The sequence below is a fragment of the Ensifer sp. GW821-FHT05G01 genome (assembly GCF_059419585.1).
In genome coordinates this window covers 278,648-336,318 of the sequence record NZ_JBWKSC010000005.1, presented here as the reverse complement: position 1 = coordinate 336,318, position 57,671 = coordinate 278,648, and the positions used below count along the sequence as shown (strand labels likewise).

The following is a 57,671-nucleotide window of genomic DNA, read 5'->3' as shown; positions in this document are numbered from 1 at the left end:
TGTCGTCGCTCTATGGTTCCGATGCCATGGGCGGTGTCATCAACATCATCACCCGCAAGGTCTCCGACACCTGGAACGGCTCGATCACCACGGATGCGACGATGCAGCAGCATTCGCGCTACGGCAATTCCGGCCAGCTGTCGTTCTATGCCAACGGCCCGATCCTGAAGGATACGCTCGGCATGCAGATCTGGGGGCGCGGGCTGAAGCGCGGCGAGGACACGTTCCTGTCCGGCATCACCGGCGCCCGCGAGCACGACCTGACGGCGCGGTTTGCTTATACGCCGAACGAGGACCACGACTTCTACCTCGAGGGCGGCACGGCAAGGCTTCGGCGCGAAGCCAATGTCGGCAGGACGATCGAGACAGGTCCAAGGGCCGTCAGCACCTACAACGACAATGATCGCGATCACTGGTCGTTTTCCCACACCGGGCGCTGGGGACCGACCACGTCCGATTTCTCGATCCTGCAGGAATGGGCAGAGCGGCGGAACTACAACTACAATGCGACGCAAGGCCGCTTCGACAAGCAACCGCGCGCGCCCGAGGTTCGCAACACCGTCATCGACGGCAAGTTCACGACGCCCTTCGACCTCGGCGGCAGCCACACGCTTGTCACCGGCGGGCAGTATTTCGAGGCGCGTCTGTCAGACCAGAACCCCGGACGGCGCACCGGTCTCACCGAAAAATTCTCGGCTACACAGTGGGCGCTGTTTGCCGAAGACGAATGGCGCATGCTCGACAATTTCGCGCTGACAGGCGGCTTGCGCCTCGACCACCACGAGGAATATGGCTACCACCTCAGCCCGCGGCTTTACGGTGTCTGGGACGCGACCGACAGCCTGACGGTCAAGGGCGGCATCTCGACCGGCTTCCGCGCGCCCGATATCCGCAGCATCGCGCCGGGCTATGCCTACACGACAGGCGGTGGGGGTTGCTCCTATGGGCCGGCCGGCACCTGCGGCGTCATCATCGCCGACCCGAACCTGAAGGCCGAGTCGAGCACGAGTTATGAAATCGGCGCGGTCTGGGATAATGGCGACGTCATTCTCGGCGGCACTTACTTCTACACCGACTTCAAGGACAAGATCTCCAACTCACTGGTGCTCGATGGCGCGGGCAATCCGGTGCGCTGGAGCGAGGATCCGAACTACCGGCTCTGGTACAACTACAATATCGACGATGCCGTCATTCAGGGAGTCGAACTGACGGCAACATGGAACGCGACGGCCGATCTGACGCTTCGCGGCAGCTACACCTACACGCAGTCCGAACAGATGACCGGAACCTATGCCGGCTTCCCGCTGGCCCGTACGCCGGAGCATATGGCCAATCTCAGGGCTGACTGGTTCACGCCGGTGGAGGGTTTGGAAGCGTGGGCTTCGGTCAATTACCATGGCGAGGAGATCGCCGCGGGCGCGCGCATCGGCACCAACGGCAAGCCAGTGACGATCAACGGCCAGCAGGGTCGGAAATACGACGCCTACACCACCGTCGATATCGGCACGAAATATGCGCTCGGCGAAGGTCTGACGCTGAATGCGGCTGTCTACAACCTTCTCGACAAGACGGTCGAGCAGACCGACTTCAACACGGTGATGGAGGGACGCCGTTTCTGGATGAGCCTGACGGCGACGTTCTGAGGCAATTCGCCGAGGTCCCTGCCCCGGTTATGGACGGCGCCCTCGCGGGCGCCGTTTTCGCTTTCAGCCGGCCTGCTCTACGCCAAGGGTCGCGAGAAAGTTCTGCATCCGCTTTACGGCAAGGTCCGGCCGGTCGAGCACATTGGCCCTGTCGGCCAGCCGGAAGATGTCGGCATAGTGCACAAGGCCACGGGCGGACTGCATGCCCGCCGGCATGGTGAAATGGCTCTGGTGGCCGTTCAGCCAGGCGAGGAAGACGACGCCGGCCTTGTAGTATTGCGTCGGAGCCTCGAAGATCTTGCGCGACAGTGGCACCGTCGGCTCGATCACGCCGCGGAAGGTGGCCACATCGCCCTTGGCCAGGGCCGCGAGCGCCTTGGAGGCCGAAGGTGCCACCGCATCGAAGATGCCGAGAAGCGCGTGGCTGTATTTTTCCCCGTCGCCCTCGATCAGTTCCGCATAGTTGAAATCGTCACCGGTGAAGCAAAGCACGCCTTCCGGCAGCCGGTTGCGGAGCACGACTTCCTTCGCGTTGTCGAGCAGCGAGATCTTGATGCCTTCGACCTTGTCTCGGTTGGCATCGATGATCGACAGCACGGCATCGAGCGCCGCATCGAAATCGTCGGCTCCCCAATACCCCCTAAGCTGCGGATCGAACATGTCGCCGAGCCAGTGCAGCACCACCTTGCCCTTCGTCTGGCGCAGGATGTGGCCATAAACGTGGCGATAGTCGTCGGGCGAGCGGGCGACGCGGGCAAGCGCGCGGCTTGCCATCATGATGGCGCGGCCGCCCTCACCCTCGACGAAGCCTATCTGGTCCTCATAGGCGGCAATCACATCGTCGAGCGAACGGGCGTCGGCCGGTGAAAGGTGATCGGTGCCGGCGCCGCAGGCAAGATCGGCCCCCGGCACGGTTCGGGCTTCTGCGAGCGAACGGCGGATCAATTGCTGCGCGCCCGGCCAGGCCAGGCCCATGCCGCGCTGGGCCGTGTCCATCGCTTCGGCGATCTTGAAGCCCAGGCCCCAGAGATGATGGCGGAAGGCCATCGTCTGCTCCCAGTCGATGGCGGCATTGCCCCAGGGATCGGCATCGCGGAGCGGATCGGAGACCACGTGGGCGGCGGCATAGGCGATGCGGTTGAAGGTCGGTGCCGACTTCGGCCGCTCGATCGGCGTTCCGGCAAGTCGGTATTGCTCGAGTGAACCATCTTGGCGTGGCAACGTCAGGCTTGTCATCGGCTTTCGTCTCCTCCTCGGACCGTTGCATTCGAATAATTTAGATCGTTCCAAATTTCAAGCAGCATTTCTCGCCATCGTCTCACGAAGCGTGGTCATCGATCAGTGAGAGTGGCGCTAACGTCACGATAAGTCGTTGTAAATAGGCAATGTTATCTTAAATAACAGCATTCGAAGATCACGGATAATGTCGCGGATGTCCCTGCTTTCTTGGTCAGTCTTGGCCGATAACATCGCGCCAAAAGCAAATTCCTCTTGACGAATTTGGAACGTTCCAATTATGAATGTGAAAAATAGAGCACGTTTGGGAGGATGCTGTGGTCAAGGAACGGGTAACGGTGGTCGATATTGCCCGCGCAGCCGGCGTGTCGAAGTCGACCGTGTCGCTCGTCCTGCAGGGCAGCTCGCTGGTCAATGAAGTCACGCGCGCCAAGGTCAATGCGACCATTCGTGAGCTTGGCTATGTCTACAATCGCAGCGCCGCCAATTTGCGCCAATCCAAGTCGAAGATCATCGGCATCGTCGTCAACGACCTGACCAACAGCTTCTTTGCCGAGCTGGCGGTGGGCGTCGATACCGTCGTGCAGTCGGCCGGTTTCGTCCAGTTTCTCGCCAATACCAGCGAAAAGATCGAGCGCCAGCGCGAGGTGGTGGCCTCGATGCGCGAGCATGGGGTTTCCGGGCTGATCATTTCGCCGGCGCGTGGCACCGAGGCGGCCGATCTGGCGCCGCTGGTCGAGAGCGGCATTCCCGTCGTGCTCGTCGTTCGCGATATCGCCGATGCCGGCGTTTCGTCACTCACGTCCGACAATCATGCCGGCGCCATGGCGGCCGTGCGCCACCTGATCGAGCGCGGTCATCGCCGCATCGCCTTCCTTGGAGGCTTTCCCGATACCGCAGTGTTCGAGGCGCGCATGCGCGGATACCGCGAAGCCTTGCTTGAGGCCGGGCTCGATGCGGCCGACGGACTGGTCATCGGTTCGGCGCCATCGCGCGCCGGCGGCGTGACGGCGATCGAACAGGCGATGATGCTTTCCGACAGGCCGACGGCCGCGCTTTGTTTCAACGACGCGGTCGCCTTCGGCGTCTGTGACGGACTGCGGGCGCGGCGGCTGGAGCCGGGCGCCGACTTTGCCGTGATCGGTTTCGACGACGTGATCGAGGCGAAGACCGCGGTGCCGGCGCTGACGACCGTGTCGGTCGATCCGCAGGGCATGGGGCAGCGGGCGGCGGAATTGCTGCTGAAGCAGATCAATGCGGGAAGGGCAGAGGCAGAATCGATCATCGGTTCGGTGCGTCTCGTCGTTCGCCAGAGTTGCGGTGCTGCGATCGAGCGCAAAACGAGGGAGGCATTGTCATGACAGGGTGGGGTCTGATCGGCGCAAGCACGATCGCGCGCGAATGGGTGATCGGCGCAATCCGCGCGACGGGTGGCGAGGTTATCTCCGTGATGAGCACCAGCGCCGAGCGCGGTGCTCTCTATGCCACGGAAAACAGCATCGGTAAGTCGGTGACGTCGGTCGAGGACCTGGTTGGTGATCCCGATGTGAAGGCCGTCTATGTCTCGACCACCAACGAGCTGCACCGCGAGCAGACGCTAGCGGCCATCCGCGCAGGCAAGCATGTGCTGTGCGAAAAGCCCCTGGCGATGACGCTTGAGGATGCGCGCGACATGGTGGTCGCTGCGCGCGAAGCCAGCGTGGTGCTGGCCACCAATCATCACCTGCGCAACGCCGCCGCCCACCGGGCGATGCGGGATGCTATCGCCGAAGGCCGGATTGGCCGGCCGATTGCCGCAAGGGTCTTTCATGCCGTCTATCTGCCGCCGCATCTGCAAGGCTGGCGGCTGGAGCGGCCCGAGGCCGGCGGCGGCGTCATCCTCGACATCACCGTGCACGATGCCGATACCCTGCGCTTCGTGCTCAACGACGATCCGGCCGAAGCCGTCGCCATCAGCCATTGTGCCGGCATGGGCAAGGCGGGGCTGGAAGACGGCGTCATGGGCGTCCTGCGCTTCCGTTCCGGCGTGATCGCCCAGTTCCACGACGCCTTCACCACCAAATTTGCCGAAACCGGGTTCGAGGTGCATGGCACGGAGGGCTCGCTGATCGGCCGCAATGTCATGACGCAGAAGCCGGTCGGCACCGTCACCTTGCGCAACGCCGAGGGCGAAAGCCTGCTGCCGCTCGATCCGGCCAATCTCTATGAGACGGCGCTCGCCGCCTTCCATGCCGCCATCGAAGGCAACGGCCAGCCGTCGGCAACCGGCGAGGACGGTGTCTGGTCGCTGGCAACCGGGCTTGCCGTCGTCAAGGCGGCGGCGACCGGCCACGCCGTGGCGATCGAAACGGGACTTTGAGTTGATGTCGATGAACAAGCATATTTCACCCGCTGAAGCCGCCGCTCTGATCCCCGATGGGGCGGTCGTTTCGGTCTCGTCCTCGAGCGGCCTTGGCTGCCCGGACCTGATGTTGAAGGCAATCGGCGAGCGGTTCGAGGCGACCGGCCATCCGCGCGACCTGACGACGCTGCACCCGATCGCCGCCGGCGACATGAGCGGCATCAAGGGTGTCGACTACATCGCCAGGAAGGGCCTCCTGAAGAAGATCATCGGCGGATCCTATCCGTCGGGTCCGTCGACCGCCGAGCCGCCCTTGATCTGGCAGATGATCGGCGCCGACGAGGTGGCCGCCTACAACGTCCCCTCCGGCATCCTGTTCGACATGCACCGCGAGGCGGCGGCCAAGCGCCCCGGCGTCATGACCAAGGTCGGGCTCGACACCTTCGTCGACCCGTCGCGTGAAGGCTGCGCCATGAATGCTTCCGCCGCAGCCGAACCGGTGGTCAAGAAGGTTTCCTTCGAAGGCGAGGACTGGCTCTACTTCAAGGCGATCGCGCCTCAGGTGGCGATCATCCGCGCGACCACGGCGGACGAGCGAGGCAACCTCACCTATGAACATGAGGGCGCTTATCTCGGCGGTCTCGACCAGGCGCTGGCCGCCCGCAACAATGGCGGTATCGTCATTGCCCAGGTCAAGCGCGTCACCAAGGAAGGCTCGCTCAAACCCCACGACGTGCGTGTGCCGGGCGTGCTCGTCGACTATGTCGTCGTCGACCCCGACCAGAAGCAGACGACGCAGACGCTTTATGATCCGGCGATCTCCGGCGAGATCTTCCGTCCGCTCGATAGCTTCCGGGTGCCGGAATTCAACATCCAGAAGGTGATTGCCCGCCGGGTGGCGCAGGAACTGCAGACGGGAAGCGCCGTCAATCTCGGCTTCGGCATTTCGGCCAACGTGCCGCGCATCCTGCTCGAGGAAGGCCTGCATGGGGCCGTCACCTGGGTGATCGAGCAGGGGGCTGTCGGTGGCGTGCCGCTGCTCGACTTCGCTTTCGGCTGCGCGTCGAATGCCGACGCCTTCATGCCGTCGCCCTATCAGTTCACCTACTTCCAGGGGGCGGGTTTCGATGCCTCGCTGCTGTCCTTCCTTGAGATCGATCGCAACGGTTCGGTCAATGTCTCGAAACTCTCCTTCCGTCCGCATGTGACAGCCGGTGCCGGCGGTTTCGTCGACATCACGGCGCGGGCGAAGAAGATCGTCTTTTCCGGGATGTTCAATGCCGGCGCGAAGCTTGCCGTCGAAGGTGGCAGACTGGTGATCGACAAGGAAGGCAAGCTGAAGAAGCTGGTCAACGAGGTCGAGCACGTCACCTTCTCCGGCCGTCGCGGTATCGAGCAGGGCCAGGACATCACCTATGTCACCGAGCGCTGCGTGATGAAGCTGACGCCTGAGGGGGTGATGCTGACCGAGATCGCGCCGGGCGTCGATCTGCAGACGCATATCCTCGACCAGTCCGAGTTTCCGCTTCTCGTGTCCGATCGGCTGAAGACCATGGATGCGGCGCTGTTCCACGAAGCGCCGATCGGCCTGACATTGCCGGCAAAGCCTGCCCGCACCCTTGTAGGAGGCGCCCGTGTCTGAGGATCGCATCCGGATTGCCATCGACGGCGCAATCGCCACGATGACCGTTGCCCGTCCCGAAAAGCTCAATGCCTTCGACATCGACATGCTGAAGGCTCTGGCTGGCGCCTGCGACACGGTCGAGGCGAACCGCGAGGTCCGCGTGCTGATCCTGACGGGCGAGGGCAAGGCATTTTCGGCCGGCGGCGACATCAAGGCCTGGGGAGGCATGGATGCGGTCGCCTTCGGCCATGACTGGGTGCGCTTCGGTCATCGCGTCTTCGAACGGCTGGCAACGCTCAGAATGCCCGTCATTGCGGCCCTCAACGGCCATGCGCTCGGCGGCGGGCTGGAATTGGCTGCCGCAGCCGACATTCGCATTGCCGAAAGCCAGATCAGGATCGGCCTGCCGGAAACGAGCCTCGGCATGGTTCCCGGCTGGTCGGGTACCCAGCGTCTCGTCACCCGCTTCGGCGCCCAGATCGTTCGCAGGATGGTGCTCGGCGGCGAGATGTTTACGGCCGAGATCGCGAAGGCCGAAGGCCTGGTCGATGCGGTCGTCGAGACCGACACGGTGATGCAGGCCGCGCGGGACTACGCCGCGCGCGTTGCCAAGCGCGGTCCGGCCGCACTCGAAATTTCAAAGCTGATGATCGCTTGCGCTGACGGCGAGGACAAAGGTGCTGCGGTCGAAGCGCTCGGCTCCATCCTCGTCGCCAAGACCGGCGATCTCAGGGAAGGCGTCGCCGCTTTTACCGAAAAGCGCGAAGCCCAGTTCAAGGGAGAATGGTAATGACGGTTCTGGTGAGGCCCAAGGCACTCAACGATCACAAGGTGCGCACGTTCCAGATGCTGATCGACGGCAAATGGGTCGACAGCGCTGACGGACGTACCATCGAGCGCGTCGCACCGGGCCACGGTGTCGTCGTCAGCCGATATCAGGCGGCCTCCGGCGTCGATGCCGAACGCGCGATCGCCGCCGCCCGCCGCGCCTTCGACGATGGTCCCTGGCCACGTATGACGGCGTCCGAGCGATCGCTTGTCCTGCTCAGGGCCGCAGATATGATCGCGGCACGCGCCGACGAGCTTGCCTTCCTCGATGCGATCGAATCCGGAAAGCCGATCAGCCAGGCAAAGGGTGAGCTTGGCGGCGCTGCCGATATCTGGCGCTATGCCGCAGCCCTTGCCCGCGATCTTCACGGCGAAAGCTACAATACGCTGGGAGACGGCACGCTCGGCGTCGTCCTGCGTGAAGCGATCGGCGTCATCTCGATCATCACACCGTGGAATTTCCCGTTCCTGATCGTCAGCCAGAAGCTGCCTTTTGCGCTCGCCGCCGGCTGCACGACGGTGGTCAAGCCTTCCGAAATGACCTCCGCCTCGACGCTGGTGCTCGGCGAGATTCTTCAAGCTGCCGGCGTGCCGGCCGGTGTCGTCAACATCGTCACCGGCACGGGTCCGGAGGTCGGCGCGCCGATGACGACGCATGGCGATGTCGACATGATCTCGTTTACCGGCTCGACCGGCGTCGGCCGTCTGACGATGGCCAATGCCGCCCAGACCTTGAAGAAGGTGTCGCTCGAACTCGGCGGCAAGAACCCGCAGATCGTCTTTCCCGATGCCAACCTCGACGAGTTCATCGACGCGGCGGTGTTCGGTGCCTATTTCAACGCCGGTGAATGCTGCAATGCCGGCTCGCGGCTGATCCTTCATCGCGATATCGCCGACGAGGTGACGGCGCGCATCGCGGCGCTCTCGGCCAAGGTGAAGGTCGGCGATCCGCTCGACCCGGAAACCCAGGTTGGGGCGATCATCACGCCGCAGCACCTGGAAAAGATTGCCGGCTATGTTTCTGCCGCATCGAAGGACGGTGCAGCGGTCGCTCATGGCGGCGAAACGCTCGATCTCGGCATGGGTCAGTTCATGGCGCCGACCATTCTTTCTCAGGTTCGGCCCGACATGGCCGTTGCCCGTGAAGAAGTTTTCGGGCCGGTGCTGTCGGTGCTGACCTTCGAGACCACCGACGAGGCCATCCGTATTGCCAATTCGATCGACTACGGTCTTTCGGCCGGCGTCTGGAGCCGCGACTTCGACACCTGCATGACCATCGGTCGTCGCGTGCGCGCGGGCACGGTCTGGATGAACACCTTCATGGACGGGGCATCCGAGCTGCCGTTCGGCGGCTATCGCCAGTCCGGCCTTGGCCGCGAACTCGGCCGCCATGCGGTCGAAGACTATACCGAGACCAAGACGCTCAACATGCATATCGGCGCGCGCACCGGTTGGTGGATGCCGCGCTAATCGCGGGATGTGAGGAGACGGATGATGAGGGCAGGGATCGCAACAACGAAACGGGACGAGGCGCCATCGCGCGCCGCGGGCCTGCCGTTGTCGTGCGCCTCGGCCCGGTATCTACCAGTTGGCGGGGATCTGCGGAGAAAGCAGCAGCTGCAGCTTGCTGACGTCGGTTTCGCCGCCGATACGCTGCAGCAGCACGCGGCCCATGTCTTCACCGGTGGCCGTCAGGTCCTCGTAGATCGTCTCCACCTGGGGCTGGATCGCGCCCAGCAAGTGCGACGTCTGCTTGGCGACGATGTCATACTCGTTGCCGAGCGTCAGGCCGCAATCGCTCATGCCGGTGATGGTGGCGAGCGCGCAGACCTCGCCGCCGCACATGAAGCTGTCGGGCGGATCGGGCTCGCTGTAGCGCTGGCGCACCCGGTCGCGAATGTCGCCGGCCGGGCTGTCGAGATCGATGCCGGAGAGGATTTCATAGGCGCAGCCCGCCTCGCGCACGGCGGTCATGAAGCCGTGCTGCAGATGGCCGGCGAAGGTGAAGCCGGCCGGGCCGCTGATCAGCGCCGGCTTGCGCCGTCCCTTGGCGATCAGCCGGCGCGTCGCCTGATAGGAGAAGGTGAAGTTGTCGTAGTCGACATAGGCGTGCGGGGTCGAAAGCTCGGTGCGACCGTGGGTGACGAATGGAAAGCCGATCTCGGAAAGCAGCATGACACGCGGATCGAGCGGCTCTGTGCGCGAGAAGATCACGCCGTCCGCCATGCTGTTGCGCGTGATGTAGTTCACCGCCTCGACATTGGTGGTGTTGAGGAAGTTCGGCATGACGATCACGTGGTAGGACGTGCCCTGCAGCGCCTTGGAGATACCGTTCATGATCGAGGTGCCGTAGCCGAGGATTTCCTCATGCGGGTCGAGCAGGACGGCAATGACGTTGGTCCGGCCCGTCTTCAGACGCTGGGCGGCGCGGTCGGGCGAGTAGCCGATTTCGATCGCCACCTCGCGCACCCGTCTGCGCGTCTCGGCGGAAATCTGCGGCGCTTCGGCAAGCGCGCGCGAAACGGTGGTGACCGCAAGGCCGGTGATATCGGCGATCGTGCGAAGGGTCGGCTTGCCGCGTCGGGCGGCCAGGCCATTGTCTTCGGAACGGGCGGGCTTGGAGGGATCGGCCAATGCTAGTCATCCTCAAGGCGGTCAAGAGCGGCTTTTGTAACGTGGCGCGAACGCTTAGGCAATCGAATCATGAAAACGTTTTAAATCTTGCGTCGCGGCAAGGATTGCTGCACTGCGAAACGTCTGAAGCTGTATATAAGTCAGTAAATTCAATTGCTTCTTGAGGTGGAGAAGCGCACGCGTGCGGAATGCTTGACTTGCTGAATTTATAACGTTTTAAATTGGCCAGCCGCCGCCTTAGGCGGTGCGATATCCGAGGCGGGAGGAGGTTCCGCTTCGATAACTTGCAAACGGGAGGATAACGATGCGCAAGTTGATGACGACGACGGCTGTTGTGGCGCTGATGATGGCGGCCACGGCCGCGCGCGCAGCAGAGAACGTGGAAGTGCTGCACTGGTGGACATCCGGTGGCGAAGCTGCCGCGCTCGACGTCCTGAAGAAGGACCTCGAAGGCAAGGGCATTTCCTGGACCGACATGCCGGTCGCCGGCGGCGGCGGTACGGAAGCGATGACCGTGCTTCGCGCTCGCGTCACCTCGGGCAACGCCCCGACCGCCGTGCAGATGCTCGGCTTCGACATTCTCGACTGGGCCAAGGAAGGCGCGCTCGGCAACCTGGACGAGACCGCATCCAAGGAAGGCTGGGACAAGGTCATCCCGACGGCCCTGCAGCAGTTCTCGAAGTATGACGGCCACTGGATCGCCGCTCCGGTCAACGTCCACTCGACCAACTGGGTGTGGATCAACAAGGCAGCTCTCGACAAGGCCGGCGGCAAGGAGCCGACCAACTGGGAAGAGCTCGTCGCGCTCCTCGACAACTTCAAGGCTCAGGGCATCACGCCGATCGCCCATGGCGGCCAACCGTGGCAGGACGCGACGATTTTCGACGCTGTCGTGCTCTCGCTCGGCACCGATTTCTACAAGCAGGCCTTCATCGACCTCGACCCGGCAGCACTCGGTGGCGACAAGATGAAGGAGGCGTTCGATCGCATGACGAAGCTGCGCTCCTATGTCGACGACAACTTCTCCGGTCGCGACTGGAACCTTGCTTCGGCAATGGTCATCGAGAACAAGGCCGGCATGCAGTTCATGGGCGACTGGGCCAAGGGTGAGTTCCTGAAGGCGAAGAAGGTGCCTGGCACCGATTTCGTCTGCATGCGCTACCCGGGCACGCAGGGCTCCGTCACCTTCAACTCCGACCAGTTCGCGATGTTCAAGGTTGCCGACGACAAGATCCCGGCTCAGCTGCAAATGGCATCGGCGATCGAAAGCCCGACCTTCCAGTCGGCGTTCAACGTCGTCAAGGGTTCGGTTCCGGCCCGCACCGACGTTCCGGACACGGACTTCGACGCTTGCGGCAAGAAGGGCATCAAGGATCTCGCCGAAGCCAACACCAACGGCACGCTGTTCGGTTCGATGGCCCATGGCCATGCCAATCCGGCTGCCGTCAAGAACGCGATCTACGACGTCGTGACGCGCGAGTTCAACGGTGAACTGACCTCCGACGAGGCAGTCAAGGAACTCGTCGCCGCCGTTGCGGCTGCGAAGTAACGGGCAAGACCCGGTCCGGGACGCGAAACAGGCGTCCCGGACACCCATTCTGACATGCAAGCGTCTTTCAAGCGCCGCGTTTCACCGCGGACGCGAGGAGGCGTTTTGATACCAAGAACCTGCGTGGATGCCGTACCGGGGAGGGTCCCTGATGGCTGAGCGCCAGAAGTGGTGAACGTTCATGGATAACCGCAGTCGCCTGCAGGACCTGATACCGAAACTGGTCCTTGCCCCGAGCTTCGTTATCGTCCTGATCTTTGTTTATGGCTTCATCGCCTATACCGGCTTCCTGTCGATGACGGACAGCAAGATGCTGCCGTCTTACAACTTCGTCGGTTTCAGCAATTATCAGAAGCTCTGGGCCCTGCCGCACTGGTGGCGGGCGGTGAGCAATCTGGCGATCTTCGCCTCGCTCTACATCGTCATCTGCTCGGTGCTGGGGCTTGGACTGGCAATCCTGCTCGACCAGAAGATCCGGGCGGAAGGCTTTTTGCGGCCGATCTATCTCTATCCGATGGCGCTGTCGTTCATTGTCACAGGTACGGCCTGGAAGTGGTTCCTCGATCCCGGCATCGGCCTTGAAAACACGATGCACCTCTGGGGCTGGGAGAGCTTTTCGTTCAACTGGATCAAGGACCGCAACTACGCCATCTACTGCGTGGTGATCGCGGCCGTCTGGCAATCGACCGGCTTCATCATGGCGATGTTCCTTGCCGGCCTTCGCGGCGTCGACAACGAGATCATCAAGGCGGCGCAGATCGATGGCGCACCGACGTCGACGATCTACCGGCGGATCATCATTCCGTTGATGCGGCCGGTCTTTCTTTCCGCCTTCGTCGTTCTCGCGCATCTGGCGATCAAGGCCTACGACCTGATCATCGCGCTGACGGGCGGCGGGCCGGGCCAGGCCACCGAACTGCCGGCGACCTTCATGTATTCCTACACCTTCACCCGCAACCAGATGGGCATCGGCGCTTCGTCGGCCATCATCATGCTGGTGATGATCTTCTCGATCATCGTTCCCTATCTCTACTCCGAAATCCGCGGAGGAAAACGCTCATGAGCGCCCCCAGCCCAGACAATGTCATCTCGCACAACCGCCTGATGCGGGCGCTGATCTACACGATCCTGATCGTCTTTGCGCTTTATTCGCTGCTGCCGCTCTACGTGATGCTGGCCAATTCGCTGAAGCCGCTCGACGAGATCCGCCAGGGCGGCATGCTCAACCTGCCGCAGACCCTGACCTTCGAGCCCTGGCTTCAGGCCTGGTCGAAGGCGCAGATCGGTGTGCAGCCGACGGGCCTGAAGCCGTTCTTCATCAACTCCATCCTGATGGTGGTGCCGGCGGTCGCGATCTCGACGATCATCGGCGCGCTCAATGGCTACGTGCTGACCAAATGGCGTTTCCCCGGCGCGAACATCTTCTTCGGCATGCTGCTTCTGTCGTGCTTCATCCCGTTCCAGATCGTGCTGATCCCGATGGCGCGCGTGCTGGGGATCATCGGCCTTGCCGGCTCGATCTGGGGCCTGATCTTCGTTCACGTGATCTACGGCCTCGGCTTCACCACGCTCTATTTCCGCAACTACTACGAAGCCTTCCCGACGGAGCTCGTGCGCGCCGCACAGATCGACGGCGCCAGCTTCTTCCAGATCTTCTGGCGGATCATGCTGCCGTCATCCGGCCCGATCATCGTCGTCTCGGTTATCTGGCAGTTCACCAATATCTGGAACGACTTCCTGTTCGGGGCGTCCTTCTCCGGCGCGTCCTCGACGCCGATGACGGTGGCGCTCAACAACCTGGTTTCGTCGTCGACCGGGGTCAAGGAATACAACGTTCACTTCGCGGGCGCGATCCTCGCCGCCCTGCCAACGCTCATCGTCTACATCGTGTCCGGCCGCTACTTCGTGCGCGGGCTGATGTCCGGCGCCGTGAAAGGATAAGCCCATGTCGTTCCTCAAAATCAGCAACCTGCGCAAATCCTACGGCTCGCTTGAGATCCTGAAGGACATCAATCTGGAGATCGACGAAGGTGGTTTCCTCGTGCTGGTCGGCCCGTCTGGCTGTGGCAAGTCCACGCTGCTCAACACCATTGCCGGCCTGGAGCCGATCACCTCGGGCGAGATCGCCATCAATGGACGGTCGGTTGCCGATCTGCATCCGTCGAAGCGCGACATCGCCATGGTGTTCCAGTCCTACGCGCTCTATCCGAACATGACGGTCGCCGGCAACATCGCCTTCGGCATGGAAATCCGCGGCGTGCCGAAGGACGAACGCGAGAAGGCAATCAAGCAGGTCGCCGACATGCTGCAGATCGGCCATCTGCTGGATCGAAAACCCAGCCAGCTGTCCGGCGGCCAGCGCCAGCGCGTCGCCATGGGCCGTGCGCTCGTTCGCAACCCGCAGGTCTTCCTGTTTGACGAGCCGCTGTCGAACCTCGACGCCAAGCTGCGTGTTGACATGCGCACGGAGATCAAGCGCCTGCACCACCGGATGAAGACGACGATCGTCTACGTCACCCATGACCAGATCGAGGCGATGACGCTCGCAACCAAGATCGCGGTGCTGAAGGACGGCGTGCTGCAACAGTTCGGAACGCCGGCAGAGATCTACAACAACCCGTCCAACATGTTCGTCGCCGACTTCATGGGCTCGCCGGCCATGAACCTTCTGACCGCGCGGATCGAAAAGAACGGCGCCGATGTCGCGGTCACGCTCGCGCGCCCGAATGCCGAGCCGATGAAGCTGACCGTGCCCCATGCCAGCGGCGCGCTCTCCGGCTATGCCGGCAAGGACGTCGTCTTCGGCATTCGCCCGGAAGCGCTCACCGACCCTGACGGCGCCGACCGCAATGCCAAGGCGATCGTCGAGGGCGAGTGCCTGATCGAGGTGGTCGAGCCTGCCGGTTCGGACACGTTTGCGGTCACGCGGCTGGGCGGCAAGGAAGTCGTCGCCCGCCTGCGTGCCGACGCCCGCATCGCGCCCGGCCAGACCTCGCAGCTCGCCTTCAACCTCGACAAGGCGGTGTTCTTCGATCCGCAGACGCAGCAGCGGATCGCGTAACCAACGATGCAGCAGCCGGATATCGTCATCATCGGGTCGGGCATTGGCGGTTCCACCGTGGCGGCGGGACTTGCCGGCTCCGGCGCGCGCATCGTCATCCTCGAGCGCGGCGAACGACTGCCCGACACGCCGGAAGCGCGCAGCTACAGCTCGATCTTCGTCAAGGGCCATTTCCGGCCGAAGGAGATGTGGCGCGAAGCTGATGGGACTGAGTTCAATCCGGGGAATTTCTATTTCGTCGGAGGCAACTCCAAGCTCTTCGGCGCGGTGCTGCTGCGCTACCGCGCCGAGGATTTCACCGAGATGCAGCATCTCGGCGGCATCTCGCCGGCCTGGCCCTTTGCCTATGACGAGCTGGAGCCTTGGTACGGCAAGGCCGAGCGATTGTTCGAAGTTCGCGGCGAATTGGGCGACGACCCGACGGAGCCGTTCCATGCCTCGCCCTATCCTCACGGCCCGGTGCCGGACGAGCCGGCCATTGCCCGCGCCCGCGCCGAGTTGAAGGCGCAGGGGCTCCATCCGGCGACGTTGCCGCTCGGGGTCGACATCGACACCTGGCTTGCCGGCGGGCGCACGCCCTGGGACGGGTTTCCCAACACCGGCAAGGGCAAGAAGGACGCCGAGACCGCGTCGCTGGCCGCCGCGCTGAACGACCCCAATATCGAGCTGATCACATCGGCGCATGTCGACACGCTGGAGGCAGGTCCGAGCGGCCGGATAGAGGCGATCCACTACACTGAGAGGGGCGAAAAGAAGCGTTTGTCGCCCAGACTGGTGATCCTGTCGGCGGGCGCGATCAACTCGGCCGCGCTCCTGCTGCGTTCCGGCGACGGCAAGGGGCTCGCCAATACCTCCGACCAGGTCGGCCGAAACTTCATGAACCACAATTGCAGCGCCATGCTGACGATCAATCCGTTCCGGCGCAACGACAGCATCTACCAGAAGACGCTAATGCTGAACGATTATTACTTGACCGGCGGCCGGGACGGCTTGCCGCTCGGCAATGTCCAGCTGCTCGGCAAGATCAACGGCGACATCCTGAAGGCCAATGCGCCGAAGTGGGCGCCGCGTTTCGCCTTGGACTTCATGGCCGGCCACGCGGTCGACTGGTACATGATGACGGAGGACCTGCCGAACCCGGAAAGCCGGATCATGGTCGACGGCCGCGGCATCATCATGCAGTGGCGGCGCTCGAACATGGAGGCGCTGTCCGGGCTCGAAGCCAAGATGCGCGCGCACTTCAAGGCTGCCGGCTATCCGATTGTGCTGTCCCAGGCCTTCGACAAGCGCACGCCGTCGCACCAGTGCGGCACGATCCGCATGGGCACCGATCCGGCAAAGGCGCCGCTCGACGTCTATTGCCGCGCCTTCGACCATCAAAACCTTTTCGTCGTCGACGCCGGCTTTCTGCCGACCTCGGCCGCCGTCAACCCGGCGCTGACGGTGGCGGCACAGGCGTTGCGCGTCGCCGACCATATCGTTGCCAAGGAGCTCACAGCATGACGACATCGGCGCGTCCCGTTGCGATCGTGACCGGCGGCCGGCGCGGCATCGGCCTCGGCGTTGCCCGCGCGCTGGCGCGCGACGGTTTCGATATCGCTCTGACCGGCCTTGGCGCCGCCGACCAGACGACGGAAGCGACACTTTCGGAACTGTCGGCTGGGGGAGGCCGCGCCATCTATCTCGAAGCCAATCTCGCCGATGTCGGCGCGCATGCCGGGACCGTCGAGCGTATCCGCAAGGACTTGGGCCCGATCCGCTGCCTCGTCAACAACGCCGGCATCGCCTCCGTCGTGCGCGGTGACTTCCTCGATCTGCAGCCGGAGAATTTCGACACGATCGTTGCCACCAATCTGCGCGGCACGGTGTTCTTCACGCAAGCGGTGCTGCGCTCGATGCTGGCCGACGAACCCGGCGCGGCGGCACGCTCGATCATCAATATCACCTCGGTTTCGGCGACCATGAGTTCGCCCGAACGGCTCGACTATTGCATGAGCAAGGCCGGTCTTGCCGCCTTCAGCCAGGGACTTGCCCTGCGACTGGCCGACACCGGCATCGCCGTCTTCGAGATCCGGCCGGGTATCATCCGGTCCGACATGACCGCCGGCGTTTCGGCGAAGTACGACGCCCTGATCGACGGTGGCCTGGTGCCGATGAAGCGCTGGGGCGAGCCCGAAGACATCGGCAATATCGCCGCCAGCCTTGCCGGCGGAAAATTCGGTTTTGCCACCGGCTCGGTCATCCAGGCGGATGGCGGCCTGTCGATCGGAAGACTCTAGGAAAAGTGCAGTCATTCATCAGCTCGCACGGGCGAGCAAAGTTCGGGTTTGTCACGTCGGAAATTTGGATCGTTCCAAATGGTCGGGCCGTGGAGGAAGACAGCAAATGACATACGACTATATCATCACCGGTGCCGGCCCCGCGGGCTGCGTTCTCGCCAATCGTCTTTCCGAGGACCCGTCCGTGCGCGTGCTGTTGCTGGAGGCGGGCGGCGGTGACTGGAACCCGCTGTTTCATATGCCGGCCGGTTTTGCCAAGATGACCAAGGGCGTTGCCAGCTGGGGCTGGGAGACCGTGCCGCAGAAGCACATGAAGGGCAGGGTGCTGCGCTATACCCAGGCCAAAGTCATCGGCGGCGGCTCGTCGATCAATGCCCAGCTCTACACCCGCGGCAATGCCACCGATTACGACCTCTGGGCATCGGAGGACGGGTGCACCGGCTGGGACTATCGCAGCGTTCTCCCCTATTTCAAGCGCGCCGAAGACAACCAGCGTTTTGCCGACGATTATCATTCCTATGGCGGGCCGCTCGGCGTCTCGATGCCCGTGGCGACACTGCCGATCTGCGATGCCTATATCCGCGCCGGCCAGGAGCTTGGCATTCCCTACAATCACGATTTTAACGGTCGCCAGCAGGCGGGCGTCGGCTTCTACCAGCTGACGCAGCGCAATCGCCGCCGGTCGAGCGCGTCGCTTGCCTATCTCTCGCCGATCAAGGATCGTCGCAATCTGACGGTGCGCACCGGCACGCGCGTCGCCCGGATCGTGCTGGAGGGCACCCGTGCCGTCGGCGTCGAGGTTGTAACGGCCAAGGGTAGCGAAACCATTCGGACGGAGCGCGAGGTCCTGGTCACCTCCGGCGCGATCGGCTCGCCGAAGCTGCTCTTGCAGTCGGGCATCGGGCCGGCGGATCACCTGAAGTCGGTGGGTGTCGGCGTCAAGCACGACCTGCCCGGCGTCGGCGGCAATCTGCAGGATCACCTCGATCTGTTCGTGATTTCCGAGTGCACCGGCGATCACACCTATGATGGCGTCGCGAAATTGCATCGTACGCTATGGGCCGGACTGCAATATGTGCTGTTCCGCTCGGGCCCGGTCGCGTCCTCTCTCTTTGAGACCGGCGGCTTCTGGTACGCCGATCCGGACGCCCGCTCACCGGATATCCAGTTCCACCTCGGCCTCGGCTCCGGCATCGAGGCCGGCGTCGAAAAGCTGAAGAACGCTGGCGTGACCTTGAACTCTGCCTATCTGCATCCGCGCTCGCGCGGCACCGTCAGGCTCTCCGCAGCCGACCCGGCCGCAGCACCGCTGATCGATCCCAACTACTGGGAGGATCCGCACGATCGCAAGATGTCGATCGAAGGGCTTAAGCTCGCCCGTGAGATCATGCAGCAGGCGGCACTCAAGCCGTTCGTGCTGGCCGAACGCTTGCCGGGCAATAGCGTCGTCTCCGATGAGCAGTTCTTCGATTACGGCTGCGCCAATGCCAAGACCGACCACCATCCCGTCGGCACCTGCAAGATGGGCACCGACGCCATGGCCGTCGTCGGGCTCGATCTGAAGGTGCGTGGGCTCGACGGTCTTCGCGTCTGCGACAGTTCGGTCATGCCGCGCGTTCCCTCTTGCAACACCAATGGGCCGACGATCATGATGGGCGAAAAGGGCGCCGACATCATTCGCGAGCGCCAGCCCCTGCCGCCGGCGATCTTCGCCCATGAACGAAACGATATCAGGCCGCGTGCCCGCGCCGAAATCCGCTGAGGAAAATCATGATCCGCCACTGTGTCTTCATTCGCTTCCGTCCGGAAATTTCGGCGGAGGAGAAAACGTCGATCTTCGCCGAGATCGCCGGGCTGAAAAGCCGGCTTCCCGGCCTTCTTGCGACCCATGAGGGTGCCAATGTCAGCCCGGAGATCGGTATGGACAAGGGCTATGCCGAAGGCTTCATCGTCGACTTCGCCGATGCCGGCGCGCGCGATGCCTATCTCGCCGATCCGGAGCACCAGAAGACCGGCGCGAAGATCGTTGCAGCCGCAGAGGGCGGCATCGACGGCATCTTCGTCTACGACCTCGAAATCCCGGATTGACGGCTATGGCAGATTTCGATGCGCGTTCCTTTCTCACCACTCTTTTCGAGGCGGCCGTGCGTGCTGCCGACCCTTATGAGGCGATCCGTGCGCATCTGCCGGAAAAACCGAAGGGGAGAACGGTCGTCGTCGGGGCTGGCAAGGCTGCAAGCAAGATGGCGGCGGCCTTCGAGAAACTGTGGGATCACCCGCTGACAGGCACTGTCGTTGCCCGCCACGGGCCGATCGAGCCCTGCGAGCGCATTCGCGTGCTGCAGTCGGCCCATCCGGTGCCGGATGAGGCGGGCCTGCGGGCGTCTGAAGAACTGCTGAAGCTGGTGGAAGGCTTGACCGCAGACGATCTGGTCGTTGCGCTGATCTCAGGCGGTGGGTCGTCGCTGCTCCCGGCGCCGCCGGAGGGCCTGACGCTTGCCGAAGAGATCGCCGTCAACCGGGCGCTGCTTGCCTCCGGCGCGCCGATCTCTGCGATGAACGTCGTGCGCAAGCATGTGTCGCGCATCAAGGGTGGGCGTCTGGCTGCAGCCGCCGGTCCGGCCCGTCTCGTCACCCTCGTCGTCTCCGACGTGCCCGGCGACAATCCCGCTTTCGTCGCCTCCGGCCCGACGGTGGCGGACGGCTCGACCGTGAAGGAAGCGCTTGAGATTGTCGATCGCTATGGCATGGTCCTTCCCGAAGGCGTGATGGCGCATCTGCGATCCGAACGAGCGCATGCGCCCGATCCATCGGATGCGATTTTCCGCAGGCACGAATGCCATGTGATCGCTTCGGCGAGCGTCTCGCTGCAGGCGGCCGCGGGCAGGGCTAGAGAGTTGGGCGTCGAGGCCCGCATTCTGTCGGATGCCATCGAAGGCGAGGCGCGGGATATCGGCCGCATGCATGCCGCTCTGGCGCGTGAAGTGGCGCTGCGCAATCGGCCGTTCGAAAAGCCGGTCGTGCTCCTGTCCGGCGGCGAGACCACGGTGACGATAACAGGCAAGGACTACGGCAAGGGCGGCCGCAACAGCGAATTGCTGCTGTCGCTGGCGCTCGACATCGAGGGGCTCGACGGGGTCGACGCCCTTGCAGCGGACACCGATGGCATCGACGGCTCCGAGGACAATGCCGGTGCCTTTGCCGATGGCAAAAGCGTTGCCCGCATGCGGGCTGCGGGCGCCGATCCGCGCGCGCATCTGGCCCGCCACGACGCCTGGTCGGCATTTTCGGCGGGCGACGATCTGTTCGTGCCCGGCCCGACCGGAACCAATGTCAATGACTTCAGGGCGATGCTGATCCGTTAGCGCGCAGCGCCCCCACCAAGACGGTTAGCCGGATTCTGCGTTGAATCTGAGACAGCGACACCGCCGCCGAGATTTTCGGCGGCGGTGTCGTTTCACGTTACTTGGCGCGTTTCAGCGCATCGCCGAGAATCGAGACGATCTCTCCGAAGTGATTTTCGTCGGCGATCAGTGGCGGCGAGAAGGCGATGATGTCGCCTGTCACGCGGATCAGCAGGCCCTTTTCGAAGCAATCGACGAAGACGTCATAGGCGCGGGCGCCGATGGCGCCGTCGCGCGACTGCAGCTCGATGCCGGCGATCAGGCCGATGGTGCGGATGTCTATGACATAGGGCAGGCCCTTCAGCGAGTGCATGGCGTCGTGCCAGGCGTCCTGCAGATCGGCGGCGCGGGTCATCAGGCCTTCGTCGCGGTAGATATCGAGCGTGGCGATGCCGGCGGCGCAGGCGGCGGGGTGACCGGAATAGGTGTAGCCGTGGAACAGCTCGATTGCGTTTTCCGGACCGTGCATCAGCGCGTCGTGCACCTTGCGGCTGGCAAAGACGGCGCCCATCGGGATCGCGCCGTTGGTCAGCCCCTTGGCAGCCGTCACCATATCAGGCGTCACGCCGAAGAAGTCGGTGGCAAACGCCGCTCCGAGGCGACCGAAGCCGGTGATGACCTCGTCGAAAATCAGGAGGATGCCGTGCTTGTCGCAGATGGCGCGCAGCCGCTCGAGATAGCCCTTCGGCGGGATCAGCACGCCGGTCGAACCAGCGACCGGCTCGACGATGCAGGCGGCGATGGTCTCGGCGCCATGCAGTGCCACCAGCCGTTCGAGATCGTCGGCAAGCTCGGCGCCGTGCTCGGGCTGGCCCTTGACGAAGGCATTCTTGGCGGGATCGTGGGTGTGGCGCAGATGGTCGGAGCCGGGAAGCTGCGGGAAGACGCGGCGGTTGTTGAGGATGCCGCCGACCGAAATGCCGCCGAAGCCGACGCCGTGATAGCCACGCTCGCGGCCGATCAGGCGCGTGCGGGTGCCCTGGCCGATCGCGCGCTGATAGGCGATCGCCATCTTCAGCGCAGTGTCGACCGATTCAGAGCCCGAGCCGGTGAAGAACACGCGATCGAGCTTCTGGCCTTCGGGACCCGGTGCGATCTCGGCGAGGCGTTCGGCAAAGTCGAAGGCGATCGGGTGGCCCATCTGGAAGGAGGGCGCGAAATCCATTGTCGTCAGCTGGCGTTCGACCGCAGAGGCGATCTGGCGGCGACCGTGACCGGCGTTGACACACCAGAGGCCGGCAGTGCCGTCGAGGATCGTGCGGCCGTCGGTGCTGGTGTAGTGCATGCCTTCGGCGGAGGCGAGCAGGCGCGGTGCCGCCTTGAACTGCCGGTTGGCGGTAAAGGGCATCCAGTAGCTGTCGAGTACCGGGGCGTTGGGCTTCGTGTGCTGGTTCATGGCATCCTCCTGAGGTCGGCGATTGACGCCATGATTTGAATTGTCAAACAAGTCCTTTTCTGATGTCATTCAAGCCATTGATTTTTATAGTTCGATATCTTTGAAGTTGCGGTATTTCGAACAACCTGAACACCTGGATGGATAGCCATGAGCGTCGACATCGGAAACCGGCTTCGTCACCTCAGGCTGATGCACAATCTGTCGCAGCGTGAACTGGCCAAACGGGCCGGTGTAACCAACTCGACGATTTCGCTGATCGAATCAAACGCGTCCAATCCTTCCGTCGGCGCACTGAAACGCATCCTCGACGGCATTCCGATCGGGCTGGCGGAATTCTTCTCGTTCGAGCCGGAGCGACCGCGCAAGGCGTTCTATGCGGCGGAGGAATTGGTCGAGATCGGCAAGGGCCCGATCTCCTATCGCCAGATCGGCGAAAACCTCTTCGGCCGCAGCTTGCAGATCCTGAAGGAATGTTATCAGCCGGGCGCGGACACCGGAAAAGTACCGCTGGTGCATGACGGCGAGGAGGGCGGCATCGTGCTGTCGGGGCGCATAGAGGTGACCGTCGACGACGAGCGGCGGATTCTAGGGCCTGGGGATGCGTACTATTTCGAGAGCCGGCGGCCACACCGGTTTCGGTGTGTCGGGCCGGTGCCTTGCGAGGTGATCAGCGCCTGCACGCCGCCGACGTTTTGAGGGGAGGAGTTTGGAATTGCCCCTCATCCCGCTGCCGCAACATTCTCCCCGCAGGCGGGGCGAAGGGACATGCGGCGTGCTCCACGATCCCTCTCGAGCTTTATCGGGACGCAGCTATTTCCGCGCGCACCGGCGCTGACGTGAAAACCTGTTTATCCAGGGAAAGTGGGCCGCGGCTGCACGCTCGACGGTGTCCCCTCTCCCCGCAAGCGGGGAGAGGGCTAGGGTGAGGGGCGAATGCCGCGTTACGAAAGCCGCGCGCAGGCGTCGGCGATGCGCGTTAGCGCTTCCTTCAACTCCGCTTCCGATGTCGCATAGGAGATGCGGAAGAACGGTGACAGGCCGAAGGCAGAGCCGGGAACGACGGCGACGTGGGCATCGTCGAGCAGATAGGCGCAGAAGTCCGTGTCCGTCTCGATGGTCTTGCCCGAAGGCGTGACCTTGCCGAGCATGCCGGCGCAGCCGGAGAAGGTGTAGAAAGCCCCTTCCGGAACGCGGCAGTCGAGGCCGTCGATGGCGTTGAGGCCGGAGACGACGAGATCGCGGCGGCGCTGGAAGCTGGCCGTGCGTTCCTTGAGGAACTCCTGCGGGCCGGTCAGGGCAGCCACCGAAGCGGCCTGGCTGACGGACGAAGGGCAGGAGGTTGCCTGGCTCTGGACGACGGCCATCGCCTTGATCAGGTCGCGCGGACCACCTGCATAACCGATGCGCCAGCCGGTCATGGCATAGGCCTTGGAGACGCCGTTGACCGTCAGGGTGCGGTCTTTCAGGCGCGGCTCCAACTGGGCAGGCGTGACGAAGCGGAAGCCGTCATAGACGATGTGTTCGTACATGTCGTCGACCAGCAGCCACACATGCGGATGGCGCAAGAGCACGTCGAGCAGCGGCCGGTAGTCGTCGGCGCTGTAGGCGGCACCCGACGGGTTGGAGGGCGAGTTGAGCAGCACCCAGCGTGTTTTCGGCGTGATCGCCGCTTCCAGCTTGTCGGCGGTCAGGCGAAAACCCGAGGCCGCGTCGCAGGGGATCAGTACCGGCTTGCCTTCGCAGATCTGGACGATATCCGAATAGGAGGTCCAGTAGGGCGTCGGGATGACGACTTCGTCGCCGGCATCGATCGTCGCCATCATGGCGTTGAACAGGATCTGCTTGGCGCCGGTGGCGACCGTGATCTCGTCCTGCTCGTAGGCAAGGCCGTTCTCGCGCTGGAACTTTTCGCGGATCGCCTTCTTCAGTTCCGGCGTGCCATCGAGGGCGGTGTATTTGGTATCACCGCGCTTGATCGCCGTGCAGGCGGCATCCTTGACATAGTCGGGCGTGTCGAAGTCCGGCTCGCCGGCGCCCAGAATGATGACCGGCTTGCCCTCGCGCTTCATGGCTTGGGCGTGTGCGCCGATTTTCAGGATTTCGGATACCCCGATCGAGGAGATCCGCGAGGCGGGCTTGAAGCCCGCCTCCTTGACCGTTGCGTTGATGGTCATGGTCGATCCTACTCGATGTCGCCAGTTATTCGATGTCGAACGAAACGCCCTGCGCCAGCGGCAGAGCCTTCGAGTAGTTCACCGTGTTGGTGGCGCGGCGCATGTAGGCCTTCCATGAATCGGAACCCGATTCGCGGCCTCCGCCGGTTTCCTTTTCGCCACCGAAGGCGCCGCCGATTTCGGCGCCCGAGGTGCCGATGTTGACGTTGGCAATGCCGCAATCCGAGCCGTCGACCGCCAGGAAGAGTTCGGCTTCCTGCATGTCACGGGTGAAGATCGACGAGGACAAGCCGGCAGCGACCGCATTGTGGTCGGCAACGACGGCGTCGAAGTCGCTGTACTTCATGACGTAGAGGATCGGCGCGAAGGTTTCTTCGAGAACCGGACCGGCCTGCTTGGGCATTTCGACCATGGCAGGCTTGGCGTAGTAGCCGTTGGCATAGCCGAGTTCGACGCGTTCGCCGCCGGTGACGGTGCCGCCATGGGCCTTGGCTTCGCCGATCGCCTTCTGCATGCCGTCAAACGCAGCCTTGTCGACCAGCGGGCCGACGAGGGCGGTGGTTTCGAGCGGGTTGCCGACCGAGACGGAACCGTAAGCCTTCTTCAGGCGCGGAACGAGCTGGTCGTAGACGCTTTCGTGCACGAACAGTCGGCGCATGGTGGTGCAACGCTGGCCGGCGGTGCCCATGGCGCCGAAGGCGATGGCGCGCAGCGCCATGTCGAGATCGGCCGACGGGCAGACGATGCCGGCATTGTTGCCGCCGAGTTCGAGGATGGCGCGGGCAAAGCGCTTGGCAAGGCGCGGGCCGACGTCGCGACCCATGCGGGTCGAACCGGTTGCCGAAACCAGCGGCACCTTCGGGTTGTCGACCAGGACTTCACCGACGGTGCGGTCGCCGATCAGAACCTGCGACAGGCCTTCCGGCGCATCGCCGAAGCGGGCAAGCGCACGCTCGAAGATAGCCTGCGATGCAAGCGCGGTGAGCGGGGTCTTTTCCGACGGCTTCCAGACGACGGAGTTGCCGCAGACGAGCGCCAGCGCCGTGTTCCACGACCAGACGGCGACCGGGAAGTTGAAGGCGGAGATGACGCCGACGACGCCGAGCGGATGCCAGGTTTCCATCATGCGGTGGCCGGGACGCTCGGTGGCGATCGTCAGGCCGTAAAGCTGGCGGGACAGACCGACTGCGAAATCACAGATGTCGATCATTTCCTGGACTTCGCCGAGGCCTTCGGAGGTGATCTTGCCGGCTTCGATCGAAACCAGGCGGCCGAGGTCGGCCTTGAAGGTGCGCAGCTCTTCGCCAAGCAGGCGGATCAGTTCACCGCGCTTCGGCGCCGGCACCAGGCGCCAGGCCTTGAAGGCTTCATGGGCCTTGTCGATCTTGGCGGCAGCTTCCGCGGCCGAAACCGTCTTCAGGCTGGCGATCTGCTCGCCGGTAACCGGGCTGAAGGACGGCATGTCGCCGCCGGTGTAGAGTTCCTTGGCGACGCCCATCTTTTCGAGCAGCGCTGCTGCTTCCTTGGTGACGTCGATCTTCTTCGTTGCAATGTTCATGGTCTGACTCCCGTTTTCCTGTCTTAGATCATTGGTTAGAGCGGAATGTGGGCGGAAAAGCGCAAACACTTTTCCTCATTCCGCTCGGGCCTATCCGAAGCGCACGCTGCCGAGTTTCCCCGGCGAGGTGAGCGTCTTCAGGCCTGCGGCCATGTCCTTGAGTTTGTCGTTTGTATAAAGGTGGTAATAGGCCTGGTTGCGGCGGCCGATCGCATGTTCCGCGCTGAAACTGCCGTGATACTCCTCGACGGCCACGGCGAAAACCCATTCTCGCAAACGCGGCTCGAAAGTCGGATCGCCGAGAAGCGGGCTGTCCTTCGCCACCACGAGATTGAAGTGTACACCACCATCGCCGATATGGCCGAAGTCGCAGACGGAGACGCCTGGAAACTTGTTCGGCATTTCCGCTTTCATATGGTCGCAGAAGGCCATGATGTCACCCCGGCGGAAGGAGACGTCGAAGGCGATCAGCTTGCCAAGGTGCTTCACACCCTCCGAAAGCGCGTGGCGCAGCGCCCAGATTTCATGCGGCGGACCGACGAAGGCATCGGCAAGCGGTGCCGTCTCCATCTCCCAGATTTCTGCCAGCACGGTTTCGAGCACGGCGTCGAGCGACTGCTCGCCTTCGCGTGGTGCCCAGCTGCGGCTGATCTCGGCGAGGATGACGTAATCAGGCACATGCCCGCCCTGGAACGGGTTCTTCAGCGACGGCACATGCGCGAATGCCGCCTTGACAGCGTTGCTCGACATGCCCTCGAAGGCTGAGAGATAGGCGCCGAGCCGCTCTTCCATGGCGCGCAGCAGCGGCATCACATGGGCGCCGCTTGCCGGCACCAGAAGCGCCGTTGCCGTCTGTTGCGGCAGGCGCTCCAGATTGAGCACGCATTCGGTGATAATGCCGAAGGCGCCCGACGTGCCGACGAACAGCTGTTTCCAGTCGACGCCGGTGTTGTTCTTGCGCAGGTCACACTGAAGATCGAGCACGGTGCCGTCTTCATCGGCGAGAACGACGGTCATGCCCAGCACATTGCGGCGCACGTCGCCATATTTCAGGAAGCGCGAGCCGCCGGTGTTGGTTGCGATCATGCCGCCGACGCGCGGATCGGCACCGAGATCGATGGGGAAGAACAGGCCATGTTCTTCGAGCCGGCGGTTGAGATCGGACAGTCGGAGCCCGGCATCGATGCGCACCGAACGGTTGTCGAGATCGAGCGCGAAGGTTTTCGTCAGGCGGTCGAGGCTTAGGATCGCTTCGCTGCCGGATGCGTCCGGGGTTGAGCCGGAGACCAGTCCGGTGTTGCCCGACTGCGGGATCAGGGCGATGCCGTGGCGCACGCAATAGGCAACGGTGGCCGAGGTTTCCTCTGTCGTTGCCGGGCGCAGAACGACCGAGGCCAGGCCGTGATCGTAGCGGGCGCCGGTCTCGTAGGCTTGCCTGTCTTCAGCGCGCGTGACCACACCCTTGTCGCCAAGGATGCCGGTCAGCGCGTCGATGTGTGCCTGTTCGATCATCGGGACGACATCATTCCGCAGCGATGGCTGCGGTCAAGGCCCGCAGGCAGCTTTCGATAGATGTCGCTTCGATGCCGGCATAATGATCGAACTCATTGAGCACGGTGGCGCCGAGGTCGATCTCGAAACGCTTCTGGTTCGGGCTTGCGACAAAGTCCTGCTGCGCGCCGTCGCCGAGATTGGACTGGAAGATGCCGGCGGCACTGACCGGCAGGAAGTCTTCATAGACGATGGCGTCGAACTGTACGAGGCCGTCGGCGATTAGCCTGTCGAGGTCGCGACGTTCGGATATGCGTGTGATCCGGCCCCTCTCGGTCAACGAGTAGCTGAAATAGCCGAGACCGGCTTCGCGGATGCCTGCCCAGGTATCCGGGAAGCTTTCGAAGGCCTTGGCCAGTGCTGCTTCGTATTGCCGGGCGTTGGAGCCGTCGGCTGCGGGACGCACGATCTTGCGCGAGGCTTCCAGCAGCTCGTCATAAAGCGCGCGGCCCTTGGGGGTGAGCGCAATGCCGCGTTGCTCGATCTCGCCGAAGCGGGCGGTGTGCGAGCCGGCCTTCCACTCGCCGTCGGCATCGCGGTAGGACACGGCTTCTTCCAGCGCCTTGAACGAGGTCTGGCGAAGCAGGATCGGGCATTTGCGCGTCGGCGGTCCTTCGACGACGGCCTTCGGGGCGATACCATATTCCGGCATCAGCGCCTGGACCTGGTCGATATCCAGCGTGCGCGGCGTCAGGTGGTTGATGTGCGGGCCCTTGAACGACACGACGTCGGCAATCAGCCGGTGGGCGTCATGCAGGCGCTTGTACATGTCGGCGCTGACATTGGCCTTGTCGTGCCAGCGGAAGGTTTCCAGCACCTCGGAAACGAAGCGTTCAGCGTCGGCCTTGTCGAGGCCGCCGTCCCGTTCGGCCTTTTCGGTGAGTTCGACGGCGACGGGCGTAAAGATCCGGCGCTCGGCAAGAATGGCTGCCGATTCAGCGCGCAGGCTCTCGTCGGCGATCAGGTCCAGGCGCAGAAGCGAGGTGAAGACGCGGAAAGGGTTGCGCTTCAAGGCGGCGTCGCCGACCGGGCGGAAGGCGGTCGAATGCACCGGAACGCCAGCGGTCGAAAGATCGTAGTAACCGACCGGGTACATGCCCATGACGGCGTAGACGCGGCGCATCATCGACAGTTCGGCAGGTGTGCCGAGGCGGATCGCGCCGTGGCGCTCCTCGGAGATGCGATCGAGCGAATCCGTCGCATCGAGGCGTTGCTTGAGGGCCGGATCGGCACTGAGCGTATCGTCGTTGACCTTGGCAACCAGCTCCATCAGCGTGCCGTAGGCAGGCACTTCTTCGCGGTACATGACCGACATGGCTGCGGAAAAGGCCGAACGGATGTCATCGGCGGATACGAAACTATTCTCTTTCACTGGGGCTCGCCTCGCGCTATGGGTGAAGGACAAGGTCATTCTCATTTCGGATCATATCTGAAGGAACTGGGCATTGATCGCGTTGCTTGTGACTATGTTGATGCGAGGCTGGAATGAAGTTAAGCCGCAGACTGGTTCCTGACGTTACGACGCTGCAGGCTTTCGAATGCGCAGCCCGGCACGGCAGCTTCACGCAGGCGGCCGCCGAGCTCAATCTCACCCAGAGCGCCGTCAGCCGGCAGATCAAGGATCTGGAAAACCAGCTCGGCGTGCTCCTGTTCGAGCGGGTGCGCCAGCGGGTCATTCTCTCCGAGGCGGGGCAGAAGTTCCTGCCCGAGGTCCGTCGCCTGCTCAACCAGACGGAAGAGCTGATGGTGCGGGCGATGGCCTCGGCGCGCGCCGATTCCACACTGTCGATCGCGTCGCTGCCGACCTTCGGCAGCCGCTGGCTGGTGCCGCGGCTGCCCGATTTCCTTCGTCAGCATCCCGACACGGTGGTCAACATCGCCTCACGCTCGGCGCCGTTCGATTTCGACGAGCAGAATTTCGACATCGCCATCCACTATGGCCAGCCGGTTTGGGCGCATGCGACCTGCAGCTATCTCTGCAGCGAGATCATCGTCCCGGCTGCGAGCCCGAAGCTGCTTGCCGCCAATCCGGTTTCGACATTGGAGGATATCGTCGGCGGTCCGCTCCTGCACCTGGCGACGCGGCCCAAGCTCTGGGCGCAATGGTTCGAGGCCAACGGCATGGACGGCCGCGGTGCTTATCGCGGCAACCGCTTCGATCAGTTTTCGATGGTGATCGAAGCGGCGACGGCCGGTCTCGGTTTCGCCTTGCTGCCCCGCTATCTGATCGAGCAGGAGCTGGCAGCGGGAACATTGCGCATCGTTCTCGACCGGCCGATGCAGACGGAGAACAATTATTATCTCGCCGTTCCGGAAGGCAAACTCGAAAACCCGATCAGCCTCGCCTTCCGCGAATGGATCACCGAACAAGTCGCTTCGGTTCCTGTCGCGTCGACCTGATTGGGCCATTGATCGGAACCTTCCGGAAGCCTCGGCGTTTGGCGACGGACTGCTACCCAGAGATGCGCGGGGAAGGGGCGAAATTGACACTTATATTTGAGGGTGCCATCGGCGGGCGCCGGCACTGGCGTTTTCGCCCGATCAGAGTGTGCGCAATTCGTTCAAACTTGCGCCGCCGATCCTTGCAAGCTGTTGGCAGCACGGCTAAAAAATGCCACTTTCATGCATCACGCGGCCTTGAAAACCAATGCGCCGCCGGCTTTGCTTTCTCCGATGCCCAGCTCAGGGGCGGTGCCAGTTTCCGCCAGTTTCCGGTTCTCCGGAAAATGACGGCGGATGGGAGGACACATGACCGTGTCTAGCAACGCGCCGGCCAAGCCTGGAACCTCAGGACCGCAGCCAACCCGGCACAACAACGAGAGCCGGGCCGATCAACCCCGGTTGGATTCAGAACCAGCACCCATGCCCCTTCATAACACGCCGTCCTCCTCTTCTCGCGAACCGGAAGCGAAACAGATCGATTACAACGATTCGATCCGCTCGACCTTTTTCTCGATGGAGGATTTGCGGCAATGCGGCGAGACACTTGCGCTCAAGGGCGCACCGTCTCTGCCGGGCTTCTTCCCGTTCGAATTTCGTCCGCGCCACCGCGAGAACGAAAACGAAATCCTGAGGGTGTATCGGGCGACGGCCGCCGACGTCGAAGCTGGGGCATCGATCACGCCGGCCGCCGAATGGCTGCTCGACAACCATCACGTTGTCGAGGAAGCGATTCAGGAAGTGCGTCGCGACTTCCCGCGCAAGTTCTATCGCCAGCTGCCGACACTGTCGGTTTCCGGGACCGTCATTCCGCGCACCATGGCGCTTGCCTGGCTCTATGTCGCCCATACGCACAGCACGGTCTCGCGGGAAAGCATCACCGCGATGGTCGAGGGCTTCCAGAAGCACGACACCTTCAAGATCGGCGAACTGTGGGCTTTGCCCTCGATCCTGCGCTTCGTCCTAATCGAAAACCTCAGGCGCATCGCCATCCGCGTCGAGCGTTCGCGCGGCATGCGGCGCAAGGCCAACGACATCGCCGACCAGATCATCCGTCACAACGACCCGGAAAAGTGCCGGGCGTTGCTTGCCGAATCCGAGGCGCTTGCGACCGACAATACCTTTGTTGCCCAGCTGCTCTACCGCATGCGCGATGGTTCGCAGACCTCCGGCTCGGTGATCGCCTGGATCGAGGAACAGCTCGAGAAGCGCGGCAGCGATGTTGAGGACGCGCTGGTCGCCGAGCAAAACCGCCTGTCGTCCGGCAATGCGACGATGAGCAACATCATTCGCAGCCTGCGCGAGATCGACGACACAGACTGGGCCGTCTGGTTCGAAAGCGTCAGCAAGATCGATGCGGCGCTGCGCGACGGCTCCGACTATGCCGCGCTCGAATTCGGCTCGCGCAACAAGTACCGCGACACGATCGAAAAGCTGGCGCGCCGCTCCGGCCACAGCGAATACGAAGTCACCCAGATCGCCATCGAGATGGTAAAGGAAGCGGAAGCGGCGGCGGCCGTCGAGCCGCAGCTTCAGGAGCCGAACGTCGGTTCCTTCCTCGTCGGCAAGCAGCGCAAGGCGCTCGAGCAGAAGATCGGCTACCGCCCGTCCCTGCTGCAGAGCATCATCCGCCTCAGCCGCAAGCTCGACTGGTTCGCGATCGCAGGGCCGAACATCCTGCTGACGATCCTCGCGATGTTCGCCGTCTATTCCTTCGTCAGCCCGATGGATATTCCGAACGGCGCAAAGCTGATCATGCTCTTGCTGTTTGCGCTGCCGGCATCGGAAGGCGCAATGGGACTGTTCAATACGCTGGTCACGCTCTTCGTCAAACCGTCGCGCCTGGTCGGCTACGAATTCCTCGAGGGCGTTCCGGAATATGCCCGCACGCTTGTCGTTGTGCCCTGCCTGATCTCAAAGCGCGATCATGTCGACGAGCTCGTGCGCAACCTCGAGGTCCACTACCTCGCCAACCCGCGTGGCGAGATCTATTTCGCGCTGCTGAGCGACTGGGTCGACAGCAAGCTCGAGGAAACGCCGGCTGATACCGACGTGCTCGACTACGCCCGGCGCGAGGTTGCCGAGCTTTCGGCGCGTTATGCCTATGACGGCAAGACCCGATTCTTCCTGCTTCACCGTCGCCGCCTGTTCAACGAGGCGGAAGGCGTGTGGATGGGCTGGGAGCGCAAGCGCGGCAAGCTGCATGAGCTGAACCTGCTCTTGCGCGGCGATCGCGACACCTCGTTCCTCCAGGGCGCCAACACCGTGCCGGAGAATGTCCAGTACGTCATGACGCTCGATGCCGACACACGCCTGATGCGCGATGCGGTGACGAAGCTCGTCGGCAAGATGTACCACCCGATCAACCGCCCGGTCGTCGACCCCGAGACGCAGAAGGTGATCGCCGGCTATAGCCTGCTGCAGCCGCGTGTGACGCCGTCGCTGACGACGGGCAGCGAGGCCTCTGCCTTCCAGCGCATCTTCTCCGCCAACCGCGGCATCGACCCTTACGTCTTCACCGTGTCCGACGTCTACCAGGACATCGCCGGCGAAGGCAGCTTTACCGGCAAGGGCCTCTATCACGTCGATGCCTTCGAGGCGGCACTCAAGGGCCGGATCGAGGAAAACGCCGTTCTCAGCCACGACCTGCTCGAAGGCTCTTATGTGCGCTGCGCGCTTGTGACCGACGTCGAGCTGGTCGAGGATTTCCCGACCCGCTACGAGGTCGAGATGTCGCGCCAGCATCGCTGGGCCCGCGGCGACTGGCAGCTTTTGCCCTATATCTTCAATCCGTCGAACGGCCTGTCGATGCTCGGCCGTTGGAAGATGTACGACAACCTGCGCCGCTCGCTGATCCCCTGCGCATGGCTCGTCGCCTCCGTCATGGGCTGGTACTACATGCAGCCGACCGAGGCGCTGATCTGGCAGATCGTGCTGATCTTCAGCTTGTTCGTCGCCCCGACGCTGTCGCTGATCAATGGTCTCCTGCCACGGCGCAATGATATCGTCGCTCGCGCCCACCTTCATGCGGTGCTGACCGAAGTTCGAGCCGCCAACGCCCAGGTCGCCCTTCGCATCGTCTTCATCGCCCATGGCGCGGCGATGATGGGCGACGCCATCGTTCGCTCGCTCTATCGCACTTTCGTCAGCCGCAAGCTGATGCTGGAATGGCGCACCGCCGCCCAGGTGCAGAGTGCGGGACACGGAAGCATCGGCGACTATTACAAGGCGATGTGGATCGCACCGGCGCTGTCGGCGATATCGCTGGCGCTTGCGGCCATTTCCGATACCGGCCTGCCTTTCATCGGCATCCCCTTTGCGCTCCTCTGGGCGCTGTCGCCCGCCGTCGCCTGGTTCGTCAGCCAATCGGCTGAGACCGAAGACCAGCTGGTGGTTTCCGACGAAGCGATCGAGGAAATGCGCCTGATCGCACGGCGCACCTGGCGGTATTTCGAGACCTTCGTCACCGCCGAGCAGAACTTCCTGCCGCCGGACAATTTCCAGGAGACGCCGCAGCCCGTGCTGGCCGAGCGGACGTCGCCGACCAATATCGGTGTCTACCTGCTCTCGGTGATGTCGGCGCGCGACTTCGGCTGGATCGGCTTCGAAGAGACGATCACCCGCCTGGAGCAGACGATCGCCACCATCGACCGGATGCCGAAATACCGCGGGCACCTGTTCAACTGGTACCGCACCAACACGCTCGAAACGATGGAGCCGCGCTACATCTCATCGGTCGACAGCGGCAACCTTGCCGGCCACCTGATCGCGGTGTCGTCGATGTGTCGGGAATGGGCGGAAGCGCCGTCTGCGCATGTCCAGGGTAGTCTCGACGGTATCGGCGACGTTGTCGCCATCCTTGCCGAAGTGCTGAAAGACCTGCCGGACGACCGCAAGACCGTTCGCCCGCTGCGCCGTTTGATCGAGGAACGCATCGTCGGCTTCCAGAACGCGCTGGCAGCGGTCAAGCGCGAGCATGAATTCGCATCGATCCGTGTGATCAACCTCGCCGTCCTGGCGCGCGACATGCACAAGCTGACCGTCAACCTCGACCACGAGGTGCGTACGGGCCAGAGCAGCGAAGTGACAAAATGGGCAAATGCGCTCGTCACCACCTGCGAAGCGCATATCGCCGATGGCGTGTTTGATCTCAGCGCCATCGAAGCGCTGCGCCAGCGATTGGTGGTTCTGAAGGACCGCGCCCGCGACATCGCCTTCTCGATGGATTTCGGCTTCCTGTTCCGGCCGGAACGCCGCCTGCTGTCGATCGGCTTCCGCGTCAACGCAAACGAGCTCGACGAGGCCTGCTACGACCTTCTGGCGTCCGAAGCGCGCCTGACGAGCCTGTTCGCCATCGCCAAGGGCGATCTGCCGACCGAGCATTGGTACAAGCTCGGCCGCCCGATCGTGCCGATCGGCGCGCGCGGCGCTCTGATCTCCTGGTCCGGCTCGATGTTCGAATATCTGATGCCGCCCCTTGTCATGCAGGAGCGCCAGGGCGGTATCCTGAACCAGACCAACAATCTGGTGGTCAAGGAGCAGATCAATCACGGTCGCCGCCTCGGGACGCCCTGGGGCATTTCGGAAGCGGCCTTCAATGCCCGCGACCATGAGCTGACCTACCAGTACACCAACTTCGGCGTGCCGACGCTCGGCCTCAAGCGTGGCCTCGGCCAGAACGCCGTCATTGCGCCCTATGCCTCGATCCTTGCCTGCATGTACGATCCGAAGGCGGCGCTTGCCAATCTCGGCCGGCTGCGCGAAGTCGGCGCGCTCGGTGTCTATGGCTTCCACGATGCCGTCGACTTCACCCCGACGCGCGTGCCCGAGGGGCAGAAATGCGCCGTCGTTCGCAACTACTATGCCCACCACCATGGCATGTCGATTGCAGCCGTCGCCAATGTCGTCTTCACCGGCAAGCTCAGGGAATGGTTCCACGCTGATCCAGTGATCGAAGCTGCCGAACTGCTGCTGCAGGAAAAGGCGCCGCGCGACATTCCGATCATGAATGCCAAGCGCGAGCCGGAATCGCTCGGCAAGGGACAGGACGACCTGCTGCGGCCGGAAGTGCGGGTCATCGAGAACCCGCTCGCCCAGGACCGCGAAACCGTGTTCCTATCGAACGGCCACTATGCAGTGATGCTGACGGCAACCGGTGCCGGGTATGCGCGCTGGAACGGCCAGTCGGTCACCCGCTGGAAGCCGGACCCGGTCGAAGACCGCACGGGCACGTTCATCTTCCTGCGCGATACGACGACGGGCGACTGGTGGTCGGCGACATCGGAGCCGCGGCGTGCCGTCGGCGAAAAGGTGCAGACGCGGTTCGGCGACGACAAGGCCGAATTCGTCAAGACCGTCAGTGACCTCACCAGCGAAGTCGAGTGCATCGTCGCCACCGAGCATGATGCCGAGGGGCGCCGCGTCATCCTGCTCAACACGGGAACGCAGGACCGCTTCATCGAGGTGACGTCCTACGCCGAGCCGGTGCTTTCGACCGACGAGGCCGACAGCGCGCATCCCGTCTTCTCCAAGATGTTCCTGCGCACGGAAATCAGCCGCCGCGGCGACGTCATCCACGTCAGCCGCAACAAGCGCAGCCCGAGTGATCCGGATATGGAGGTGGCGCATCTCGTCACCGACAATGCCGGCAGCGACCGCCCGACCGAAGCCGAGACCGATCGTCGCCGCTTCATCGGCCAAGGGCGCACGCTTGCCGAGGCCGCCGCCTTCGACACGGACGCGGTGCTTTCCGGAACCGCTGGCTATACGCTCGACCCGATCATGTCGCTGCGTCGCGTCGTGCGCGTTCCGGCCGGCAAGAAGGTCAGCGTCGTCTTCTGGACGATCGCCGCGCCGAACCGCGAAGCCGTCGACCGTGCGATCGACCGTTACAGGCACACGGAAACCTTCAATCACGAGCTGATCCATGCCTGGACGCGCAGCCAGGTGCAGATGCGCCATGTCGGCGTCACCTCGCAGGAGGCGGCAAGCTTCCAGATGCTCGGCCGCTACCTTGTCTACCCCGACATGCACCTGCGCGCCGATACCGCGACGGTTCAGGCGGGGCTGGCGTCGCAGTCGACGCTTTGGCCGCTGGCGATCTCGGGAGACTTCCCGATCTTCTGCCTGCGCATCAATGACGACGGCGACCTTGGCATTGCCCGTGAGGCGCTGAGGGCGCAGGAGTATCTGCGCGCCCGCGGCATCACCGCCGACCTGGTGATCATCAACGAGCGGGCCTCGTCCTATGCGCAGGACATGCAGCACGCGCTCGATTCCATGTGCGAGAACCTGAGGCTCCGCGGACTTTCCGACGGGCCGCGCCAGCACATCTTCTCGGTGCGCCGCGACCTGATGGAAGCAGAGACCTGGTCGACGCTGCTGTCGGCCTCGCGCGCCGTCTTCCACGCCCGCAACGGCACGATCTCCGACCAGATCGCCCGTGCCAACTCGCTCTACTCGACGCCGCCGGTGAAGGGCAGCGACAGCAATGTCCCGTTGTTGGCAGCCCCGCTGCAGCCGGCGGATGCGGTCGACGCCGAGATCGTCGGCGACGGCCTCGACTTCTGGAACGGCTACGGTGGCTTTGCCGAAGGCGGGCGCGAATATGTCGTGCGCCTGCGTGGCGGCGAGGCGACACCCCAGCCGTGGATCAACGTCATCTCCAACGAGCAGTTCGGCTTCCATGTTTCTGCCGAAGGTGCGGCCTTCACCTGGAGCCGCAATTCGCGCGACTACCAGCTGACGCCCTGGGCCAACGACGTGGTCGTCAACCGTCCGGGCGAGGCGTTCTTCATCCGTGACATGGCGAGCGGCACGGTGCTGACCCCCTACGCTGCGTTGTCGCGCAGCCGATCGGTCGTCTTCGAGACGCGCCATGGGCTCGGCTATTCGACTTTCCGCAGCACCCAGGACGATCTCGATATCGAGGCGACGCATACTGTCCATCGGACCCTGCCGGCTAAACTCGTGCGTATCTCGATCCGCAACCGCTCCACGGCTGCCCGCCAGCTCAAGGTCTACGGCCTCGCCGAATGGGTGCTCGGCAACAACCGCGCCCGCATGGCCCCGTTCGTCCTGTCGAAATGGGACGAAGCCTCGGATGCGCTGGTTGCCACCAACCCCTACAGCATCGACTATGCCGGTCGGTCGGCCTTCTTTGCCGTCGAGGGCGGTGAAGGGGTGAGCCATACGGCAAGCCGTCGCGAGTTCCTTGGACGGATCGGCGGCATTCTGGTGCCGCAGGCGGTTCTGGCTGGGGCCGAGCTCTCCGGCTCGATCGATGTCGATGGCGACGCCTGCGCGGCGCTCGCGACCGATCTCGTCATTGAGCCCGGCGCGGAAAAGCAGCTCACCTTCATTCTCGGCGATGCCGACAATGACGAGCAGATGCGCTCGGTGCTTGGCGAGCTGCGCCAGACCGCGTTCGACACGGTCATCGACGCAGCCAAGACTTTCTGGAGCGAGTTCACCGATATCGTGAAGGTGGACACGCCGGATGCGGCCTTCAACACCATGATCAACAACTGGCTGCCCTATCAGAGCCTCGGTTGCCGGATCATGGCGCGCTCGGCCTTCTATCAGGCGAGCGGCGCCTTCGGTTTCCGCGATCAGCTGCAGGATACGTTGGCGTTCCTCATCCATCGGCCGGAACTGGCGCGGGCGCAGATCCTCAACGCGGCTGCGCGGCAGTTCGTCGAAGGCGACGTGCAGCATTGGTGGCTTCCGGGCACCGGCGCCGGCGTGCGCACGATGATCTCCGACGACGTCGTCTGGCTTGCCCATGCGGTCACGCATTATTGCGACGTCACAGGATCTGCCGACATTCTGGGTGAGAAGATCGCCTTCATCACCGGTCCGGCGCTCGAGGAAGGCCAGCACGACAGCTTCTACAAGCCGGAGATCTCCGACGAGATCGCCGACGTCTACGAGCATTGCGCTCGCGCACTCGATCTCGCGATCAAGCGTAGCGGCGAAAATGGGCTGCCGCTCATTCTCGGCGGTGACTGGAACGACGGCATGAACCGGGTCGGCATCGCCGGCCGCGGCACCAGCGTCTGGCTCGGTTGGTTCCTCGCTGGCACGCTGCGCGGCTTCCTGCCGTTTGCCCGCGAGCGCAAGGACAAGGCGCGCGTCGGACAATGGGAGACACATCTTGCTGCCTTGAAAAAGGTGCTCGATGAAGCCGGTTGGGATGGCGATTACTATCGTCGCGGCTACTACGACGACGGCGCGCCGCTCGGGTCGAGCGAGAGCGACGAATGCCGGATCGATTCGATCGGTCAGTCCTGGAGCGTGCTTTCGGGCGAGGGCGACGAACAGCGATCGCAACATGCGATGGATGCCGTGATGGCAGAACTCGTCGATCCCGACCGTCGCATCGTCCGGCTGTTCACCCCGCCGCTCGAAAGAACCAGGCAGGACCCGGGCTATATCAAGGCCTATCCGCCCGGCGTGCGCGAAAACGGCGGCCAGTATACCCATGCAGCAACCTGGGTGGCGTTGGCCTTTGCCGAACAGGGCCGGGCCGAGGAAGCCTGGCGCGTCTTCCAGATGCTGAACCCGGTCTCGCATGCCCTAAACCGAGAAGGCGCCGATCACTACCGTGTCGAGCCCTATGTAGTTGCCGCCGATATCTACGGCGAAGGTGCGCTCGCCGGGCGCGGCGGCTGGACCTGGTATACCGGGTCGGCGGGCTGGCTCTACCGCGCCGGCGTCGAGGGCATTCTCGGCATTCGCCGGCAGGGCGAAAAACTGGTGATCCGTCCGGTGCTGCCGGAGGCTTGGGATGGCTACTCGGCCGAGGTGACCCTGAACGGAAAGAAACACAGGATTTCGGTCAAGCGCGACGCGAAAAGCCGCGAGCCGATCGTAAGCATCAATAATAGTGTCACAAAAAACGCGCATGAAGGCATTTTGCTGTAACTGCCGGTACTGAATGAACGTTGAAACCGGCTTTGCACCCGAACGGGCAAGGCCGGTTTTTTCTTGCAGATTTGCCGGCGGGCGACCTCTTCACGAGGTCGCGTATCAATCGACGGCATCGGGACGTTCATTGGCCGTGGCGGCTTTGGACATTCCGGCGCCCGTTTCAACAGGGGTGGGGCAGGGGCGCCAGATCCCGGATACCAGAACGCATGCTGCAAAAGACTTTTGGGGGCGGCTCGAACCCGACGATATCCGCCCGCATCGTTCCCAAGGAGCGCGACACGCGCCTCGACGTATTGCGGGCGCTTTGCCTGCTGACGATCTTCGTCAATCACGTTCCCGGGCAATATCTCGAATATCTGACCCACAAGAACTACGGCTTTTCGGATTCTGCCGAGGCCTTCGTCCTGATCTCCGGCCTCTCCGTCGGGCTTGCCTATGGCGGCAAGTTCGTCTCCGGCGCGCGTCTGGCGCTGGCGTTGAAGATCTGGCGGCGGGCGCTGGCGCTCTATGTCGCCCACATCATGACCAGTATCGTCACCCTGGCGATCTTTGCCGGCGGCGCGCTCTATTTCGGCAGGCAGGACCTGATCGGCGAGATCAACATCCGGCCCTTCGTCGAGCAAACCGAACAGGGCATCGTCGCGATGGTGCTGCTCGGGCACCAGCTCGGCTACAACAACATCCTGTCGATGTATGCGGTGCTATTCCTGATGTTGCCCGGCATTCTCTGGCTGAACGGCATCAGCAGCCGGTTGCTGCTCGTGGTTTCCGCACTGCTCTGGCTTGTCGCCGGCGTGTTCAAGCTGGTGCCCTCCAACTTCCTCGACGAGGGCTACTGGTTTCTCAATCCGTGGTCCTGGCAGTTCCTCTTCGTCATCGGCATCGTCGCGATGACGGCGATCCGAGAGGGCGCAGTGCTGCCGCGCAGACCGCTGCTGATCGCGATCGCAGCAACCTATCTGGGCCTCTCGGCGCTATGGGTGCTGTTTTCCTGGTGGAGCATCGACCTGTCCTTTGGCCTTCCGGCGGTGCTGACGGGTTTCGACAAGACCTTCCTGTCGCTGACGCGCCTGACGCATGTTCTGGCGCTCGCCTATCTCGTGGCGGTGCTTCCGGCCGTCAATCGCCTTGCCAGGCTCGACGCAGACCATCCCCTGGCGATGCTCGGCCGCCATTCGCTGCCGATCTTCATCTTCGGCACGATCCTCGCCATGGTCGGTCAGGTCCTCTTGTTCGTGACCGGTCGAAGCCCGATCGCCGGCACGCTCTTCGTCATCGTCGGCATCGGCCTGCACTTCGTCTACGGCTACTATCTTGAGTGGCTCAAGGGCCTCGCCGGTGCCAAGCCGGTGCGGGCGGCATGAACGAAAAAGCCCCGGAGATGATCCGGGGCTTTTTCATTGCAGGTGCGATGCGGTTGGCTCAGGCCGCGGTGTGGCTCATGCGGACGTCTTCGTCCGTCAGGATGCCGCTGGCGCGCAGCAGAGCGGCGAAGCGGCCGTTGCTCGCGCTGAGCTCGTTGAAGCCGCCCATCTCGACGATCCGGCCCTGATCCATGAATATCACCAGATCGGCCTCGCGCACCGTCGACAGGCGGTGGGCGATGATGAAGGTGGTGCGATCCTTGCGCAGCGCATCGATTGCGTCCTTCACCCGGGCCTCGGTCTCGACGTCGAGCGCGCTGGTCGCCTCGTCGAGCACCAGGATCGGTGCATTCTTGAGGATGGCGCGGGCGATCGCGACGCGCTGGCGCTCGCCGCCCGACAGGCGGTTGCCACGCTCGCCGACGACGGTGTCGTAGCCATTGTTGCGGCTTTCGATGAAGTCGCTGGCGGCAGCCGCTTCGGCAGCAGCCATCACTTCGTCGAGCGACGCGTCGTCACGGCCAAGCCGGATGTTCTCGCAGATCGAGCGGTTCATCAGGCCGGCGTCCTGGAAGACGGTGGCGATAGACCGACGCAGCGACTTGCGCGTCACCTTGGAGATGTCGACGCCGTCGATCAGGATCTGGCCGTCGCGCGGCTCGTGAACGCGCTGCAGCAGGTTGACGAGCGTCGTCTTGCCGGCGCCAGTCGGGCCGACGATCGCGATCGTCTGTCCGGCCTTGGCCGTGAACGACACGTTGCGCACGCCCTGAGTGGTGTTGGCAAAGTCGAAGGAGATGTCGCGGAATTCGACTTCACCCTTGACGGCACCCAGGTCCGTGGCGCCAGCCGGCTCTTCGCGGTCGCGCACCGAATCCTCCAGCTGGAAGAAATCTTCAAGCTTGGCGCGGGCTTCGAAGATCTGCGTGACAAAGGCCTTCATCTGGTCGAGACGGCCGATCAGCAGGTTGGCAAAGCCGATGAAAGCGATGACTTCGCCGACGCGCAGCTCGCCGCGCTGGACGAGCACCGTGCCGATGACGAGGATCACCATCATCGAGATGGTCGAGGCGACGCGGTTGAGCGCGCTGGCCAGCGCCCACCAGTCGAGGACCGGGAACTGGGCGGAGATCAGGCGTTCGGTGAACTTCTTCAGTTCGCGTGTCTCGGCTTCGATGCGGTTGTAGCTGTGAACGACCGAGACGTTGCTGATGGCGTCGGACACGTGCGAGAAAACCGTGTGGTAGTGGTTTTCGACCGAGGCCTGGCCTTCCTTGGTGCGGCTCATCACCACCTTGCTGATCATGACATAGGCGATGCCGAGCACGACGAGCACCAGCGACAGGCGAACGTCCATGGCAAAGGCAGTCGGGATCAGGAGCATCAGGGCAACGGCAGTCGCTAGATGCTGGCGCATGAATTCGAGCCAGAGGCCGAACAGCGTTTCGCAGGCGCGCAGCAGCGTGTGCAGCGCATTCGACGTGCCGCGCTGGGTGTGCCAGGACAGCGGCATCGAAACGATACGCCCGAAGGCCTCCGTCAAAAGCGTGGCACGGCGGCCATGGGCCAGCCGGTCGGCTTCGCGGGCGACGAGAACGAAGGCGACGGTGTTGAACACGCCAAGCGCTGCCCACATCAGGAGCATCGGCGTGACTTCGCCCTTGGAGGAAATGGCGTCGATGATGCGGCCGAACAGGATCGGCTCGGCAATCGTGATGGCGGCGAGCACGACGTTTGCGAGCACGATCGCCGAGACACGGAACTTGTGAACCGCAAGATACTGGAGCGCTCTCGCATACACTTGGAACAATGACACTGTCTCACCCCTTCCGGGTACCGGATTGTGCGCCGCACCAAACATTCGTGCGGCAAATGCGTACGCCTCAACAAACTCCGGCAGCCGGGCACGAGGCTCGATTCTGCCGGCCGTCAAGGCCGCTGTGGGACGATCATTGGCGATATCCTAGGGAAATCAGAAACTTGAGACGGCTTTGACGGCGGAACCCCGTTTGCCCATCGGCGGGCTTGGTGCGGGTATTCATAGTTTGCTATCTTTTCCGTCCAATTCCGATTTCTTGCGATTTCCGCACAAGACCGGGCATGGTATGTCGAATTATCGCGGGTGCAACATGAATGGCCCCTGAACGGCTCATTCATGTCCGGTTTGCGGGCCCCGCACGCCTGTTCTACCTGGAAGGTGATCCATGAATATCACGCTGCTCGTGCAATTTCTTGCGCTGATCGAAGAGATGAAGACGCGCGAAGAAATCGTGCCGGAATTCGAACGGTTGCTCGACCGCTGCGGCTTCGACTTCTATGGTGTCGTCCGGCAGCCGAAGCCGCACGAAAATCCGCTGAGGCTGCTGCTCGCCGGTCGCTGGCCGGAAGGCTGGCCGCAGATCTACATCCGCAAGAAGTATGTGGTGATCGATCCGACCATCCGCTACCTCGGCCACGCCCAGCGCGGTTTCCGTTGGCGCGACACGCTGTTTGCCTTCCGCTCCGATCCGCATCGCAAGCGCATGGAAAGCATGATGATCGAGGGCCGCAACCACGGCCTTCACGATGGCTACATCTTCCCGGTGCACGGCCGCCGCGGCCTGCTCGGCAACCTGACGGTGGGCGGCCGGGTCGTCGATCTCAGCCCCGTCGAGATCAGCCTGTTCGACCAGATCGCCAAGCGCCTGTTCTGGAAGCTGCTCGAACTGACCGACCCGGAGATCTCGGCCGATCTCGCATCCCGCGTCGAAGTACAGATGACGCGACGCGAAATGGAAGCGCTCAATTATCTGGCCGACGGCATGACCTCGAACGACATCAGCAAGGTGCTCGACATCTCCAGTCACACGGTCGACTGGTACATGAATGGCATCCAGGAGAAACTGAAGGGCAAGAACCGCCATCACGTCGTGGCGATTGCCTTCCGGCTAGGACTGATTTCCTGATCCAATTCTCTCGGATTTCTGCTCGACTCTGAAATTGCGCTTCATTCTGCGACCCGCTAATACTTCATTTCGCGGGTGCAGCATTTCCCGCGTTTCAAGTCTTGAGGAGTCCGACTTGCCCATCTCTAAGATCCTTGTTGCCAACCGTTCTGAAATTGCAATCCGCGTGTTTCGCGCGGCCAATGAACTAGGTCTGAAAACGGTCGCGATATGGGCTGAAGAGGACAAACTGGCGCTGCACCGCTTCAAGGCGGACGAAAGTTATCAGGTCGGCCGCGGCCCGCATCTGGCGCGCGACCTCGGCCCGATCGAGAGTTATCTGTCGATCGAGGAAGTGATCCGCGTTGCCAAGCTTTCCGGCGCGGATGCCATCCATCCGGGCTACGGCCTGCTGTCGGAAAGCCCTGAATTCGCCGAGGCCTGCGCGGAGGCGGGCATCACCTTCATCGGCCCGAAGCCGGAAACCATGCGCCAGCTCGGCAACAAGGTTGCCGCCCGCAACCTCGCGATCTCGATCGGTGTCCCGGTGGTGCCGGCAACCGAACCGCTTCCCGACGACATGGCGGAAGTCGCAAAGATGGCCGAGGCAATCGGTTATCCGGTGATGCTGAAAGCCTCCTGGGGCGGCGGCGGGCGCGGCATGCGCGCGATCCGCGACCCGAAGGACCTTGCTCGCGAGGTAACCGAAGCCAAGCGCGAGGCCAAGGCCGCCTTCGGCAAGGACGAGGTCTATCTTGAAAAGCTGGTCGAGCGTGCCCGCCACGTCGAAAGCCAGGTGCTCGGCGATACCCACGGCAATGTCGTGCATCTGTTCGAGCGCGACTGCTCCATCCAGCGGCGCAACCAGAAGGTCGTCGAGCGTGCGCCGGCGCCCTATCTCAGCGCCAGCCAGCGCGAAGAGCTTGCCGCCTATTCCAAGCGCATCGCCGAGGCGACGAACTATATCGGTGCCGGCACCGTCGAGTATCTGATGGATGCCGACAGCGGCAAATTCTATTTCATCGAGGTCAACCCGCGCATCCAGGTCGAGCACACGGTGACCGAGGTCGTCACCGGCATCGATATCGTAAAGGCGCAGATCCACATCCTCGACGGCTACGCTATCGGCACGCCGGAATCGGGCGTGCCCTCGCAGGAAAACATCCGCCTCAACGGCCACGCGCTGCAGTGCCGCATTACCACGGAAGATCCGGAGCAGAACTTCATTCCGGACTATGGCCGCATCACCGCCTATCGCGGAGCCACTGGCTTCGGCATCCGTCTCGACGGCGGTACGGCCTATTCGGGTGCGGTCATCACCCGCTACTATGATCCGCTGCTGGAAAAGGTGACGGCCTGGGCGCCAAATCCGGACGAGGCGATCCAGCGCATGATCCGCGCGCTGCGCGAATTCCGCATCCGCGGCGTGGCGACGAACCTAACCTTCCTCGAAGCCATCATCAGCCACCCGAAGTTCCACGATAACACCTACACCACCCGCTTCATCGACACGACGCCGGAGCTGTTCCAGCAGGTGCGCCGCCAGGATCGCGCCACCAAGCTCTTGACCTATCTCGCCGACGTCACCGTCAACGGCCACCCGGAAGCCAAGGGTCGGCCGCGTCCGTCGGACGAGATTGCGGCTCCGGTCGTGCCGTTCATCGGCGGCGAGATCAAGCCAGGCACCAAGCAGAAGCTCGACGAGCTCGGCCCGAAGAAATTTGCCGAATGGGTCAGGGCGCAGCCGCAGGTGCTCGTCACCGACACGACGATGCGCGACGGCCACCAGTCGCTGCTCGCCACCCGCATGCGCACCTACGACATCGCCCGTGTCGCCGGCACCTATGCCCGCGCGCTGCCCAACCTGTTCTCGCTCGAATGCTGGGGTGGGGCGACATTCGACGTTTCGATGCGCTTCCTGACCGAAGATCCGTGGGACCGGCTGGCACGCATCCGCGAGGACGCGCCGAACCTGCTCCTGCAGATGCTTCTGCGCGGCGCCAACGGCGTCGGTTACAAGAACTACCCTGACAACGTCGTCAAATACTTCGTGCGCCAGGCGGCACGGGGCGGCATCGACGTCTTCCGCGTGTTCGACTGCCTGAACTGGGTCGACAACATGCGCGTGTCGATGGAAGCGGTCGCCGAAGAGAACAAGATCTGCGAGGCGGCGATCTGCTATACCGGCGACATCCTCAACGCCGCGCGGCCCAAGTACGATCTGAAGTACTACACCGCGCTTGCCGCCGAGCTGGAAAAGGCCGGCGCCCACATCATCGCCGTCAAGGACATGGCTGGACTGCTGAAGCCGGCCGCCGCCCGCGTGCTGTTCAAGGCGCTGCGTGAAGCGACCGACCTGCCGATCCACTTCCACACCCACGACACCTCGGGCATTGCGGCTGCCACCGTGCTTGCGGCCGTCGATGCCGGCGTCGACGTCGTCGACGCGGCGATGGATTCGCTGTCCGGCAATACCTCGCAGCCCTGCCTCGGCTCGATCGTCGAAGCCTTGCGCGGCTCCGAGCGTGATCCGGGCCTCGATCCCGAATGGATCCGCCGCATCTCGTTCTATTGGGAAGCCGTGCGCCACCAGTACGCAGCCTTCGAGAGCGATCTCAAGGGCCCGGCGTCCGAAGTCTACCTCCACGAAATGCCGGGCGGCCAGTTCACCAATCTCAAGGAGCAGGCCCGCTCGCTCGGTCTCGAAACCCGCTGGCACGAGGTGGCGCAGGCCTATGCCGACGCCAACCAGATGTTCGGCGATATCGTCAAGGTGACGCCGTCGTCGAAGGTCGTCGGCGACATGGCGCTGATGATGGTCAGCCAGGACCTGACCGTCGCCGATGTCGAGAACCCGGCCAAGGACATCGCTTTCCCGGAGTCTGTCGTGTCGATGCTGAAGGGCGATCTCGGCCAGCCTCCGGGTGGCTGGCCCGAAGGCCTGCAGAAGAAGGCGCTGAAGGGCGAGAAGGCCTATGTGGTGCGCCCGGGTTCGCTGCTGGAAGCCGCCGACCTCGACGCAGAGCGTAAGGTCATCGAAGAGAAGCTGGAGCGCGAGGTCAACGACTACGAGTTCGCCTCCTATCTGATGTACCCCAAGGTCTTTACCGACTATGCGCAGGCAGCCGAGACCTATGGCCCCGTCAGCGTGCTGCCGACGCCGGCCTATTTCTACGGCATGGCGCCGGGCGAAGAGCTGTTCGCCGACCTCGAAAAGGGCAAGACGCTCGTCATCCTCAACCAGACCCAGGGCGAGATCGATGAGAAGGGCATGGTCAAGGTGTTCTTCGAACTCAACGGCCAGCCGCGTCCAATCAAGGTTCCCGATCGCAACCGCGGCGCCTCCAGCGCCATCCGCCGCAAGGCGGAGGCCGGAAACGCCGTGCAACTCGGCGCGCCGATGCCAGGCGTGATTTCGACGGTGGCGGTCCATGCAGGCCAGGCGGTCAAGGCCGGCGACGTGCTGCTGTCGATCGAAGCGATGAAGATGGAAACGGCGCTGCACGCGGAGAAGGACGGCACGGTTGCCGAAGTTCTGGTGCGCGCCGGCGACCAGATCGATGCCAAGGACCTGCTGATCGTCTTTGGTGGCTGAGGCTTTCGACGAGATTAGACAAGAACGGCCGGACGCGAGTCCGGCCGTTTTTTTGCGCGATGAGAAGAATAAAAACTCCACCCCGACATCCGCCTCTCTCCGTCGTCATCTTCGGGCTTGACCCGAGGATCCATTGAGACAGCGGCGATAATCCGCGGTTGCCCGATGCGTCTCAGGGCGCGACGAAGGCTGCGGGTTGTGGTGTGGATCCTCGGGTCAAGCCCGAGGATGACGATGGAGAGAGGCGGAGAATGACCGGAGGGGAGCCTCGCCTCCATCCACCATGCCCCCCTGAGACGCCGCTCAGATATCGTAGCTGTGCGGTGCGCTCAGCGAGGCGATGAACTTCTTGGTGCGCTCGCGCTCGGGCGTCGAGAAGATGGTTTTCGGGGCGCCGCTTTCGACGATCACGCCGCCGTCGAGGAACACCACCTGGTCGGCGACGCGCGAGGCGAGCCGGAGGTCGTGCGTCGCCATCACCATGGTCGTGCCTTCGCGGGCAAGCCGGCTCAATACTTCGACCACTTCCTCGGCCAGTTCCGGATCGAGCGCCGAGGTCGGCTCGTCGCAGAGAAGGACGCGCGGCGATGGCGCCAGCGCGCGGGCGATCGCCACGCGCTGCTGCTGGCCACCGGAGAGCGTTGCCGGCCAAGCATCGGCCTTGTGGGCCATGCCGACCTTTTCCAAAAGCTCCATGGCCCGCGCCCGCGCTTTGTCTGCGGGCCATTTCAACACCGTGACGAGGCCCTCCATGACGTTTCCGAGAGCGGTCTGGTGCGGGAAGAGCTGAAAGTTCTGGAATACCATGCCGGTCTGGCGGCGCAGGCGCTGGATCGCCTGCCAACCCGTCTTGCGGCCGGGCTGAAACTCGATCTTGTCGTCGCCGAGCCGGATCGAACCTGATGTGGGTATCTCGAGCAGGTTGATGCAGCGGAGAAGCGTGCTCTTGCCGCCGCCAGACGGGCCGACCAGTGCCGTCACTGTGCCCTCCGCCAGCGTCACGGAAATGTCCTTCAGCACCAGATTGTCGCCGAAGCGCTTTTCGATATGGGAAAGTTCGATCATGTACGCGCCTCCAGGAAGCCGCCATAGCGGGCGAACCGGCGCTCCAGCCGCACCTGCAGAGCTGACAGGACCGAGCTCATGGCGAGATAGATCAGCGCCGCCTCGATATAGAGGATCAATGGCTCGTAGGTGGTGGCGACGATGCGCTGCGCCGTCTGGAAAAGCTCCGGCACGGTGATCGCGGCCGCCAGTGACGTATCCTTCACCAGCGAGATGAAGGTGTTCGACAACGGCGGCACGGCAACGCGGGCTGCCTGCGGCAGGATCGTGCGCCGCATCGCCTGGCTCCAGCTCATGCCGATGGAATAGGCCGCTTCCCACTGTCCGCGCGGCACAGACGAGATCACCGCGCGGATGATCTCCGAGGTATAGGCGCCGACATTGAGCGTGAAGCCGATCAGCGCTGCCGGAAAGGCGTCGAGCAGGATGCCCATGCTCGGCAGGCCATAAAAGATCACGAACAGCTGGACGAGCAGCGGCGTGCCGCGGATGACCCAGACATAGAACCGGGCGACGGCGACGACGGGCGCCGGGCCGAACAGGCGGGCGATTGCGGTCGCGAGGCCCAGCGTCAGCCCGAGAATGAAGGAAAGCAGCGTCAGCGGGATGGTGAATGTCAGCCCGGCCCACAGCAGGGACGGCAGCGAATCCAGCATGAGTTGGAGCCAGGTGGGCAAGGGACAGGCCTTTCGAAAAAGCGCGATCCGCCCCGGGGACCGGAACGGATCGCTTTTCATAACCGAGAATGGCCGGCGGAGAAACCGGCGCTGATCTCAGCCCGATGTTACTTCGAGACGTCGGCGCCGAAGTACTTCTGGGAGATCTTCTCGTAGGTGCCGTCGGCCTTGATCTCGACCAGCGCCTTGTTGATGGCTTCGAGCAGTTCCGGCTCGTCCTTGCGGATGATGATGCCGGAATAGTCGGCGTCGGCCTTCTCGGCGGCGATCTTCACGTTGGCATCCGGCTTCTGCTTCTTGAAGTCGAGGAAGGAGAGGCTGTCGTTGATGGTCGCATCGGCGCGGCCGGTCAGAACCAGCTGGATCGACTGGTCGAAACCGTCGGTGCCGACGAGCTCGGCGCCGGAGGCCTGCGCCAGCTTGCCGAAGTTGCTCGTCAGCGATTGGGCGGACTTCTTGCCCTTGAGGTCGGCGAAGTCCTTGATCTCGGCGTCGTCACCCTTGACGATCAGGACGGCCTTGGAGGCGATGTAGGGCTCGGAGAAGTCATACTTCTTCTTGCGCTCCTCGGTGATGCCGACCTGGTTGATGACCGTGTCGTAGCGGTTGGCATCGAGGCCGGCGATCAGGCCGTCCCACTTGCCTTCCAGGAACTCGGCCTTGACGCCCAGCTTCTCGGCAACGGCCTGGCCGATCTCGACGTCGAAGCCGACGAGCGCGCCTGACTTGTCGTGGTAGGTGAAGGGCGCATAGGTGCCCTCGGTGCCGATCTTCAGAACGCCGGCGGACTTGATCTGGTCGAGGTTCTCACCGGCCTGAGCGGGCACGAGGGCGGCAACCTGCAGGAGGGCGGCGGTAAAGAGCGTGGGGAGGAGTTTCATCGTGTCTTTCCATCTTTCTAAGTTCCGGCCCGTCGTCCGGATTGAGGGGAGAATCGCACAAAAAAACCGGCGCTTGAGCGCATAAAACTCCAATTCCTGAGCGTTTTGATGAAGATTTTTCCCCGGATTGGGAGAATTTTCATCCAAAATGCGCGCCTGTCGCCAAATCTGGCCGTTTTCGATTTTGTCGCGCCGGTGCAGTTGAAATCGCTTTCAAAATTCGCTATGCACATTTTCATCGATTCATGCACGTTTATGCACGATTGGCGAAATGTCGACAGACCTTCTTCTTCGAGAGCGAAAGACACTGATCCAGGAGCGGCTGAAGGCCGACGGCCGGGTGCTGGCCGCAGACCTTGCTGCAGAGTTTCGGGTGTCTGAAGACACGATCCGGCGCGACCTGCGCGAGATGGCGGCAGCGGGCCTCTGCGAACGTGTCTATGGCGGGGCGCTGCCGCTTGCGCCGAGTTCACTGACCTTGAGCCAGCGCGTGGCGATGGCGCCGGAGCGAAAGGCTGCCCTTGCCCGCGCCTCGGTTGGCTTCATTGCGCCCGATAGCACCGTGTTCCTCGATGCTGGCTCGGCCAACCTCGCCATCGCCCAGCTGATCGCGCCGGACCTGAAGGCGACGATCGTTACTAACACGCCGCTGATTGCCGCCGCCCTGATGGAAAAGCCTGAAATCGACCTGATCCTCGTCGGCGGCCCGCTCAACCGTGCCGTCGGTGCGGCCGTCGGCGCGCGGGCGCAGCGCGATATCGAGCAGCTTCGACCTGACCTCTGCATTCTCGGCACCTGCGGCGCCGATGCAGAGGCGGGCCTGACGGCGATCTATTTCGAGGATGCCGAGTTCAAGCGGCTGGTGGCTTCCCGCAGCCGCGCCCTGCTCGTCGCCGTTACCAACGACAAGCTCGGCACGGCCGCCTCCCATACGGTCGTCGGCATCGACCAGGTGACGACGCTGGTGCTGGAGGCAGATGCGCCGGCGCATCACGTGACCGCCTTCGAACGCTCAGGAACGACCATCATCACAGCGGAGGCAAGCGACCGATGAGCATTGCGCATGTGGCTCTTTGGACGAGGGATCTGGAGGCTGTTGCCGCCTTCTGGTCGCGCTTTCTGGGCGCTGGCGTCGGCGAGATCTACGAAAGTCGCCGTCGGCCAGGCTTCCGCTCCCGCTTTCTGACGCTCGGTGACGGGCCGGCGATCGAGATCATGGAGGGCCCCTGGGTGGCGCCGGCCGATCCCCAAGGCACCGAACGCACCGGTCTTGCCCATGTGGCCCTGTCGCTCGGCAGCGAGGCGGCGGTCGACGCGATGGCGGCCCGGGCGGTTGCCGAGGGCATTCTGGTAGCGCCGGCACGGTGGACGGGAGACGGCTTCTACGAGGCGGTGCTTCGCGACCCCGACGGCAATCTGATTGAAATCACCATTTGAGCCGGCGGCTTCCGGCATAGAGGCATAGATCCATGGACCAACGTTCCCCTTCCACTGCCGTTCGGCAAGGTTACATGACCCGAAACCGGCTCGCCGTGTCGCTGCTGTTCCTGATGAACGGTTTCGTCACCGGAAGCTGGGCCCCGAAAATCCCCGAATTCAAGGATCGCCTGGGCATCAGCGAAAGCGTGCTCGGTCTGCTCATCCTGATGTTCGGCATTGGCTCCCTGGTGCTGATGCCGATCGCCGGCGGATTCATCGCACGGGTCGGCTCGCAGAAGGTGGTCAAGGTCACGGCTATCCTGCTGTCGCCGCTGCTGCTGCTTTTGACGTTGCTGCCGAATGTCTGGGCCGCGGCCGTTGGAATGTTCCTGCTCGGCGGTTTCGTCGGCGCGATGGACGTGGCCATGAATGCCAATGCGGTTGAGGTCGAAAAGTCGATGCGCCGCGCCATCATGTCCTCCTGCCATGCCTATTGGAGCCTCGGCGGCCTGATCGGCGCCGGCATCGGCGGCTTCCTGATGGCGCGTTTCGGCGTCCTGCCGCATGTCCTCGTCGTAACAGTGCTGTCGCTGACGGTCATTGCCATTGCCTGGCCGATGATTCTTGCCGACCAGCCGCACCCGGCAGCCACCAAGGAAAAACTGCGCCTGCCGATGACACCGCTTCCCTGGCTGATCGGCATCATGGCGCTGTTTTCGATGGTGCCGGAGGGAACCGTGCTCGACTGGGGCGCGCTCTACCTGCGCAACGAACTCGGCGCTTCGGTCGAACTGTCGGGCTTCGGCTTTGCCGCCTTCTCGGCGACCATGGCGACGATGCGCTTTGCCGGTGACCACGTGCGCGACCGTTTCGGCGCCAAGCGCACGCTCCGCATCTGCACGGTGACTGCCCTTGTCGGCATGGTGCTCGCAGGTCTTGCGCCCAATGCCTACATTGCCATCCTTGGTTTTGCGATCGCCGGCATCGGCATCTCCAACATGGTGCCGATCGCGTTCTCGGCCGCCGGCAACATGCCGGGTCTGCAGCCCGGCATCGGGCTTTCGGTCGCGACCTTCATGGGTTACTCCGGCATGCTGTTCGCACCGTCGCTGATCGGCTTCGTCGCCGAGCATACCGGCTTTGCGATCATCTTCGCCTCAGTGCCGGTGTTGTTCATCGTCGTGCTCATGCTCTCGCATCACGCGCACCATGCGGACCACGCAAAGGGGCATTGAGGCCGGGCGCGCGCCATCAAATCGCCGTCAGGGCATGATGTCGCCGTTGACAACGATGCTTTCCTCATCCACCTGATGGACGAAAAGCAACAGTGGGATGGGAAGAAATCCAAGCGGTTTCCGCCTGCATCCCGCGCTGAAACGATAAGACCGGGTCACGACGTGTGACCTGGGGGACCAAGAGGCCTTCATGTCTGCCGCCTTCGATTTTGATCCGCAGCCCCGCCGCGCGTCCGTCGCCGTCGATGTCGGCGGGGTCATAGTGGGTGGGGGCGCGCCGGTGGTCGTCCAATCGATGACCAATACCGACACCGCCGATATCGACGGAACGGTGGCGCAGGTGGCCGCCCTTCACAAGGCCGGCTCGGAGCTGGTTCGCATCACCGTCGACCGCGACGAGAGTGCTGCCGCCGTGCCGAAGATCCGCGACCGGCTCGAGCGCCTCGGCCTCGATGTGCCGCTCGTCGGCGATTTTCATTACATCGGCCACAAGCTGCTTGCCGACCATCCGGCCTGCGCCGAGGCGCTGGCGAAGTACCGCATCAACCCGGGCAATGTCGGCTTCAAGGACAAGAAGGACAAGCAGTTCGCCGAGATCGTCGAAATGGCGATCCGCTACGACAAGCCGGTGCGCATCGGCGTCAACTGGGGTTCGCTTGACCAGGAACTTTTGACGCGGCTGATGGACGAGAACCAGGCGAACGGCTTTCCGCTGACGGCCCAGCAGGTGACGCGCGAGACGATCGTGCAGTCGGCGCTGCTGTCGGCCGAGCTTGCCGAAGACATCGGCCTTGCCCGCAACCGCATCATTCTTTCGGCCAAGGTTTCTGGCGTCCAGGACCTGATTGCCGTCTACGCCATGCTGTCGACGCGCTCCGATCATGCGCTGCATCTCGGCCTTACCGAGGCCGGCATGGGCACCAAGGGTATCGTCGCCTCGTCGGCCTCGCTCGGTATCCTCATGCAGCAGGGCATCGGCGACACCATCCGCATTTCGCTGACGCCGGAGCCCGGCGGCGACCGCACCCGCGAGGTGCAGGTGGCGCAGGAGCTGCTGCAGGTCATGGGCTTCCGCCAGTTCATTCCGGTCGTTGCCGCTTGTCCCGGATGTGGCCGCACGACCTCGACGGTCTTCCAGGAACTCGCACAGAAGATCCAGGACGACATCCGCCGCAACATGCCGGTCTGGCGCGAGAAATACCCTGGCGTCGAGGGCCTGAAGGTCGCGGTCATGGGCTGCATCGTCAACGGCCCCGGCGAAAGCAAACATGCCGATATCGGCATCTCGCTGCCGGGCACCGGCGAAACGCCCGCGGCTCCCGTCTTCATCGACGGCCAGAAGGCGATGACGCTGCGTGGCCCCAACATCGCCGGCGATTTCGAGACGTTGGTTTCCGACTATATCGAGAAGCGTTACGGCCAGGGTCAGGCCGCGGCCGAGTAAGCGGTCAGAGCCGTTCCCGCCCGGAAGCGTCAAGGTTCAGATCTACAGCCGCGATGTCAGCAGCTTCAAGCCGGCAAAGGCGAAGAAGCCGGCCATCAGGCTTTCGATCAGGCGTTTCGACTTGAGATAGGCGCGGTGCACCGGCGACAGCGAGAACACGAGTGCGAAGCCGCAGAACGTGATCAGGCCAAGCACCATGCAGCCGCCGATGAAGATGGCAGTGACGCCGACGGGCGCACCCTCGGGCATGCCGAGCGAGACCAGCATGATCCAGGAGAAAATCGCCTTCGGATTGGTCAGGTGAATGCCGAGCCCCTTGAGGTAGAGCCGCTTCAGTGACGTTTGTGCCTTGGCCACGGCGACGATCTCGCTTCTGTCGCTTCGCATGGCTGCGCGTAGCGCATTGTAGGCGAGCCAGAAGAGATAGCAGGCGCCGGCGATTTTTAGCACGATGATGGCGTGGCCATAGGCGCGGATCAGCGCCGAGAGGCCGGACGCCGTAAGCATCGCCCAGGTATAACTTCCGGTGAGAACGCCCAAAGCGAGCGCAAGGCCGGCCTTGCGCCCCTCGCTGACCGAGGTGGTGATGATCGCGAGGATCGCCGGTCCGGGCGAAGCGGTCGCGATCAGATAGGCTGTCCAGGCGACGAGAAGCTGCGGCAGATAGGGCGTCGGGTCGAACATGCGAAAAAGCTCCAGCTCAGTCGCCGGAGGCTAGATCAGTTCATCGCCTGTTTGAAACGGCGAAATGTGACCGTGACAAGATCTCAGAGGATCTCGTCGAGCGCCTCGACCAGCCGTGCGCATTCGGCATCGGTGCCGATGGTGATGCGCAGGAAATCGCCGATCCGCGGCTTGGCGAAATGGCGCACCAGCACGGCGCGCTCACGCAACGCCTGCATCAGCGTCTCTCCGGAATGGCCGGGATGGCGGGCAAAAACGAAGTTCGCCTCGGAGGGCAGCACCTCGAAACCGCGCTCGGTCAGCTGATCGGTCAAGCGCCCGCGCGATGCGATGATCTTCTCGCGCGTCGCCTCGAACCACGCCTCGTCCTCGATTGCGGCGGTTGCCCCGGCCTGGGCAGGGCGGCCGAGTGGATAGGAATTAAAACTGTCCTTCACCCGCTCCAGCGCCTCGATCAGCGGCCGCTGGCCGATGGCGAAGCCGACGCGCAGGCCGGCAAGCGCGCGGGATTTGGAGAAGGTCTGGACCACCAGCAGGTTTTCGTATTTCGGCACCAACGCGATCGCCGACTGGCCGCCGAAGTCGATATAGGCTTCGTCGATGACGACGGGCTGATCCGGATGAGCTGCAACGAGCCGCTCGATCTCGGCAAGCGGCAGACCGATGCCGGTTGGTGCATTCGGGTTCGGCAGGATGATGGCGCCGCAGGGCCTTTCATAGTCGGAAAGGTCGATGCGGAACTGCGCGTCGAGCGGCACTTCTACGGCGTTGATCGCAAACAGCCGGGCGTAGGTCGAGTAGAAGCTGTAGGAGATGTCGGGGTAGAGCAGCGGAGCGTCGTGCTTCAGCAGGCCCGCGAAGATGTGGGCCAGAACCTCGTCCGAACCGTTGCCGACAAAAACCTCGCTTGCGGTGAGGCCGTGACGGGCGGCGATCGTTTCACGCAGGCGAAGTGCCAGCGGATCCGGGTAGAGCCTGAGATCGCCGTTGGCGGCTGCGGTGACGGCGCTCAGAACCTTGTCCGAAGGGCCGTAGGGGCTCTCGTTGGTGTTGAGCTTGACGAGGTTGGCGATGCGCGGCTGTTCGCCCGGCACATAGGGCTTCAGCGTCGAGACGATGGGCGACCAGTATTTGCTCACGGTTCAGTTCCTGCGATTGGCGATGAAGCGGGCAGTTTCGGCAAGGATCGACGAGCGCGCGCCATAGGGTTCGAGCAGCGCTTCGGCCTCCGCCACCAGTTGTTCCAGCCGGGTTTCGGCCCAGGCCTGTCCGTGCAGCGCAACGAGCGTGCCCTTGCCGCGCGCAGCGTCCTTGCCGGTTGCCTTGCCCATGGTCTCGGCGTCGGCCGTCAGGTCGAGCAGGTCGTCGGCAAGCTGGAAGGCGAGGCCGATCTTTTCGCCGAAGCTGCGCAGACGCTGACGGTCGGTGGCGTCGGCACCGGCGACGATCGCGCCCGCTTCGCAGGCAAAGCGCAGCAGCGCGCCTGTTTTCATCGCCTGCAGCGTAACGATGCCGGCTTCATCGGGAGCGGATTTCTCGGCTGCCAGATCAAGCGCCTGCCCGCCTGCCATGCCGCCATGACCGGCAGCGCGCGAAAGCGCCAAAACGAGTGCGGTCTTCTGCACGTCGGCAAGCGGCGTTTCCGGCGAGGCGACGATGTCGAAGGCGAAGGTCAGAAGGCTGTCGCCGGCGAGAATGGCCGTGGCCTCGTCAAAAGCCTTGTGCACGGTCGGCTGGCCGCGCCTGATATCGTCGTCGTCCATCGCCGGCAGGTCGTCGTGAACCAGCGAGTAGCAGTGTACGCATTCGAGCGCCGCACCCACGCGAAGGGCTGCATCGACGCTGCCGCCCAGGAGATCAGCGCATTCGATCACCAGAAACGGCCGCAGCCTCTTGCCGCCGTTGAGCACGCCATGGCGCATCGCGCCGAGCAGGTTTTCCGGCCGAACGATCTCGTCGGGTTCGGTGCTCAAACCCAAAAGGCGTCCAAGCAGCGTCTCGATTGCGAGCGCGTTGCGCTTCAGTCGGGTCTCGAAGGTCGGTGTTTCCTGTCTCATGCTGCGCTCTTTGGCATGCGCGAAAGCCGCTTTCAACGGGCTTTCGTGTCGCGGCAGTGCGCTTTGTCGAGGACAGAGCTGTGAGTGCCTTGCCTTTTGCCAGAAAGCCCGTTCAACTTTGTGAGCCCATGCACTAAGAGAAACGGATGGACAGAGAGGTGGACAGTCAGGCCGTGGACATCGTTCCCGAGGCGCGTGAGGAGGGCGATATGCCCGCCAGTCGCTGGTCGTCCGTCCGTCGGACGTGGCGCCTGCACCGCCGTCGCATCGTTCTTGCCGTTGTCGGCCTCGTGCTTCTGCCCTATGCGCTGATTGCGCTCTACCTCATCGACTTCATTCGTCCGGTCTCGACGCTGATGCTGCGCGACCTCGTGCTGCTGCGCGGCTACGACCGGCAGTGGGTCGAGTTCGATCAGATCGCGCCGGTCTTGGTGCAGTCGGTGATGATGTCCGAGGACGGCCAGTTCTGCATCCACGACGGCGTCGACTGGGGCCAGATGCGCGGCGTGGTCGAAGACGCGCTCGAGGGGGAATCGACGCGCGGCGCCAGCACCATCCCGATGCAGACGGTGAAGAACCTGTTTCTCTGGAACGGTCGCTCCTTCGTTCGCAAGGCGATGGAACTGCCGCTCGCCATCGCCGCCGATTTCGTCTGGAGCAAGCAGCGGATGATGGAGATCTATCTGAACGTCGCCGAATGGGGTGACGGCATCTACGGCATCGAGGCGGCCGCCCGTCACCATTTCGGCGTGTCCGCGGCCAAGCTTTCGCGGCGGCAGGCAGCCCTTCTTGCGGTGTCGCTGCCCAATCCCAAGGAACGCAACGCCGGCAAGCCGGGGCGCGGACTGAAGCGCCTGGCATCGTTGATCGAGCGCCGCGCCAGCCGGTCTGGCGAATACATCACCTGCCTTTATGATTGAGATGACGTCTATTCATTGGTCCTGATGTTCGCCGTGGCCTAAGGGTTACGACCGGATACACAGGGAGACCCAATGATGGACAAGCTCGTTCTCTACGTCGGCAACAAGAACTATTCGTCCTGGTCGCTGCGGCCGTGGCTGGCGCTGGAGGCTGGCGGCATAACCTTCGAGGACGTGGTGATCCCCTTCGATTTCGCCGCCGGAAACCCGAAGCTGCGGGAAATTTCGCCGACCGGTCGCGTGCCGCTTCTCATCCATGGCGACACGAAGATCTGGGAATCTCTGGCGATCATCGAATATGTCGCCGAGCTCTTTCCGCAAGCGGGACTATGGCCGGCCGGCCAGCAGGACCGGGCGCGGGCGCGCAGCTATGCCTGCGAAATGCTGTCCGGCTTTCGCGCCTTGCGTGGCGCCTGCCCGATGAACATTCGCCGAAAGAAGCAGGCACTGGCTGTCTCCGACGAGGTGCGCGCCGACGTCGCCCGCATCGAGACGATCTGGGCAGAAGCGCTGGCGCGCTCCGGTGGTCCGTTCCTGTTCGGGTCGTTTACGGCTGTTGATGCGATGTACGCGCCTGTGGTTAACCGCTTCGACGTTTACAATCTCGTTCGCGATCCGACGACTTTGGGGTATATCGAACGGATGAAGGCGCACCCGGCGTTCCGGAAATGGGAAGCGGCCGCACGCGCGGAACCGTGGATCGTTGCCGAGGACGAAGTCTGATTCGATCTTCCTCGAGCGAGGAGTCGAAAAATTGC

Annotated in this window: 41 protein-coding genes (1 of these 41 cut by a window edge); 27 read left to right on the top strand and 14 right to left on the bottom strand. The window is 63.4% G+C overall.

The annotated features are described in order from the left end of the window. Window positions 1–1,643 carry the 3' portion of a TonB-dependent receptor domain-containing protein gene (locus AC07UR_RS15245; protein WP_234941838.1) on the top strand. It extends 382 nt beyond the left edge of the window, so the window shows 1,643 of its 2,025 coding nt (coding positions 383–2,025); its start codon lies off the left edge, out of view; its stop codon occupies window positions 1,641–1,643. A gap of 63 nt (window positions 1,644–1,706) precedes the next feature. On the opposite strand, the gene AC07UR_RS15240 is transcribed toward AC07UR_RS15245, so the two are convergent. Then, entirely contained in the window at window positions 1,707–2,879 is a 1,173-nt protein-coding gene (locus tag AC07UR_RS15240; protein ID WP_209790366.1) for a dihydrodipicolinate synthase family protein, read from the bottom strand. A gap of 317 nt (window positions 2,880–3,196) precedes the next feature. On the opposite strand from AC07UR_RS15240, the gene AC07UR_RS15235 reads away from it, so the two are divergent. From AC07UR_RS15235 to AC07UR_RS15215, 5 genes are read left to right on the top strand one after another with little or no spacing between them, the layout of a single operon-like run. Beyond that, window positions 3,197–4,240 carry a LacI family DNA-binding transcriptional regulator gene (locus AC07UR_RS15235; RefSeq protein ID WP_209790367.1) on the top strand — a complete coding sequence of 348 codons (1,044 nt, stop codon included), beginning with the start codon at window positions 3,197–3,199 and terminating at the stop codon, window positions 4,238–4,240. Continuing rightward, on the top strand, window positions 4,237–5,238 hold the full coding sequence (locus tag AC07UR_RS15230; RefSeq protein ID WP_209790368.1) for a Gfo/Idh/MocA family protein: 1,002 nt from the start codon (window positions 4,237–4,239) through the stop codon (window positions 5,236–5,238). The genes AC07UR_RS15235 and AC07UR_RS15230 overlap by 4 nt, the downstream gene beginning before the upstream one ends. Before the next feature lie 4 nt (window positions 5,239–5,242). Further along, complete coding sequence (locus tag AC07UR_RS15225) at window positions 5,243–6,862, top strand: acyl CoA:acetate/3-ketoacid CoA transferase (RefSeq protein ID WP_209790369.1); 1,620 nt, start codon at window positions 5,243–5,245, stop codon at window positions 6,860–6,862. Between the two features lie 40 nt (window positions 6,863–6,902). Beyond that, a complete protein-coding gene (locus AC07UR_RS15220; protein WP_234941839.1) occupies window positions 6,903–7,634 on the top strand; it encodes an enoyl-CoA hydratase/isomerase family protein in 732 nt (243 codons plus the stop codon). Then, window positions 7,634–9,142 (top strand): aldehyde dehydrogenase family protein, encoded by a 1,509-nt coding sequence (locus AC07UR_RS15215; RefSeq protein WP_209790371.1) that lies wholly within the window; start codon window positions 7,634–7,636, stop codon window positions 9,140–9,142. The genes AC07UR_RS15220 and AC07UR_RS15215 overlap by 1 nt, the downstream gene beginning before the upstream one ends. Before the next feature lie 111 nt (window positions 9,143–9,253). Here AC07UR_RS15215 and AC07UR_RS15210 read toward each other — a convergent pair whose 3' ends face one another. Beyond that, the gene (locus tag AC07UR_RS15210) at window positions 9,254–10,306 is read right to left on the bottom strand and encodes a LacI family transcriptional regulator (protein ID WP_209790372.1); all 1,053 of its coding nucleotides are present in this window, start codon (window positions 10,304–10,306) and stop codon (window positions 9,254–9,256) included. 316 nt (window positions 10,307–10,622) lie between these two features. On the opposite strand from AC07UR_RS15210, the gene AC07UR_RS15205 reads away from it, so the two are divergent. From AC07UR_RS15205 to AC07UR_RS15165, 9 genes are all read left to right on the top strand, one after another. Next, a complete protein-coding gene (locus AC07UR_RS15205) occupies window positions 10,623–11,855 on the top strand; it encodes an ABC transporter substrate-binding protein (RefSeq protein WP_412728368.1) in 1,233 nt (410 codons plus the stop codon). Between the two features lie 181 nt (window positions 11,856–12,036). After that, a complete protein-coding gene (locus AC07UR_RS15200) occupies window positions 12,037–12,918 on the top strand; it encodes a carbohydrate ABC transporter permease (RefSeq protein WP_173418415.1) in 882 nt (293 codons plus the stop codon). Beyond that, window positions 12,915–13,796 (top strand): carbohydrate ABC transporter permease, encoded by an 882-nt coding sequence (locus tag AC07UR_RS15195; protein WP_173418414.1) that lies wholly within the window; start codon window positions 12,915–12,917, stop codon window positions 13,794–13,796. Before AC07UR_RS15200 ends, AC07UR_RS15195 begins: the two co-directional genes overlap by 4 nt. Before the next feature lie 4 nt (window positions 13,797–13,800). Further along, window positions 13,801–14,916, top strand: a complete 1,116-nt coding sequence (locus AC07UR_RS15190; RefSeq protein ID WP_115418910.1) for an ABC transporter ATP-binding protein — start codon at window positions 13,801–13,803, stop codon at window positions 14,914–14,916. 6 nt (window positions 14,917–14,922) lie between these two features. After that, the gene (locus AC07UR_RS15185) at window positions 14,923–16,419 is read left to right on the top strand and encodes a GMC oxidoreductase (RefSeq protein ID WP_209790374.1); all 1,497 of its coding nucleotides are present in this window, start codon (window positions 14,923–14,925) and stop codon (window positions 16,417–16,419) included. Further along, window positions 16,416–17,195, top strand: a complete 780-nt coding sequence (locus AC07UR_RS15180; RefSeq protein WP_209790375.1) for a 3-ketoacyl-ACP reductase — start codon at window positions 16,416–16,418, stop codon at window positions 17,193–17,195. Before AC07UR_RS15185 ends, AC07UR_RS15180 begins: the two co-directional genes overlap by 4 nt. A 106-nt stretch (window positions 17,196–17,301) precedes the next feature. Beyond that, window positions 17,302–18,957 (top strand): GMC family oxidoreductase, encoded by a 1,656-nt coding sequence (locus tag AC07UR_RS15175; protein ID WP_209790376.1) that lies wholly within the window; start codon window positions 17,302–17,304, stop codon window positions 18,955–18,957. 8 nt (window positions 18,958–18,965) lie between these two features. After that, the gene (locus AC07UR_RS15170) at window positions 18,966–19,283 is read left to right on the top strand and encodes a Dabb family protein (RefSeq protein ID WP_176354287.1); all 318 of its coding nucleotides are present in this window, start codon (window positions 18,966–18,968) and stop codon (window positions 19,281–19,283) included. A gap of 5 nt (window positions 19,284–19,288) precedes the next feature. Then, window positions 19,289–20,560: a glycerate kinase type-2 family protein gene (locus AC07UR_RS15165; RefSeq protein WP_209790377.1), complete on the top strand. Its 1,272-nt coding sequence runs from the start codon at window positions 19,289–19,291 to the stop codon at window positions 20,558–20,560. 97 nt (window positions 20,561–20,657) lie between these two features. On the opposite strand, the gene aptA is transcribed toward AC07UR_RS15165, so the two are convergent. Beyond that, the gene (aptA, locus tag AC07UR_RS15160) at window positions 20,658–21,995 is read right to left on the bottom strand and encodes an omega-aminotransferase AptA (RefSeq protein WP_209790378.1); all 1,338 of its coding nucleotides are present in this window, start codon (window positions 21,993–21,995) and stop codon (window positions 20,658–20,660) included. 147 nt (window positions 21,996–22,142) lie between these two features. Here aptA and AC07UR_RS15155 point away from each other — a divergent pair, with 147 nt between their 5' ends. Further along, window positions 22,143–22,691, top strand: coding sequence for a cupin domain-containing protein (locus AC07UR_RS15155; protein WP_065794728.1), 549 nt, complete (start codon window positions 22,143–22,145; stop codon window positions 22,689–22,691). A gap of 245 nt (window positions 22,692–22,936) precedes the next feature. Here the strand turns inward: AC07UR_RS15155 and AC07UR_RS15150 are convergent, their stop codons facing one another. From AC07UR_RS15150 to hglS, 4 genes are all read right to left on the bottom strand, one after another. After that, window positions 22,937–24,169, bottom strand: coding sequence for a pyridoxal phosphate-dependent aminotransferase (locus tag AC07UR_RS15150; RefSeq protein WP_209790379.1), 1,233 nt, complete (start codon window positions 24,167–24,169; stop codon window positions 22,937–22,939). A 25-nt stretch (window positions 24,170–24,194) separates the two neighbouring features. Further along, window positions 24,195–25,727, bottom strand: coding sequence for an L-piperidine-6-carboxylate dehydrogenase (gene amaB, locus AC07UR_RS15145; protein WP_209790380.1), 1,533 nt, complete (start codon window positions 25,725–25,727; stop codon window positions 24,195–24,197). Between the two features lie 90 nt (window positions 25,728–25,817). Continuing rightward, window positions 25,818–27,239: an FAD-binding oxidoreductase gene (locus AC07UR_RS15140; RefSeq protein WP_209790381.1), complete on the bottom strand. Its 1,422-nt coding sequence runs from the start codon at window positions 27,237–27,239 to the stop codon at window positions 25,818–25,820. Window positions 27,240–27,249: 10 nt separating this feature from the next. After that, entirely contained in the window at window positions 27,250–28,650 is a 1,401-nt protein-coding gene (gene hglS / locus AC07UR_RS15135) for a 2-oxoadipate dioxygenase/decarboxylase HglS (protein WP_209790382.1), read from the bottom strand. Between the two features lie 113 nt (window positions 28,651–28,763). Here hglS and AC07UR_RS15130 point away from each other — a divergent pair, with 113 nt between their 5' ends. The 3 genes from AC07UR_RS15130 (at window position 28,764) to AC07UR_RS15120 (ending at window position 40,012) form a co-directional block, all read left to right on the top strand. Beyond that, a complete protein-coding gene (locus tag AC07UR_RS15130; protein WP_209790383.1) occupies window positions 28,764–29,678 on the top strand; it encodes a LysR family transcriptional regulator in 915 nt (304 codons plus the stop codon). Between the two features lie 348 nt (window positions 29,679–30,026). Then, a complete protein-coding gene (gene ndvB, locus AC07UR_RS15125; RefSeq protein WP_209790384.1) occupies window positions 30,027–38,642 on the top strand; it encodes a cyclic beta-(1,2)-glucan synthase in 8,616 nt (2,871 codons plus the stop codon). Window positions 38,643–38,854: 212 nt separating this feature from the next. Next, entirely contained in the window at window positions 38,855–40,012 is a 1,158-nt protein-coding gene (locus AC07UR_RS15120) for an OpgC family protein (protein WP_209790385.1), read from the top strand. Window positions 40,013–40,070: 58 nt separating this feature from the next. Here AC07UR_RS15120 and AC07UR_RS15115 read toward each other — a convergent pair whose 3' ends face one another. Next, a complete protein-coding gene (locus AC07UR_RS15115) occupies window positions 40,071–41,828 on the bottom strand; it encodes a glucan ABC transporter ATP-binding protein/ permease (protein ID WP_209790386.1) in 1,758 nt (585 codons plus the stop codon). A 388-nt stretch (window positions 41,829–42,216) separates the two neighbouring features. Here AC07UR_RS15115 and AC07UR_RS15110 point away from each other — a divergent pair, with 388 nt between their 5' ends. Both AC07UR_RS15110 and pyc read left to right on the top strand, forming a co-directional pair. Beyond that, a complete protein-coding gene (locus AC07UR_RS15110) occupies window positions 42,217–42,957 on the top strand; it encodes a helix-turn-helix transcriptional regulator (protein WP_112806667.1) in 741 nt (246 codons plus the stop codon). A gap of 115 nt (window positions 42,958–43,072) precedes the next feature. Further along, on the top strand, window positions 43,073–46,531 hold the full coding sequence (gene pyc, locus AC07UR_RS15105; RefSeq protein WP_209790387.1) for a pyruvate carboxylase: 3,459 nt from the start codon (window positions 43,073–43,075) through the stop codon (window positions 46,529–46,531). Between the two features lie 303 nt (window positions 46,532–46,834). Here pyc and AC07UR_RS15100 read toward each other — a convergent pair whose 3' ends face one another. The 3 genes from AC07UR_RS15100 to AC07UR_RS15090 all read right to left on the bottom strand — a co-directional run bounded on the left by AC07UR_RS15100 (window position 46,835) and on the right by AC07UR_RS15090 (window position 49,154). Further along, window positions 46,835–47,596, bottom strand: coding sequence for an amino acid ABC transporter ATP-binding protein (locus AC07UR_RS15100; protein WP_209790388.1), 762 nt, complete (start codon window positions 47,594–47,596; stop codon window positions 46,835–46,837). Next, window positions 47,593–48,273 (bottom strand): amino acid ABC transporter permease, encoded by a 681-nt coding sequence (locus AC07UR_RS15095; RefSeq protein ID WP_077500952.1) that lies wholly within the window; start codon window positions 48,271–48,273, stop codon window positions 47,593–47,595. Before AC07UR_RS15095 ends, AC07UR_RS15100 begins: the two co-directional genes overlap by 4 nt. A 107-nt stretch (window positions 48,274–48,380) precedes the next feature. Continuing rightward, entirely contained in the window at window positions 48,381–49,154 is a 774-nt protein-coding gene (locus AC07UR_RS15090; RefSeq protein ID WP_209790389.1) for an amino acid ABC transporter substrate-binding protein, read from the bottom strand. 271 nt (window positions 49,155–49,425) lie between these two features. On the opposite strand from AC07UR_RS15090, the gene AC07UR_RS15085 reads away from it, so the two are divergent. The 4 genes from AC07UR_RS15085 to ispG all read left to right on the top strand — a co-directional run bounded on the left by AC07UR_RS15085 (window position 49,426) and on the right by ispG (window position 53,252). Further along, window positions 49,426–50,208, top strand: a complete 783-nt coding sequence (locus tag AC07UR_RS15085) for a DeoR/GlpR family DNA-binding transcription regulator (RefSeq protein WP_209790390.1) — start codon at window positions 49,426–49,428, stop codon at window positions 50,206–50,208. Then, window positions 50,205–50,591, top strand: coding sequence for a VOC family protein (locus AC07UR_RS15080; RefSeq protein ID WP_209790391.1), 387 nt, complete (start codon window positions 50,205–50,207; stop codon window positions 50,589–50,591). The genes AC07UR_RS15085 and AC07UR_RS15080 overlap by 4 nt, the downstream gene beginning before the upstream one ends. Before the next feature lie 32 nt (window positions 50,592–50,623). Continuing rightward, entirely contained in the window at window positions 50,624–51,808 is a 1,185-nt protein-coding gene (locus tag AC07UR_RS15075) for an MFS transporter (protein WP_209790392.1), read from the top strand. 190 nt (window positions 51,809–51,998) lie between these two features. After that, window positions 51,999–53,252: a flavodoxin-dependent (E)-4-hydroxy-3-methylbut-2-enyl-diphosphate synthase gene (gene ispG / locus AC07UR_RS15070; protein WP_209790393.1), complete on the top strand. Its 1,254-nt coding sequence runs from the start codon at window positions 51,999–52,001 to the stop codon at window positions 53,250–53,252. Window positions 53,253–53,294: 42 nt separating this feature from the next. Here ispG and AC07UR_RS15065 read toward each other — a convergent pair whose 3' ends face one another. From AC07UR_RS15065 to AC07UR_RS15055, 3 genes are all read right to left on the bottom strand, one after another. Then, window positions 53,295–53,936, bottom strand: coding sequence for a LysE family translocator (locus AC07UR_RS15065; protein WP_209790394.1), 642 nt, complete (start codon window positions 53,934–53,936; stop codon window positions 53,295–53,297). An 83-nt stretch (window positions 53,937–54,019) separates the two neighbouring features. Beyond that, window positions 54,020–55,075, bottom strand: coding sequence for a histidinol-phosphate transaminase (gene hisC, locus AC07UR_RS15060; protein WP_173418390.1), 1,056 nt, complete (start codon window positions 55,073–55,075; stop codon window positions 54,020–54,022). A gap of 3 nt (window positions 55,076–55,078) precedes the next feature. After that, window positions 55,079–55,993: a polyprenyl synthetase family protein gene (locus tag AC07UR_RS15055; RefSeq protein WP_209790395.1), complete on the bottom strand. Its 915-nt coding sequence runs from the start codon at window positions 55,991–55,993 to the stop codon at window positions 55,079–55,081. A 173-nt stretch (window positions 55,994–56,166) separates the two neighbouring features. On the opposite strand from AC07UR_RS15055, the gene mtgA reads away from it, so the two are divergent. After that, window positions 56,167–56,913 (top strand): monofunctional biosynthetic peptidoglycan transglycosylase, encoded by a 747-nt coding sequence (mtgA, locus tag AC07UR_RS15050; RefSeq protein WP_209790589.1) that lies wholly within the window; start codon window positions 56,167–56,169, stop codon window positions 56,911–56,913. Between the two features lie 75 nt (window positions 56,914–56,988). Next, window positions 56,989–57,636, top strand: a complete 648-nt coding sequence (locus AC07UR_RS15045; protein ID WP_209790590.1) for a glutathione S-transferase family protein — start codon at window positions 56,989–56,991, stop codon at window positions 57,634–57,636. Window positions 57,637–57,671: the final 35 nt, after the last annotated feature.

Bases quoted from the DNA above. Each gene is read 5' to 3' on its own strand.
- AC07UR_RS15215 (WP_209790371.1), top strand. From the start codon at position 7,634: ATGACGGTTCTGGTGAGGCCCAAGGCACTCAACGATCACAAGGTGCGC.
- AC07UR_RS15155 (WP_065794728.1), top strand. From the start codon at position 22,143: ATGAGCGTCGACATCGGAAACCGGCTTCGTCACCTCAGGCTGATGCAC.
- AC07UR_RS15130 (WP_209790383.1), top strand. From the start codon at position 28,764: ATGAAGTTAAGCCGCAGACTGGTTCCTGACGTTACGACGCTGCAGGCT.
- AC07UR_RS15225 (WP_209790369.1), top strand. From the start codon at position 5,243: ATGTCGATGAACAAGCATATTTCACCCGCTGAAGCCGCCGCTCTGATC.
- AC07UR_RS15170 (WP_176354287.1), top strand. From the start codon at position 18,966: ATGATCCGCCACTGTGTCTTCATTCGCTTCCGTCCGGAAATTTCGGCG.
- AC07UR_RS15065 (WP_209790394.1), bottom strand. From the start codon at position 53,936: ATGTTCGACCCGACGCCCTATCTGCCGCAGCTTCTCGTCGCCTGGACA.
- AC07UR_RS15140 (WP_209790381.1), bottom strand. From the start codon at position 27,239: ATGATCGAACAGGCACACATCGACGCGCTGACCGGCATCCTTGGCGAC.
- AC07UR_RS15080 (WP_209790391.1), top strand. From the start codon at position 50,205: ATGAGCATTGCGCATGTGGCTCTTTGGACGAGGGATCTGGAGGCTGTT.
- AC07UR_RS15110 (WP_112806667.1), top strand. From the start codon at position 42,217: ATGAATATCACGCTGCTCGTGCAATTTCTTGCGCTGATCGAAGAGATG.
- AC07UR_RS15240 (WP_209790366.1), bottom strand. From the start codon at position 2,879: ATGACAAGCCTGACGTTGCCACGCCAAGATGGTTCACTCGAGCAATAC.
- AC07UR_RS15190 (WP_115418910.1), top strand. From the start codon at position 13,801: ATGTCGTTCCTCAAAATCAGCAACCTGCGCAAATCCTACGGCTCGCTT.
- AC07UR_RS15185 (WP_209790374.1), top strand. From the start codon at position 14,923: ATGCAGCAGCCGGATATCGTCATCATCGGGTCGGGCATTGGCGGTTCC.
- amaB (WP_209790380.1), bottom strand. From the start codon at position 25,727: ATGAACATTGCAACGAAGAAGATCGACGTCACCAAGGAAGCAGCAGCG.
- AC07UR_RS15120 (WP_209790385.1), top strand. From the start codon at position 38,855: ATGCTGCAAAAGACTTTTGGGGGCGGCTCGAACCCGACGATATCCGCC.
- AC07UR_RS15045 (WP_209790590.1), top strand. From the start codon at position 56,989: ATGGACAAGCTCGTTCTCTACGTCGGCAACAAGAACTATTCGTCCTGG.
- AC07UR_RS15150 (WP_209790379.1), bottom strand. From the start codon at position 24,169: ATGACCATCAACGCAACGGTCAAGGAGGCGGGCTTCAAGCCCGCCTCG.
- AC07UR_RS15085 (WP_209790390.1), top strand. From the start codon at position 49,426: ATGTCGACAGACCTTCTTCTTCGAGAGCGAAAGACACTGATCCAGGAG.
- aptA (WP_209790378.1), bottom strand. From the start codon at position 21,995: ATGAACCAGCACACGAAGCCCAACGCCCCGGTACTCGACAGCTACTGG.
- AC07UR_RS15200 (WP_173418415.1), top strand. From the start codon at position 12,037: ATGGATAACCGCAGTCGCCTGCAGGACCTGATACCGAAACTGGTCCTT.
- AC07UR_RS15175 (WP_209790376.1), top strand. From the start codon at position 17,302: ATGACATACGACTATATCATCACCGGTGCCGGCCCCGCGGGCTGCGTT.
- AC07UR_RS15220 (WP_234941839.1), top strand. From the start codon at position 6,903: ATGACCGTTGCCCGTCCCGAAAAGCTCAATGCCTTCGACATCGACATG.
- AC07UR_RS15090 (WP_209790389.1), bottom strand. From the start codon at position 49,154: ATGAAACTCCTCCCCACGCTCTTTACCGCCGCCCTCCTGCAGGTTGCC.
- AC07UR_RS15195 (WP_173418414.1), top strand. From the start codon at position 12,915: ATGAGCGCCCCCAGCCCAGACAATGTCATCTCGCACAACCGCCTGATG.
- ndvB (WP_209790384.1), top strand. From the start codon at position 30,027: ATGACCGTGTCTAGCAACGCGCCGGCCAAGCCTGGAACCTCAGGACCG.
- AC07UR_RS15100 (WP_209790388.1), bottom strand. From the start codon at position 47,596: ATGATCGAACTTTCCCATATCGAAAAGCGCTTCGGCGACAATCTGGTG.
- AC07UR_RS15230 (WP_209790368.1), top strand. From the start codon at position 4,237: ATGACAGGGTGGGGTCTGATCGGCGCAAGCACGATCGCGCGCGAATGG.
- AC07UR_RS15075 (WP_209790392.1), top strand. From the start codon at position 50,624: ATGGACCAACGTTCCCCTTCCACTGCCGTTCGGCAAGGTTACATGACC.
- AC07UR_RS15055 (WP_209790395.1), bottom strand. From the start codon at position 55,993: ATGAGACAGGAAACACCGACCTTCGAGACCCGACTGAAGCGCAACGCG.
- AC07UR_RS15180 (WP_209790375.1), top strand. From the start codon at position 16,416: ATGACGACATCGGCGCGTCCCGTTGCGATCGTGACCGGCGGCCGGCGC.
- ispG (WP_209790393.1), top strand. From the start codon at position 51,999: ATGTCTGCCGCCTTCGATTTTGATCCGCAGCCCCGCCGCGCGTCCGTC.
- AC07UR_RS15205 (WP_412728368.1), top strand. From the start codon at position 10,623: ATGACGACGACGGCTGTTGTGGCGCTGATGATGGCGGCCACGGCCGCG.
- AC07UR_RS15165 (WP_209790377.1), top strand. From the start codon at position 19,289: ATGGCAGATTTCGATGCGCGTTCCTTTCTCACCACTCTTTTCGAGGCG.